At 59.5% G+C, this 54,262-nt stretch carries 62 protein-coding genes (2 of these 62 running past the window's edge); 27 read left to right on the top strand and 35 right to left on the bottom strand.

From position 1 onward, the window contains the following. Both AC2FNR_RS16585 and yddG read left to right on the top strand, forming a co-directional pair. Positions 1-921: the 3' portion of a transcriptional regulator GcvA gene (locus tag AC2FNR_RS16585; protein ID WP_496850157.1), read on the top strand. It extends 27 nt beyond the left edge of the window; the window shows 921 of its 948 coding nt (coding positions 28-948); its start codon lies beyond the left edge, outside the window; the stop codon is at positions 919-921. Beyond that, positions 918-1,784 (top strand): aromatic amino acid exporter YddG, encoded by an 867-nt coding sequence (yddG, locus tag AC2FNR_RS16590; protein WP_496850159.1) that lies wholly within the window; start codon positions 918-920, stop codon positions 1,782-1,784. Before AC2FNR_RS16585 ends, yddG begins: the two co-directional genes overlap by 4 nt. On the opposite strand, the gene AC2FNR_RS16595 is transcribed toward yddG, so the two are convergent. The 3 genes from AC2FNR_RS16595 to AC2FNR_RS16605 form a co-directional block, all read right to left on the bottom strand. Beyond that, entirely contained in the window at positions 1,781-1,945 is a 165-nt protein-coding gene (locus AC2FNR_RS16595) for a YdcH family protein (RefSeq protein WP_170772595.1), read from the bottom strand. The two genes, yddG and AC2FNR_RS16595, sit on opposite strands and share 4 nt — an antisense overlap. A 124-nt stretch (positions 1,946-2,069) precedes the next feature. Then, positions 2,070-2,840 (bottom strand): tRNA1(Val) (adenine(37)-N6)-methyltransferase, encoded by a 771-nt coding sequence (locus AC2FNR_RS16600; RefSeq protein WP_496850161.1) that lies wholly within the window; start codon positions 2,838-2,840, stop codon positions 2,070-2,072. Next, positions 2,837-3,052: a putative signal transducing protein gene (locus AC2FNR_RS16605; protein ID WP_170353555.1), complete on the bottom strand. Its 216-nt coding sequence runs from the start codon at positions 3,050-3,052 to the stop codon at positions 2,837-2,839. The genes AC2FNR_RS16600 and AC2FNR_RS16605 overlap by 4 nt, the downstream gene beginning before the upstream one ends. Positions 3,053-3,108: 56 nt before the next feature. Here AC2FNR_RS16605 and AC2FNR_RS16610 point away from each other — a divergent pair, with 56 nt between their 5' ends. Beyond that, the gene (locus AC2FNR_RS16610) at positions 3,109-4,107 is read left to right on the top strand and encodes a polyprenyl synthetase family protein (protein ID WP_496850163.1); all 999 of its coding nucleotides are present in this window, start codon (positions 3,109-3,111) and stop codon (positions 4,105-4,107) included. On the opposite strand, the gene AC2FNR_RS16615 is transcribed toward AC2FNR_RS16610, so the two are convergent. The 4 genes from AC2FNR_RS16615 to soxR form a co-directional block, all read right to left on the bottom strand. After that, the gene (locus AC2FNR_RS16615) at positions 4,100-4,921 is read right to left on the bottom strand and encodes a 4-(cytidine 5'-diphospho)-2-C-methyl-D-erythritol kinase (protein ID WP_496850165.1); all 822 of its coding nucleotides are present in this window, start codon (positions 4,919-4,921) and stop codon (positions 4,100-4,102) included. The genes AC2FNR_RS16610 and AC2FNR_RS16615 overlap by 8 nt on opposite strands. Then, complete coding sequence (locus AC2FNR_RS16620) at positions 4,911-6,626, bottom strand: tetratricopeptide repeat protein (protein ID WP_496850167.1); 1,716 nt, start codon at positions 6,624-6,626, stop codon at positions 4,911-4,913. The genes AC2FNR_RS16615 and AC2FNR_RS16620 overlap by 11 nt, the downstream gene beginning before the upstream one ends. A 100-nt stretch (positions 6,627-6,726) precedes the next feature. Further along, positions 6,727-8,373, bottom strand: a complete 1,647-nt coding sequence (locus AC2FNR_RS16625) for an electron transfer flavoprotein-ubiquinone oxidoreductase (RefSeq protein ID WP_496850169.1) — start codon at positions 8,371-8,373, stop codon at positions 6,727-6,729. Positions 8,374-8,509: 136 nt separating this feature from the next. Next, entirely contained in the window at positions 8,510-8,965 is a 456-nt protein-coding gene (gene soxR, locus AC2FNR_RS16630; RefSeq protein WP_496850171.1) for a redox-sensitive transcriptional activator SoxR, read from the bottom strand. Between the two features lie 89 nt (positions 8,966-9,054). Between soxR and AC2FNR_RS16635 the strand changes: the two genes are divergently transcribed. From AC2FNR_RS16635 to AC2FNR_RS16645, 3 genes are all read left to right on the top strand, one after another. Further along, positions 9,055-9,435 (top strand): VOC family protein, encoded by a 381-nt coding sequence (locus AC2FNR_RS16635; protein ID WP_170751858.1) that lies wholly within the window; start codon positions 9,055-9,057, stop codon positions 9,433-9,435. 139 nt (positions 9,436-9,574) lie between these two features. Then, on the top strand, positions 9,575-10,045 hold the full coding sequence (gene greA / locus AC2FNR_RS16640; RefSeq protein ID WP_170353560.1) for a transcription elongation factor GreA: 471 nt from the start codon (positions 9,575-9,577) through the stop codon (positions 10,043-10,045). Between the two features lie 14 nt (positions 10,046-10,059). Next, a complete protein-coding gene (locus tag AC2FNR_RS16645) occupies positions 10,060-11,052 on the top strand; it encodes a hypothetical protein (RefSeq protein WP_496850173.1) in 993 nt (330 codons plus the stop codon). Here the strand turns inward: AC2FNR_RS16645 and AC2FNR_RS16650 are convergent. The 5 genes from AC2FNR_RS16650 to AC2FNR_RS16670 are packed head-to-tail and all read right to left on the bottom strand — an operon-like array spanning position 11,049 to position 14,821. Further along, positions 11,049-12,314 (bottom strand): molybdenum cofactor synthesis domain-containing protein, encoded by a 1,266-nt coding sequence (locus AC2FNR_RS16650; RefSeq protein ID WP_496850175.1) that lies wholly within the window; start codon positions 12,312-12,314, stop codon positions 11,049-11,051. The two genes, AC2FNR_RS16645 and AC2FNR_RS16650, sit on opposite strands and share 4 nt — an antisense overlap. After that, the gene (gene mobB, locus AC2FNR_RS16655) at positions 12,311-12,802 is read right to left on the bottom strand and encodes a molybdopterin-guanine dinucleotide biosynthesis protein B (protein ID WP_496850177.1); all 492 of its coding nucleotides are present in this window, start codon (positions 12,800-12,802) and stop codon (positions 12,311-12,313) included. Before mobB ends, AC2FNR_RS16650 begins: the two co-directional genes overlap by 4 nt. After that, on the bottom strand, positions 12,799-13,443 hold the full coding sequence (gene mobA / locus AC2FNR_RS16660; protein ID WP_170751868.1) for a molybdenum cofactor guanylyltransferase MobA: 645 nt from the start codon (positions 13,441-13,443) through the stop codon (positions 12,799-12,801). The genes mobB and mobA overlap by 4 nt, the downstream gene beginning before the upstream one ends. Beyond that, positions 13,440-13,886 (bottom strand): hypothetical protein, encoded by a 447-nt coding sequence (locus tag AC2FNR_RS16665; protein WP_496850179.1) that lies wholly within the window; start codon positions 13,884-13,886, stop codon positions 13,440-13,442. Before AC2FNR_RS16665 ends, mobA begins: the two co-directional genes overlap by 4 nt. Next, on the bottom strand, positions 13,883-14,821 hold the full coding sequence (locus AC2FNR_RS16670; RefSeq protein WP_496850180.1) for a formate dehydrogenase accessory sulfurtransferase FdhD: 939 nt from the start codon (positions 14,819-14,821) through the stop codon (positions 13,883-13,885). Before AC2FNR_RS16670 ends, AC2FNR_RS16665 begins: the two co-directional genes overlap by 4 nt. On the opposite strand from AC2FNR_RS16670, the gene AC2FNR_RS16675 reads away from it, so the two are divergent. Beyond that, positions 14,820-15,536, top strand: a complete 717-nt coding sequence (locus AC2FNR_RS16675; protein ID WP_496850182.1) for an AzlC family ABC transporter permease — start codon at positions 14,820-14,822, stop codon at positions 15,534-15,536. The genes AC2FNR_RS16670 and AC2FNR_RS16675 overlap by 2 nt on opposite strands. Continuing rightward, positions 15,533-15,865, top strand: a complete 333-nt coding sequence (locus AC2FNR_RS16680) for an AzlD domain-containing protein (RefSeq protein WP_496850184.1) — start codon at positions 15,533-15,535, stop codon at positions 15,863-15,865. Before AC2FNR_RS16675 ends, AC2FNR_RS16680 begins: the two co-directional genes overlap by 4 nt. Here the strand turns inward: AC2FNR_RS16680 and AC2FNR_RS16685 are convergent. The 7 genes from AC2FNR_RS16685 to AC2FNR_RS16715 form a co-directional block, all read right to left on the bottom strand. Beyond that, positions 15,854-16,486 (bottom strand): hypothetical protein, encoded by a 633-nt coding sequence (locus AC2FNR_RS16685; RefSeq protein WP_170751874.1) that lies wholly within the window; start codon positions 16,484-16,486, stop codon positions 15,854-15,856. The two genes, AC2FNR_RS16680 and AC2FNR_RS16685, sit on opposite strands and share 12 nt — an antisense overlap. Before the next feature lie 21 nt (positions 16,487-16,507). Continuing rightward, a complete protein-coding gene (locus AC2FNR_RS16690) occupies positions 16,508-16,642 on the bottom strand; it encodes an aa3-type cytochrome c oxidase subunit IV (RefSeq protein ID WP_170353569.1) in 135 nt (44 codons plus the stop codon). Between the two features lie 65 nt (positions 16,643-16,707). Beyond that, a complete protein-coding gene (locus AC2FNR_RS16695) occupies positions 16,708-17,268 on the bottom strand; it encodes a hypothetical protein (RefSeq protein WP_496850186.1) in 561 nt (186 codons plus the stop codon). Then, on the bottom strand, positions 17,255-19,093 hold the full coding sequence (locus AC2FNR_RS16700; protein WP_496850188.1) for a glycerophosphodiester phosphodiesterase family protein: 1,839 nt from the start codon (positions 19,091-19,093) through the stop codon (positions 17,255-17,257). The genes AC2FNR_RS16695 and AC2FNR_RS16700 overlap by 14 nt, the downstream gene beginning before the upstream one ends. A gap of 64 nt (positions 19,094-19,157) precedes the next feature. Next, the gene (locus tag AC2FNR_RS16705) at positions 19,158-19,607 is read right to left on the bottom strand and encodes a DUF6173 family protein (protein WP_170353572.1); all 450 of its coding nucleotides are present in this window, start codon (positions 19,605-19,607) and stop codon (positions 19,158-19,160) included. 4 nt (positions 19,608-19,611) lie between these two features. Continuing rightward, on the bottom strand, positions 19,612-20,658 hold the full coding sequence (locus tag AC2FNR_RS16710; RefSeq protein ID WP_496850190.1) for an MBL fold metallo-hydrolase: 1,047 nt from the start codon (positions 20,656-20,658) through the stop codon (positions 19,612-19,614). After that, entirely contained in the window at positions 20,658-22,361 is a 1,704-nt protein-coding gene (locus AC2FNR_RS16715; protein WP_496850191.1) for an acyl-CoA dehydrogenase family protein, read from the bottom strand. The genes AC2FNR_RS16710 and AC2FNR_RS16715 overlap by 1 nt, the downstream gene beginning before the upstream one ends. Positions 22,362-22,497: 136 nt before the next feature. Between AC2FNR_RS16715 and AC2FNR_RS16720 the strand changes: the two genes are divergently transcribed. Then, entirely contained in the window at positions 22,498-23,448 is a 951-nt protein-coding gene (locus AC2FNR_RS16720; RefSeq protein WP_496850193.1) for an L-threonylcarbamoyladenylate synthase, read from the top strand. On the opposite strand, the gene AC2FNR_RS16725 is transcribed toward AC2FNR_RS16720, so the two are convergent. Beyond that, entirely contained in the window at positions 23,449-24,003 is a 555-nt protein-coding gene (locus AC2FNR_RS16725; RefSeq protein ID WP_170353576.1) for a YqgE/AlgH family protein, read from the bottom strand. Between the two features lie 157 nt (positions 24,004-24,160). On the opposite strand from AC2FNR_RS16725, the gene AC2FNR_RS16730 reads away from it, so the two are divergent. Together AC2FNR_RS16730 and AC2FNR_RS16735 are read left to right on the top strand one after the other, a co-directional pair. Further along, a complete protein-coding gene (locus AC2FNR_RS16730; RefSeq protein ID WP_480866799.1) occupies positions 24,161-24,961 on the top strand; it encodes a protein-disulfide reductase DsbD domain-containing protein in 801 nt (266 codons plus the stop codon). 5 nt (positions 24,962-24,966) lie between these two features. Continuing rightward, complete coding sequence (locus AC2FNR_RS16735) at positions 24,967-25,386, top strand: NUDIX hydrolase (protein WP_170751889.1); 420 nt, start codon at positions 24,967-24,969, stop codon at positions 25,384-25,386. Here AC2FNR_RS16735 and AC2FNR_RS16740 read toward each other — a convergent pair. The 6 genes from AC2FNR_RS16740 to AC2FNR_RS16765 all read right to left on the bottom strand — a co-directional run bounded on the left by AC2FNR_RS16740 (position 25,383) and on the right by AC2FNR_RS16765 (position 32,874). Then, positions 25,383-28,781 carry an efflux RND transporter permease subunit gene (locus AC2FNR_RS16740; RefSeq protein ID WP_496850196.1) on the bottom strand — a complete coding sequence of 1,133 codons (3,399 nt, stop codon included), beginning with the start codon at positions 28,779-28,781 and terminating at the stop codon, positions 25,383-25,385. The two genes, AC2FNR_RS16735 and AC2FNR_RS16740, sit on opposite strands and share 4 nt — an antisense overlap. A 5-nt stretch (positions 28,782-28,786) precedes the next feature. Beyond that, a complete protein-coding gene (locus AC2FNR_RS16745; protein ID WP_170353580.1) occupies positions 28,787-30,241 on the bottom strand; it encodes an efflux RND transporter periplasmic adaptor subunit in 1,455 nt (484 codons plus the stop codon). Positions 30,242-30,347: 106 nt separating this feature from the next. Then, a complete protein-coding gene (gene moaB, locus AC2FNR_RS16750; protein WP_170353581.1) occupies positions 30,348-30,890 on the bottom strand; it encodes a molybdenum cofactor biosynthesis protein B in 543 nt (180 codons plus the stop codon). 6 nt (positions 30,891-30,896) lie between these two features. Beyond that, positions 30,897-31,517, bottom strand: coding sequence for a LysE family translocator (locus tag AC2FNR_RS16755; RefSeq protein ID WP_480866792.1), 621 nt, complete (start codon positions 31,515-31,517; stop codon positions 30,897-30,899). Then, on the bottom strand, positions 31,514-32,113 hold the full coding sequence (locus tag AC2FNR_RS16760; protein WP_170751897.1) for a metallophosphoesterase family protein: 600 nt from the start codon (positions 32,111-32,113) through the stop codon (positions 31,514-31,516). The genes AC2FNR_RS16755 and AC2FNR_RS16760 overlap by 4 nt, the downstream gene beginning before the upstream one ends. Continuing rightward, positions 32,113-32,874, bottom strand: a complete 762-nt coding sequence (locus AC2FNR_RS16765; protein WP_496850199.1) for a uracil-DNA glycosylase — start codon at positions 32,872-32,874, stop codon at positions 32,113-32,115. The genes AC2FNR_RS16760 and AC2FNR_RS16765 overlap by 1 nt, the downstream gene beginning before the upstream one ends. Positions 32,875-32,947: 73 nt before the next feature. Here AC2FNR_RS16765 and AC2FNR_RS16770 point away from each other — a divergent pair, with 73 nt between their 5' ends. From AC2FNR_RS16770 to AC2FNR_RS16815, 10 genes are all read left to right on the top strand, one after another. Then, positions 32,948-33,628 (top strand): scavenger receptor class F, member 2, encoded by a 681-nt coding sequence (locus AC2FNR_RS16770; protein ID WP_170751901.1) that lies wholly within the window; start codon positions 32,948-32,950, stop codon positions 33,626-33,628. Positions 33,629-33,687: 59 nt separating this feature from the next. After that, positions 33,688-34,623: an aspartate carbamoyltransferase catalytic subunit gene (locus AC2FNR_RS16775; RefSeq protein WP_170751903.1), complete on the top strand. Its 936-nt coding sequence runs from the start codon at positions 33,688-33,690 to the stop codon at positions 34,621-34,623. Continuing rightward, positions 34,620-35,138 carry a hypothetical protein gene (locus AC2FNR_RS16780; protein ID WP_496850202.1) on the top strand — a complete coding sequence of 173 codons (519 nt, stop codon included), beginning with the start codon at positions 34,620-34,622 and terminating at the stop codon, positions 35,136-35,138. The genes AC2FNR_RS16775 and AC2FNR_RS16780 overlap by 4 nt, the downstream gene beginning before the upstream one ends. Then, positions 35,123-35,509, top strand: coding sequence for a hypothetical protein (locus AC2FNR_RS16785; protein ID WP_480866785.1), 387 nt, complete (start codon positions 35,123-35,125; stop codon positions 35,507-35,509). The genes AC2FNR_RS16780 and AC2FNR_RS16785 overlap by 16 nt, the downstream gene beginning before the upstream one ends. Next, positions 35,506-35,958 carry a hypothetical protein gene (locus AC2FNR_RS16790; RefSeq protein WP_480866783.1) on the top strand — a complete coding sequence of 151 codons (453 nt, stop codon included), beginning with the start codon at positions 35,506-35,508 and terminating at the stop codon, positions 35,956-35,958. Before AC2FNR_RS16785 ends, AC2FNR_RS16790 begins: the two co-directional genes overlap by 4 nt. Next, positions 35,955-37,235, top strand: a complete 1,281-nt coding sequence (gene pyrC / locus AC2FNR_RS16795; RefSeq protein ID WP_496850204.1) for a dihydroorotase — start codon at positions 35,955-35,957, stop codon at positions 37,233-37,235. Before AC2FNR_RS16790 ends, pyrC begins: the two co-directional genes overlap by 4 nt. Continuing rightward, entirely contained in the window at positions 37,235-37,840 is a 606-nt protein-coding gene (plsY, locus tag AC2FNR_RS16800; protein ID WP_496850205.1) for a glycerol-3-phosphate 1-O-acyltransferase PlsY, read from the top strand. The genes pyrC and plsY overlap by 1 nt, the downstream gene beginning before the upstream one ends. Next, entirely contained in the window at positions 37,837-38,106 is a 270-nt protein-coding gene (locus tag AC2FNR_RS16805) for a hypothetical protein (RefSeq protein ID WP_496850206.1), read from the top strand. The genes plsY and AC2FNR_RS16805 overlap by 4 nt, the downstream gene beginning before the upstream one ends. Before the next feature lie 195 nt (positions 38,107-38,301). After that, positions 38,302-38,778: a YHS domain-containing (seleno)protein gene (locus AC2FNR_RS16810; RefSeq protein WP_480866778.1), complete on the top strand. Its 477-nt coding sequence runs from the start codon at positions 38,302-38,304 to the stop codon at positions 38,776-38,778. Positions 38,779-39,034: 256 nt separating this feature from the next. Further along, entirely contained in the window at positions 39,035-39,568 is a 534-nt protein-coding gene (locus AC2FNR_RS16815) for an outer membrane protein (RefSeq protein WP_480866777.1), read from the top strand. Positions 39,569-39,616: 48 nt separating this feature from the next. Here the strand turns inward: AC2FNR_RS16815 and AC2FNR_RS16820 are convergent, their stop codons facing one another. Continuing rightward, positions 39,617-40,600, bottom strand: coding sequence for a quinone oxidoreductase family protein (locus AC2FNR_RS16820; protein WP_496850208.1), 984 nt, complete (start codon positions 40,598-40,600; stop codon positions 39,617-39,619). Positions 40,601-40,793: 193 nt separating this feature from the next. Between AC2FNR_RS16820 and AC2FNR_RS16825 the strand changes: the two genes are divergently transcribed. Next, positions 40,794-41,651, top strand: coding sequence for a DUF2189 domain-containing protein (locus tag AC2FNR_RS16825; protein WP_480866775.1), 858 nt, complete (start codon positions 40,794-40,796; stop codon positions 41,649-41,651). Positions 41,652-41,666: 15 nt separating this feature from the next. Here AC2FNR_RS16825 and AC2FNR_RS16830 read toward each other — a convergent pair whose 3' ends face one another. Both AC2FNR_RS16830 and AC2FNR_RS16835 read right to left on the bottom strand, forming a co-directional pair. Then, positions 41,667-42,653, bottom strand: a complete 987-nt coding sequence (locus AC2FNR_RS16830; protein WP_496850209.1) for an NAD(P)H-quinone oxidoreductase — start codon at positions 42,651-42,653, stop codon at positions 41,667-41,669. A gap of 55 nt (positions 42,654-42,708) precedes the next feature. Further along, the gene (locus AC2FNR_RS16835) at positions 42,709-43,401 is read right to left on the bottom strand and encodes a COQ9 family protein (RefSeq protein ID WP_170751920.1); all 693 of its coding nucleotides are present in this window, start codon (positions 43,399-43,401) and stop codon (positions 42,709-42,711) included. A gap of 111 nt (positions 43,402-43,512) precedes the next feature. Between AC2FNR_RS16835 and rpsU the strand changes: the two genes are divergently transcribed. Both rpsU and AC2FNR_RS16845 read left to right on the top strand, forming a co-directional pair. Further along, positions 43,513-43,719 (top strand): 30S ribosomal protein S21, encoded by a 207-nt coding sequence (gene rpsU, locus AC2FNR_RS16840; protein ID WP_005614280.1) that lies wholly within the window; start codon positions 43,513-43,515, stop codon positions 43,717-43,719. Between the two features lie 292 nt (positions 43,720-44,011). Continuing rightward, on the top strand, positions 44,012-44,938 hold the full coding sequence (locus tag AC2FNR_RS16845; RefSeq protein WP_496850211.1) for a CAP domain-containing protein: 927 nt from the start codon (positions 44,012-44,014) through the stop codon (positions 44,936-44,938). Positions 44,939-44,989: 51 nt separating this feature from the next. On the opposite strand, the gene ppk2 is transcribed toward AC2FNR_RS16845, so the two are convergent. Further along, complete coding sequence (gene ppk2 / locus AC2FNR_RS16850; protein WP_170353600.1) at positions 44,990-45,907, bottom strand: polyphosphate kinase 2; 918 nt, start codon at positions 45,905-45,907, stop codon at positions 44,990-44,992. A 219-nt stretch (positions 45,908-46,126) separates the two neighbouring features. On the opposite strand from ppk2, the gene AC2FNR_RS16855 reads away from it, so the two are divergent. Beyond that, positions 46,127-46,966: a CPBP family intramembrane glutamic endopeptidase gene (locus AC2FNR_RS16855; protein ID WP_496850213.1), complete on the top strand. Its 840-nt coding sequence runs from the start codon at positions 46,127-46,129 to the stop codon at positions 46,964-46,966. Here AC2FNR_RS16855 and AC2FNR_RS16860 read toward each other — a convergent pair whose 3' ends face one another. Continuing rightward, positions 46,967-47,425, bottom strand: a complete 459-nt coding sequence (locus AC2FNR_RS16860) for an Lrp/AsnC family transcriptional regulator (protein WP_170353602.1) — start codon at positions 47,423-47,425, stop codon at positions 46,967-46,969. It lies immediately after the preceding gene. A 136-nt stretch (positions 47,426-47,561) separates the two neighbouring features. Here AC2FNR_RS16860 and ald point away from each other — a divergent pair, with 136 nt between their 5' ends. Next, positions 47,562-48,680, top strand: a complete 1,119-nt coding sequence (gene ald / locus AC2FNR_RS16865) for an alanine dehydrogenase (protein ID WP_209195400.1) — start codon at positions 47,562-47,564, stop codon at positions 48,678-48,680. A gap of 190 nt (positions 48,681-48,870) precedes the next feature. On the opposite strand, the gene AC2FNR_RS16870 is transcribed toward ald, so the two are convergent. Beyond that, complete coding sequence (locus AC2FNR_RS16870; protein WP_174821823.1) at positions 48,871-49,632, bottom strand: mechanosensitive ion channel family protein; 762 nt, start codon at positions 49,630-49,632, stop codon at positions 48,871-48,873. 262 nt (positions 49,633-49,894) lie between these two features. On the opposite strand from AC2FNR_RS16870, the gene AC2FNR_RS16875 reads away from it, so the two are divergent. Continuing rightward, positions 49,895-50,593, top strand: coding sequence for a glutathione S-transferase family protein (locus tag AC2FNR_RS16875; RefSeq protein ID WP_496850215.1), 699 nt, complete (start codon positions 49,895-49,897; stop codon positions 50,591-50,593). A 40-nt stretch (positions 50,594-50,633) separates the two neighbouring features. Here the strand turns inward: AC2FNR_RS16875 and AC2FNR_RS16880 are convergent, their stop codons facing one another. The 3 genes from AC2FNR_RS16880 to AC2FNR_RS16890 all read right to left on the bottom strand — a co-directional run. Then, positions 50,634-51,080, bottom strand: coding sequence for a YtoQ family protein (locus AC2FNR_RS16880; protein WP_496850217.1), 447 nt, complete (start codon positions 51,078-51,080; stop codon positions 50,634-50,636). Positions 51,081-51,148: 68 nt separating this feature from the next. Next, a complete protein-coding gene (gene pheT / locus AC2FNR_RS16885; RefSeq protein WP_496850219.1) occupies positions 51,149-53,545 on the bottom strand; it encodes a phenylalanine--tRNA ligase subunit beta in 2,397 nt (798 codons plus the stop codon). Positions 53,546-53,623: 78 nt separating this feature from the next. Then, on the bottom strand, positions 53,624-54,262 hold the 3' portion of the coding sequence (locus tag AC2FNR_RS16890; RefSeq protein WP_496850221.1) for a CE1 family esterase. 165 nt of this gene lie beyond the right edge of the window; the window shows 639 of its 804 coding nt (coding positions 166-804); the start codon falls outside the window, past its right edge — the gene reads right to left on this strand; the stop codon is at positions 53,624-53,626.

Genomic DNA, 54,262 nt, shown 5'->3' on the forward strand with positions numbered 1-54,262 from the left:
GCCCTACGGGCCTTTGATGCCGCCGCGCGCCACATGTCTTTTTCCAAGGCTGCAGAAGAACTGCATGTCACGCCCGCAGCCCTGTCCTTTCAGATCAAATCGCTGGAGGAGCATCTGGGACGCCCCCTGTTTCGTCGCCTCAACCGGGCGGTGGAATTGACGGAAGCCGGGCGCGCCTTGGCCCCCGGTGCGGCAGACGGATTCGCCACGCTACAAGCCGCGTGGCAGGCGGCCCGGCGGCTGGGCAATGACACCAGCCTGACCGTTACGGCGGGCCCGGCGTTGGCGGCCAAGTGGTTGGCTCCGCGGCTCTATGACTTTGCTCGCGCGCATCCAGAGATCGACCTGAAGTTCTCGGCCACACTACGTAACATGGACCTCGAGAGGGATGATGTAGATGTGGCGATCCGCTTTGGCTATGGCGGGGACGAAGGGCTGTATTCCGTTCCCGTTCGCAAGGAATGGCTGACCCCGGTGATGACCCCGGATATGGCCGAACAATTTCCAACGCCTGAAAGCCTGCGGGAGGCCCCCTTGATCTTTGACGACTCGATTGCGTTTCTGCGGCCCCCATCTGACTGGCCCACTTGGTTTCGGGCCGTCGGGGTAGACTTCAACCCACAGCACGGCGCGCATTTTTCCAACGCGGATCATGCGATTGACGCAGCAGTTGCCGGAGTGGGCGTCGTGCTCGGTCGAAGGGCTATGATTATCAAGGATCTGGCAGAAGGCCGACTGGTCGCCCCCTTCAAGGTCGCAATCGAGACCATGGGCCGCTTCCGGTTCCTGTGTCTGAAAGGGGCCGAAAACAGACCTCAGATTGCGGCGTTCCGCGATTGGTTCATGTCCGAGATTGAAAAGACCGCACATTTGTCGGATGAGTTCGAAATCATTCCGGTGGAAGAGGTGCCCGCACCGTGACAAGAACGCGCGCAACAGGAATCGGCTTTGTCGCCGTCCTGCTTTGGGCCCTGCTGGCCCTCTTTACGGTTGGGTCCGCGCCCACGCCGCCTTTGCTGCTGAACGCGTTGTGCTTTTCCATCGGTGGAGCGCTGGGATTGGGTTGGACATGGGCCACAGGCGGGTTGAGTCAGCTTCGAGAAATCCCGTGGACGACCTATCTGTTCGGTACAATCGGTCTTTTTGGCTATCATGCGCTGTATTTCTCGGCTTTGCGAATGGCCCCCGCCGCAGAGGCAGGGCTTATCGCCTATCTGTGGCCTCTGCTGATCGTCCTGCTCTCGGGGCTATTGCCCGGAGAACAATTGCGCATCGGCCACCTGATCGGGGCCTGCCTGGGTTTCGCCGGGGCCGCCGTGATCATCGCGGGTGGCGGTAGCAGCGGTTTTCAGGCCGAACACCTGCCGGGGTATGCCTTGGCCTTGATGTGCGCGCTGACATGGTCGGGCTATTCCGTGCTGTCGCGTCGTCTGGGCGACACGCCAACCAGTTCGGTGGCTGTGTTCTGTTTGGCCACGGCCATCGCCTCGGGCCTTTTGCACATCGCCGTTGAGGAGACAGTCTGGCCAGAAACCATTCTGGGTTGGGGATCAGTCATAGCTCTTGGGCTGGGGCCCGTTGGCTTGGCGTTTTATGTCTGGGATATCGGGGTCAAGCAGGGAGACATTCAAATTTTGGGCACGTCATCTTACGCGGCCCCGCTTCTGTCTACGCTTGTTCTGGTGGTTGCCGGGATCGCCGCCCCAAGCTGGGGTCTGGCGATCGCGGCCGTTTTAATCACTGGCGGCGCTTTGATCGCCGCCCGGGCCAGTATGCGTCGTTAACTCGACAATCGCTCAATCTCTTCCTTGAGCTTTAGTTTCTGTTTTTTGAGCTGAGCAATGTGAAGGTCGTCGATACCAGGCGAGCGTTGTGCTTGTTCAACTTCAAGACCGAGGTTTTCGTGCTTTTTCTTAAGTTCGGTCAGGTGTGCGCTCACGCTCATGGCGGTACTCCTCTGTTGATGTCTGAGTTTCACGTAGGAAGTTGAGCACATCGTTTCCACCCTGTCACGCTGCGGGTGCATAGAAAATATAACAAATCCGACAAAATCGGCTGGTTAATGCCTGTCAGCTGGAAAATCCGGGCAAGCCAGCCCCTTCGCGCAATACGGCCGAAACTGGCGGAGCGTAACTGTCACCGTCTACCTCATGGCGCTCACCTGAATGGAGAACCAGCGGGGCATGCAGTTGAAACGCGGCTTTTCCGCCCTTCCTGCCCCTCAGAATAACCAGTTCAGCGCGTCGACCAACACGGGCGGACAACGGCAATACTTCGACAGACCCCAAGCACCCCTCGCAGGCGGCCAGCATATCTGGTAACCGGTCCGCTTTCTGAATCATGTGCAAATAACCCCGGGGGGCAAGGCGTTTGGCCGCAGTCTCGATCCAAAGGTTCAACGGCGTGTTCTCACCCAATGCAGCGCTACGGCCTTCATCCGCCGCCGGGCTGTGCGCTCCGGCCCGATAATAGGGCGGGTTCGCAATAACGTGATCAAACTGGCGCTGTTTGAGATCGGAAGGCAAAACGGCCAGATCAGTCTCAAAAACCTCAAGCGAGATGGAATTCTCAGCGGCATTCCGACGCGCCAGATCGGCATATGCAGGCTGCAACTCGACCCCCACAGCCTGCAGATCGGGTACGCGGGACATCAGGCAAAACACGGCTGCACCGGCGCCGCATCCCAGATCCAGAACTGTCTGACCGGGTATTGCGGGTACAGATGCGGCCAATAAAACAGGGTCCACGCCTGCGCGATAGCCCATTATGGGTTGCCACAGGCGCACACGCCCGCCCAGAAAGTCGTTTCGGGTCAGGTCGGGGTCAGCAAACAGTGTCATCGACCCAAAGGGATATCATTGTCGTGCATGACACGTTCGGCGCGGGTCAGGTCATCGGCGCGCACCATCAAGCGGCGGGGGAAGATTCCGATGCCACCTTCGAGGATGCTCATATTTACGTCCATCTGAAAGCAGTCTATATCCTCGCCCTCAAGAAGGGCGGATGCAAAGGCCAGAATCGTCGGATCAGTGCTGCGCAAAAGTTCTTTCATGGGGATGGATGTAAGGGCAAGGCGGCCGCGATGTCGAGCCTTGTATCAAGGGTGTGATGAATATCGACACGGTCACAAAACCGCATGAGCGTTTGGCGGAAATCCTGACGGGCGAAATGGGCGCGGTCAACGAGTTGATCCGCACGCGCATGGCGTCAGAACACGCGCCGCGCATTCCCGAAGTCACCGCGCATCTGGTCGAGGCAGGCGGCAAACGCCTGCGCCCGATGCTGACCTTGGCGGCGGCGCGGCTGTTTGGCTATGCCGGAGATCACCACGTACGTCTGGCCGCGACGGTCGAGTTTATTCACACCGCAACCCTGCTGCATGATGATGTGGTCGACGAGAGCGCCCAACGGCGCGGGCGGCCTACAGCGAACCTTCTGTGGGACAACAAATCCAGCGTTCTGGTCGGTGATTACCTGTTCTCCCGCAGCTTTCAGTTGATGGTTGAGACAGGATCGCTGCGGGTTCTGGATATCCTCGCCAATGCCTCGGCCACGATTGCCGAAGGCGAAGTGCTGCAAATGACTGCCGCAACCGATCTGGGCACGACCGAGGCGATTTACTTACAGGTTGTGCGCGGCAAGACGGCGGCGCTGTTCTCGGCCGCGACCGAGGTGGGCGGCGTGATCGCAGGCGCGACCGAGGAACAGGTCAAGGCGCTTTATGACTACGGCGACGCGCTGGGGATTGCGTTCCAGATTGCGGATGATCTGCTGGACTATCAAGGCGACAGCGCAGCCACCGGCAAGAATGTGGGCGACGATTTCCGCGAGCGTAAGCTAACCTTGCCAGTGATCAAAGCTGTGGCGCAGGCCACCCCCGACGAACACGCCTTCTGGGAACGCACCATCGAACGCGGTCGTCAGGAAGAGGGTGATCTGGACCACGCGCTTGGGCTGATGGCCAAGTACAGCACGCTTGAAGCAACGCGGGCGGATGCATTCGGCTGGGCGAACAAGGCTAAAGCATCGCTGGAGGCTCTGCCTGATCACGAGATCCGCACGCTGTTGTGTGATCTTGCCGACTACGTGGTCTCGCGTCTCAATTAAGCTGAGTCGCGCGGCACCACCAATCGGGATGGGCCGCACCAATCTCATAGGCGGCGAAATGCGCGTCTTTCATCGTGGGATAAAGCGCGAAACAGGTCGAACCCGACCCTGACATGCGGGCCATGAGGGCCGCTTTCGTGCCTACCAGTTCATCCAGAACGCGGGCGACCTCAGGGGCCAAGCCCGTTGTTGGCGGTTCAAGGTCGTTGCGTTGATCCTGCAACCAATCGGCGCAGGTTTCGACAGTCTCCAACTCGGGGATCTCTGCAGGCATTGGCAGATTGTCGCGGCTTTTCAATGCCGCGAACACACGCCCGGTGGGTACTTCGACGCCAGGGTTAACCAACAGGGCTGGCAGAGAGGGCAGCGAAGCGGGCGTCAGATCGTCTCCAATGCCCCGCATCCGCATGGCCCGAGCCGCGACGCAGACCGGGATATCAGCCCCCAGTGACAGGGCCACGTCGGGCGAGACTGTCCTGCCCTGCTCTGCCGCCATCCGTAGTGTCGCCGCCGCGTCTGAGGACCCGCCCCCAATGCCGCCGCCATGCGGTAGCACTTTGTTCAGGTCGATTTGTCCGGTCCAACCCGCCGCCTGTGCGGCTTTCCAAACCAGATTTCGGCTATCTGCTGGTACGCCATCGGCGTGTTCACCCGTCACTGCAATCGTCAGGGCATCGCCAGGAGTGAACTGCAGCGTGTCACCCACATCAGCAAAGACCACCAGAGAATCCAGCAGGTGATAACCATCCGCGCGGCGGCCAGTCACATGCAGGGTCAGATTGATCTTGGCGGGGGCAAACGCCTCAGCCTTCATTGGCCACTTTCAGGGGCTCGGCCCCTTCTTCAACAAGAACCGCGTCCAGCCCAATTTCCAGCTTGCGGCGAATACGGTCCGGATCGGCCTCGCCATCCGTGTCTTCGGGGTCGATGAAAGACAGAGCACGTTTCCACTGGAACTCGGCCTCGCGCGCGCGACCCACGGCCCAATAGACATCGCCCAGATGATCATTGACGACCGGATCGACAGGCATCAGCTCGACCGCATGCTCCATATGCTCGACCGCCTCGTTGTAGCGGCCTAAACGGAACAGAACCCAGCCAAGACTGTCAACAATATAGCCGCTGTCAGGGCGAGCAGCCACTGCGCGTTCGATCATATCCAGCGCCTCATCCAGCTTTTCCTGACGCTCGACCAGCGAATAACCCAGATAGTTTAACACCTGCGGCTGATCTGGATTCAGCTCCAGCGCGCGGCGGAAATCGGCTTCGGCCTGATCCCACTGCTTGAGGCGTTCGTGCGAGATGCCTCGGGCGTAGTGCAGGAACCAGTTGCCCCCCACACCCGAATCGATCAGTTCTATCGCAGTGTTGTAGGTTTCCACTGCAGCCGCGTAGTTTTCCTCGCGGCGCTGCAGATCGGCAAGCGCCACATGCACACTGGGCAGGTCAGGGCTTTTGGCGGCTAGGTTCTGCAGAACTTCGGCCGCAGCATCTGTCTTGCCCGCGCGGCCCAAAACCTCGGCGCGGCCCAGTTCAGCCGCATGGTAATCGCTGCTGGTCGCTGGCACTTTACGATAGGCTTCGACCGCAAGATCATATTGCTCAAGCCCATCCAGCAATTCAGCACTCAGCAGGATCGCGTCAACATGATCCGAGCGTAGAAAGGCCGCGAGCTGAGCATAGAGCAGGACATAGTTCTGTGCGGCTTCGCGACTGAGAGCTGCCCCGACAGAAAAGAACACTTCGGCCATGCCGTCTTGCGGAGAACCGATATGGGTAAAGGGCAAAGTCTCTCCAGCTTTCAGACGCGCCTCGTACCCTTCGATGGACGGGTCGCTTCCTGCGACAAAGACTTCATCCAAAAAAACCAACGCATCTTCGTTGCGGTCCAGCTGCGACAGCACTTCGGTACGGGCCAGTGCGGCACGTCGGGTAAAGCGCGCAATCGCGCCGTCATTGGCCGCAAAGATCGCCTCGGCCCCTTCGAAATCTCCGATCGAGGCCAGGGCCAGCGCCTTGTGGTAAAGCGCAAATTCGGTAAGCCCTTCTTGCGTGGCAACGGTATCAAACTGCTCCATCGCGTTGGTCATCGCACCCTGGCCGACATAGGCCCAACCCAACAGCAATCCGTCGACGAGCGGCCCTATGCCTTGCGTTTCCGGGTCACGGGACAGGAATTCATCCAGCTCACCCTGGGCCAGCAGGTTAACCGCAATGGCCATACGAGCCGCTTGGCTGGGTATACCGAGCTCTTCAATCGCTTGGGCGACCGGCAACGCGCGTTTTATCTGGCCCAGCGACAGCCGCGCGACCACAACGCTTTCCAGCAGCTTACCGTTCTCGGGGTCGGCACGCAGAGCTTGCGCATAGTATCGTTCGGCCGCGGAGTAATCGTTCTGGAAAATTGCCTGACGTCCGGCCAGATAGGCTCCGGATCCAGTATCCGCAAAACCCGGAAGCGAAAAGGCCGATGAAAGAAGCGCGGCAACTGCCGCGCGACGTAAGAAGGATACCACCAAAATCCTGCCCTGCCATTGTTGACTGCTATCTAAGCTAGGGCTTCGGCCGGAAAGAGGCAATGGCAGAGCCTTCACGACCCTGCCATTGCCCGTTTTTCGCTTACATGTTGGGATAATTCGGTCCGTCGCCACCCTGCGGCGTTGTCCAGGTGATGTTCTGGCTGGGATCCTTGATATCGCAGGTCTTGCAGTGAACACAGTTCTGGAAGTTGATGACGAATCGCGGACCGTTTTCATCCTCGACCATTTCGTAGACACCCGCCGGGCAATAGCGTTGCGCAGGTTCGTCGAACTTGGGCATGTTGACACTGACCGGAATTGCCGGGTCGGCCAGTTTCAAATGACACGGCTGGTTTTCCTCGTGATTGGTGGCCGCGAAGGATACGTTGGTCAGGCGGTCGAAAGACAGCACGCCATCGGGTTTTGGATAGTCGATGGGCTTGTGCTTGCTGGCTTCCTCGGTCGCCTCGGCATCGTTCTTGCCGTGGCCAACTGTCCCGAACAACGAAAAGCCCAGCGTGTTGGTCCACATGTCCATTCCGCCTAGCATCAGCGATGCGGTCAGGCCCCATTTCGACCAGATCGGCTTGACGTTTCGCACCTTTTTCAGGTCGGAGCCGATGGCACCTTCGCGCACGTCGGTCTCGTATGCGGTCAGTTCGTCGCCCGAACGGTCGGCTTTGATGGCGTCAAAGGCGGCCTCGGCTGCGGCTTTGCCCGACAGCATCGCGTTATGGTTGCCCTTGATGCGCGGCACGTTGACCATACCCGCCGAACAGCCCAGCAGCGCCACACCCGGCGCAACCAGTTTCGGCATCGACTGATAGCCACCCTCGGTGATCGCACGAGCGCCATAGGCCACGCGCTTGCCGCCTTTCAGCAGTTCAGCCACCATCGGATGGTGCTTGAAGCGCTGGAATTCCATGTAGGGATACAAGTGCGGGTTTTTATAGTTCAGGTGAACCACGAAACCGACATAGACCTGATTGTTTTCCAGGTGATAGATGAACGATCCGCCACCCGCGTTGCTGCCCAGAGGCCAGCCCATCGTGTGTGTGACTGAGCCTTCCTTGTGCTTGGCCGGGTCGATCTCCCAGATTTCTTTCATGCCAACGCCGTATTTCTGCGGCTCTTTGCCCGCTGACAGGTCGTATTTGGCGATAACCTCTTTGGACAGCGATCCACGCACACCTTCCGACAGGAAGACGTATTTGCCGTGCAGCTCCATCCCCGGCTCGGTGTTCGGACCATATGAGCCATCGGCTTCCAAACCAAAGACACCGGCCACCACGCCTTTGACTTCGCCATTTTCGCCGTAAACCAGATCGGAACAGGCCATACCGGGGAAGATTTCTACGCCCAGTTCTTCGGCCTGTTCGGCCATCCAGCGGCAAACATTGCCCATCGACACGATGTAGTTACCGTGGTTGTTCATCAGCGGCGGCATCGGCCAGTTGGGGATGCGGATCTGACCGGCCTCACCCAGCATATAGAAATTGTCTTCATGCACCTCTGTGTTCAGCGGCGCGCCCTTCTCTTTCCAGTCCGGGATCAAAGCATCCAGGCCGCAGGGATCAAGCACCGCACCAGACAGAATGTGCGCCCCGACTTCCGAGCCCTTTTCCAGAACGACAACGTTCAGATCGGCATCCAGCTGTTTCAAACGGATGGCTGCAGACAGACCGGCCGGGCCTGCGCCCACGATCACCACATCGTATTCCATCGCTTCGCGTTCAATATCGGCCATCGCGGGCTCCTTAGCTAACTTTCCGAATTGGCGCTTTGTGCACGTGCTCGGCGCAATTTTCTTTCCCTGCTGACTACATGTTCACCAAGTCCTTGGTCAATCAGAACACGGCGTAACAATGCCGCAATGCGGCAGATCACGCGTCCGGGCTGTCCCCCAGCAGGTACCTGGGGCCACTTCCCTTTGACTTGGCCCGGTCATCCGGGTTGTAAAGCGCACATTTGGGCAAGCTCAGACAGCCGCAGCCAATGCATCCATCCAGATTGTCACGCAACCGCGTCAGCGTCTCGATTCGCTGATCCAGATGCGCGCGCAGCCCGACGCTGATCTTTTGCCAGTCTTTTGGTGTTGGCGTCCGATTGCCCGGCAGGCCCGACATCACCTGCCGAATTTCCGGCAGAGACAAACCGAACTGCTGGGCGATGATGACAAAGCTCAGCCGCCGGATATCAGCGCGCTGATACCGCCGCTGCCCGCCCGCATTGCGCCACGGGGTGATCAACCCTTGCGCCTCATAGTAGCGAATGGCCGAAACAGCCAATCCCGTGCGCCGGGCCAAAGCGCCAATGGCCAGCCCCTCGGATAACGCCAACTTTTCCTCCAACAAATACCTTGACCTAAAGTTAGGTTTAGAAAATACAGTGAGTCGCGACACGCCTCAAGATGAAAAAAGGAGATCCCATGATGGCGACGCTTGAACACACCAACTTTACCGTCCGCGACCCTCAGGCCTCGGCCAAATGGATGCACGAAGTCTTTGGTTGGAAAACCCGCTGGGAAGGACCGGCCATCGCGGGCGGATATACGGTCCATGTGGGCAGCGCACACACATATTTGGCGCTTTACGCGCCCAGCGATCCCAAACCATCACAAGAAAGCAGCTATGACATCGTTGGTGGGCTTAATCATGTTGGTGTTCTGGTCGAAGATATCGACGAAACCGAAGCCCGCGTTATCAAAGCAGGATTCACGCCAACGTCGCATGCTGATTACGAACCGGGCAAAAGGTTCTATTTTGATGACGACAACGGGATCGAATTCGAGGTGATTAGCTACACGTAGGCTGTAATCCGCGTTGGCGTGATTTAGCCCCCTTGCATTTCACGCGCCATTTGGGTCAGGTACTTGACGACCCAATCATTCGCCCCGGCGCCAATCTCGTGCGGCGGGGCGACTCAATTTATGCGTGGACGACGAGAATATGGAAAAGATTCCCATGACGCCTGCGGGCAATGCCGCGCTCGAGGCGGAGCTGAAAAACCTCAAATCCGTCGAGCGCCCGGCGATCATCGAAGCCATCGCCTCGGCCCGAGAGCTGGGCGACCTGAAGGAAAACGCCGAGTATCACTCGGCGCGTGAAAAGCAGGGCTTTATCGAAGGCCGCATCAAAGAACTGGAAGGTATCTTGTCGCTGGCCGACGTGATCGACCCAGCAAAGCTGTCCGGTGCTGTGAAATTCGGCGCCAAGGTCACTTTGGTCGATGAGGACACTGACGAGGAAAAGACCTGGCAGATTGTGGGTGAATATGAGGCCAGTATCGAAAGTGGCCTGCTGAATATCAAATCTCCTATCGCCCGCGCCTTGATCGGCAAGGAAGAAGGTGACAGTGTCGAAGTCCGCACCCCTGGTGGTGTACGTTCCTATGAAATCCTGAGTATCGAGTACGCCTAAGCCAAGCGCCGACAATGTCCGAGTCCACGCCAGAGCACGAAACCGAACGGCCCACACCGATTGGTATGTATGACCGGCCAGCGGAACCCGCGTTGACCGAAATCGAAATCGCGGCCATCGTTCTCAGCCTTATCTGGCTGGTCGTGTCGGTCGTATTCCTAGTGTTGCCCGGCAAAATAGAAGGCGGCGGTTTCGTGGTAACGCTGCTGGCGGTTTTCATGCCAATTGCCATGATCTGGGTGGCAGCCACGGCACTGCGCGCCAGCCGTATCATGCGTGAAGAAAGCGCGCGGCTACAAAGTTCGATCGACGCGATTCGCAATGCATTGATCGCTCAGCAGCAGCGCGCCTCCAGCGTCTATGAGCCCAATGTGTCCAAGAAACTGGACGAAATTGTCGAGACAGCCAAAAAGACAGAAAGCACCCTGGCCACGTTTTCCACGCATCGGACTCAGCATGTTCGGGGCAAGACCCCGAATGCAAACGGCGACCAGACCACGCTGGAACTTGGAACACAGGCCGAAGACATCGCGCCTCCGCTTGGGACGGATGTGTTCATCCGCGCCCTGAACTTCCCTGAAACGCAGGAAGACACCGAAGGGTTCAATGCCCTGAGGCTGGCGCTGAAAGACCGCAAGACCGCGCAGCTGGTGCAGGCGTCGCAGGACGTGCTGACCCTGCTCAGTCAGGAAGGCATCTACATGGATGACCTGCGCCCCGACATGGCGCGTCCGGAAATCTGGCGGCAATTTGCGCAAGGATCACGCGGGCGAGCCGTGGCTGCTTTGGGCGGCATAAGGGACCGTTCGTCACTGGCGCTGACGTCAGCCCGGATGAAGCAGGATCCCATCTTCCGCGATGCCGCGCACCACTTTCTGCGCCGGTTCGACCACATGATCATCGAGTTCGAGCCCGAGGCCAGCGATGCCGACTTGACCGCGCTTGGCGACACGCGCACCGCGCGGGCGTTCATGTTGTTGGGTCGAGTGGCTGGAACCTTCGATTAAAGATCAAAGCTGCCATAGGGGATGAACCGGACCATGTCGCCCGGTTTGATATGGCACGCGCCATCCCCAATCTCGACCAGCCCTTCAGCCCAGCTTAGCCCACTGATCCGACCTGAGCCCTCGGAGGCGAACACCTCAGCCCGGCCATCACGGATGCGGGCGCGCAGATACTCGCGGCGGCCCGGTTTCTTACGCTTTTCAAACGCGGCGGGCAGGTCAAAGCCTTGAGGGGTCGACCAACCCTCGCCCGCCATCAGGCCCAAGGCCGGGCGCGCAAAGATCAGCGTGCAAACCAAAGCGGCCACCGGGTTTCCGGGTAGGCCGAACACAGGCGTTCCGTCCCACATCCCAAGCGCCAGAGGGCGACCGGGTTTCAACGCAATCCGCCATTCCTGCATCGCCCCTGCCTGCCGCAACAGGGCCGAGACATGGTCCTCATCCCCGGCAGACGCGCCGCCACTGGTCAGGATCACATCCGCGCGTTCAGAGGCTTGGTTCAGACAAGTCCGCAACGCCTCGCGGTCGTCGGGCACCCGGCCCATATCGACCGCCTCAAACCCCATGCGTTCCAACAAGGACAACAGCATCGGACGGTTGGCATCGTAAATCTGGCCCGGACCGGCGGATTCACCGGGTTCGACCAGTTCATCCCCAGTGGACAGAACCGCCACGCGCAGCACTTTGCGCACCGGAACCTCGGCCAGACCGGTGGCCGACAACAGCGCCAGATCGGCCGGGGTCAGGCGACGTCCGGCGGGCAGAACCGCGTCGCCCTCGGCCACATCCTCGCCTGCCTTGCGCGTATTTGCGCCGCGTTTCAGCGGCCCGTGAAAAGCGATGTGGCCGTCCTGAACGGTCACGTCCTCCTCCAGAATGACTGTATCCACGCCCGCAGGCAGTGCCGCCCCGGTCAACACACGCAACGCATGGCCCTCGGGCACCGTGCCATCAAACGGTATCCCAGCCGCCGCGCGCCCCGGATGCAGCGGCATGACCTGCGGGCCGTCAAGCGCGGCCCCGGCAAAGCCATAGCCATCCACCGCCGTATTGGGCTGCGGCGGGTTCGAGCGTTGGGCGATAACCTCCTGCGCCAGAATACGCCCGGTGGCCTGCGCCAAAGGCACGGTTGCCACGCCTGCAACCACGGTCAGCCGGTCGCGCAACAGGGCCAGCGCATCGTCGACCGGGGTCCAGTTCACCCCGGCGGGCAAGGCAAAACAATCGTTGCGCAGGGGTGGGGGCGCAATGTCGGGTTTGGTCATAGCCCCACCTCTCGCAAGATGAAATCGGCAATCGCCGCTGTGTCGTTCAGGTCAAAAACCGGCTGATCCACCTGCAGCGGCGTGTCGCTGGCCACGGCGCGGATCGTCGGGTTTTCGGGGGCCATCAGCGCGTTTCCGGCCTCGGCCCGGAACGCCTCGATCTTTGGATGGCCTTCTCGCTTGAACCCTTCGATCAGCACCAGATCGACCGGGGTCAGGCGAGCCAAAAGGTCGTCCATCAAAGGCTCGGGCGCGCCGCGCAGTTCTTGCATGATGGCGACACGCTGACCCGAGACCAACAGCACCTCGGACGCGCCTGCCGTGCGGTGGCGATAGCTGTCAGTACCGGGCTGATCCACATCAACGCTGTGATGCGCATGCTTAAGGGTCGAGACAGTAAACCCCCGCCCGGTGATTTCGGTCACCAGACGCTCCATCAGCCCGGTCTTGCCGGCGTTTTTCCAGCCGGTGACGCCGTAAACCCTCATGCCTGCTCCAGCAGCTGTTCGGCCCGCGCGAGATCGTCGGGCGTGTTGACGTTAAAGAACGGATCAAACGGCTCGGCGGGGAACAGCGCCTCGCGCCCGTCGTGCTGGTCGGTCCAGATCACCACCTTGCGCAAACCGTCCTGCAGCGCCGCCCGCAGATCATCGCGCAACGCCACCGGCCAGAGGCCAAAGGTCGGGTGCCGGTTGATGCGTTTGCCCCCGCCGGATTTCAGCATTTCGTCCCCCCTGCGCGGCGTGGTGGCCAGCACGAGCGGGTGGGTCTGGCCCTGCGCAGCCTCGGTCAATCGCGTCACCAGATCACGGGGGAAAAACGGCGTGTCGGCAGCGGCGGTGATGATAGAGTCCGCGCCTTGTGTCGCCGCCCAGTCCAAGCCCGCCAGCACCCCGGCCAGAGGGCCCGCGAAGCCGTCAATCGTATCCGGCAGGATCGGCAGGTTCAGATCGGCAAACCGCTCAGGATCACCATTTGCGTTCAAGGCCAGCCCGCCCACCTGAGGCGCAAGCCGGTCGATCACATGCGCCATCAGGCTCTGCCCGCCGATGCGCAGCAGCCCTTTGTCGCCGCCACCCATCCGGGTCGCCAGTCCTCCGGCGAGGATAACTCCGAGGGGTTTGGTCATGTCGTCAGTCCTTTCACAGCGGGCCAGTTCGGCGTCCGAATAAAGATGCCGACAGCGAACAGAACCAGAAGACCAACCAACCAGTAAGACCAAACACTAGCGATCAATAAGACCGAGAGGCATATGGCCGCGGTGTTTAGCCGGTATCGCCGCACCGCGGTTAGTGTCGGCCTGTCGAGCCCATTCAAACCAGGAAGTCCCCAAAACAACACACGCAAACGCGTCGACTTTCGCCGTTTCGGATTATCAGACGCACGAGAGGTTCCGACCAAGTCGGTCAGAGCGCCCCACTCAAGCTGATCCAGTGTATCGTTGGGATAGGCCGCAAGCGCCATGTTCATCGCCAGCTCATCCGCATATTGGAATTTTATGGAATAGAGCGTTGTGACAATAAGAATCGGGAGGATCAGAAATTCTTCAAGCCCTGCGAGCATTTCAATCATCCCGCACTCTTCCTGCGATGTTTCTTATCCTCAACCGCCACGCTGGCCGGGTCGATGTCGCGCAGCAGACGGTCCTCACCCGACAGGCACACGAACCGCTGCCCGCGCATGCGACCGATCAGGGTCAGGCCGACCTCGCGCGCGATCTCGACGCCCCACGCCGTAAAACCGGACCGAGACGCCAATACCGGGATGCCCATCATCGCCGTTTTGATCACCATCTCGGACGTTAGACGGCCCGTCGTATAGAGGATCTTGTTCTCGGCCACCGCGCCTTCGGACAGCATCCAGCCCGCGATTTTGTCGACTGCGTTGTGACGACCCACGTCTTCCATATAGACCAGCGGACGATTTTCGTGGCACAGCACCGTGCCGTGGATCGCCCCGGCTTCAAGGTACAATGACGGCGTGCGGTTGATCTTGGCGGCCAAATCATACAGCCACGAGGTCCGAACCTGAACCTGTGGCAGGCGCACACCCTCGAGCCCCTCCATCATATCGCCAAAGACCGTGCCCACGGCGCAACCACTGGTGCGGGTCTTCTTCTTGAGCTTGTCTTCATACGAGGTTTCACGCGCCGTGCGCACGACCACGGTTTCCAGATCATCGTCATAGTCGACGCGGGTGATTTCGTCATCCGCCAGCAGCATCCCCTGATTGCGCAGGAACCCCAGCGCCAGATATTCGGGATAGTCGCCAATGGTCATCGCCGTCACGATTTCCTGCGAGTTGAGGAAAATGGTCAGCGGCCGCTCCTCAACCACCGAGATATGGCTGACCTCACCATTCTGGTCCACGCCCTCAACCGCGCGGGTCAGGCGGACCGCGCCGGGATCGGGGGCGATGATGTAGTCCGAAAGATCGAGTTCCGTGGCCAATTGCAACCCCTTCGTAAGACAGATACTGCTGCGGGCATCACCATAGGATTTAGCCATGGCAGACACCACATCCAAGTCATACTTCTGGAAGGGTTTTCGCGACGGGACGCCGTTCATCTTTGTGGCGATCCCCTTCGGCACCCTGTTCGGCGTCTTCGCGACCGAAGCCGGGCTGAACCTGTTGCAAACCATGACGCTGACCGCGACCGTCTTTGCCGGGGCGGCGCAGTTTGCCGCGCTGCAACTGCTGCAGGACCAGACGCCGACGGCAATCATCCTGATCTCGGCTTTGGCGGTGAACCTGCGGATGGCGATGTATTCCGCCTCGCTGACGCCCTATCTGGGGGCCGCGCCGATGTGGCAGAGGGCATTCGCGGCCTATCTGACCGTGGATCAATCCTATGCCAGCTCGATCATCCAGTTCGAAAAACAGCCCGACATGAGCGTGCCGCAGCGAATGGCCTATTTCGTAGGCTCAGTTACGCCGATCACGCCGTTGTGGATCTTGGCGACCTATCTGGGGGCAGTGCTGGGCACGCGTATTCCTGAAAGCTGGGCGCTGGATTTTGCCTTGCCGATCACCTTTCTGGCCATGATCGGGCCGATGATGCGGACCTTACCGCACGTGGTCGCGGCCCTTGTTGCCATCGTCGTGTCGCTGTTCACCGTCGGCGTCCCCTATAACCTTGGCCTGCTGATCGCCGGATGCGCGGGCATGATCGCAGGCGCTCAGGCCGAACTCATCGCTGAGCGCAGAAAGGCCCGGATATGACCCCGCCAGATCCCGTTACCATCTGGACCATTATCATCGGACTGGCGATCGGCAGCTATGGGCTGCGCTTTGTCTTTATCGGATTGGTCGGAGACCGACCGATGCCCCCCTGGCTGCTGCGCCATCTACGCTATACAGCCGTGGCGATCATCCCTGCGCTGATTGCGCCGCTGGTGGTCTGGCCAACCGCGACCGAAGGCCAGCCGGACATACCGCGCATGTCGGCTGCGGCAGTCTCTGTGGCCGTGGGGCTTTGGACCAAGAACGTTATCGCAGCGATTTTCAGCGGGGCCGGAACCCTTTACGGATTGCTGTATCTACTGGGCTAGGGCCGTGTCCTGCTGGTTCAGCAGGGCATTGTTCGCTGCCAACCCAGCTTGCAAGTCAGCCGAGTCATTCTCGCGGTATTCCGTCGTCACCACTCCCGGTATCTGGCCGAACTGATCGGACAGTTTCACGGGGTAAAAGGTGGTGCTGATCTGCTCGAACCCCGGCACCTGCTGCAGCAGTTGCGCGGTTGAATTGGTACAAAACGCCCCCGCCACCGGGCCGGATTGTTTGGCCAGTTGCAGCGCGATTTCGGCCTGTTGCGGGGTCACTTCGATTGTCTGGACGCGGGCATAGTGCGTCTCGCGCGCGTGGCTGCTGCGATAGGCGCGCTCCACGTTGGGAGTGATGCCATACAGCACATCATCCTTGATCGGCACCACATCGGCGCGGAAAGATCCTGCGGGGTCAAAAATCACCCGCTCGCTGCCGCTGATCATCAACGAGGTATGCGCCCCCGAACCGGTGCGCGTGCTGATCATCGTATAGAGCGTCAGGGTCGACGGGCCGGGATCACTATAGGACCGGGCCGCAATCTCTGAGAAATCGGCCTGCGGACGTTGAGAGCCCACGCAGCCAGCCACCGTTGCTGCCAGAAGGCAGGCAATCACTATCCTGATCACGATGGACCCCGATTTTAAGGTTTAAGAAGCGAAAACCGCCAGGAACAGGCACAGGAAGGCAATGGCTACGACGCACCAGGTGGTCGCCTTGATAAAGCCGTCAAATGTTTTTTCCTGAACTTTGATGTCCATTTCGCCGTGCTTGTATTCAGCCATGTGAAAGATTCCCAATTCGCGTGTTTGAGACGTTGGTAATCGAAAACGCGAGGGCTGTCACCACGTCATTCGCGCGCAGGGGCCGCAGATTGGAACACCGAACAGCCCGGATACCCAAAGCCCCAGCGCCACGGCAGGCCAGAACAGGGTGCGCCGCCGAATCGAACAGCCGCAAACATCGCTTCGGCTGTCACGGAATGGGCGGTGCGAATCTGGTCGGGTGTCATGTCATAGCGGACGGAATACTCTTCGGCGTGCTCAGTGCCGTGCTGTTTCACGCAGGCGCGCAGCGTGTCATCCGCTGACAGGCGCGCGTCATAACTGTCTTCGGCGCGCAGGGCTGCACCCGCGTTGTGATAGGCCCGATCATGGGCCACGCAGCAGTATTCCCAGGGTGGGTGCGCTTCATACAAAGCGCGGAACTTCGGGAAGGTCTCGGCCACGAACCGCCAGCTGGTCGACAACCCGCCCGAGCATCCATCAGTTTCGAATACTGTTAAATCTGCTCCCTCGCTTTGCGCGATCAGCGCGCGATGGGCGGGCAGTTCGAGGCTGCGCATGAAATCTTGCGCCGCGACCGGGCTGGCCAGAACCGAAAGGATCAGCGCCAGTTTACGGGCTGGCATCGCGCATCGCCTCTTTGTCCACGGACATGCCAAAACTGGTTGCAAGCCACAGCAAAAGGCGCTCAGCCGGGCCCATCTCGGCCCGAATGCGCAGCACCTCGTTGGCCAGCGCCGGGTCATCGGTGATCAACCCGTCCACCCCCATCGAGGCCATGGCCGACATCTGCAGCGGGTCATTCACCGTCCAGACATAGATATCCTTGCCCGCCGCCTGCACGCTGCGGACCAGCCCCGGCGTCGCCATGCCCGCATTGACGGCCACAAACTCACCTTCAAGCCCTGAAAGGTCTCCGACCGCCGTGGCGGCCAGAACACCGGCGCGCCAGTCAGGGCGCAGTTTTTCCATTTTCTGCACGGCGGGGTATTTCAGCGACATGGTGGCGATGTCGTCCTGCATCTCGAACTCTTCCACCAGCGCGGCGACGCGATTTTCCAGATCGACGTCGTGACCGTAATATTTCAACTCAATGATGACCTTGGCCTTGCCCTTTGCTGCCTCCAGAACTTGTCGCAGAGTCGGGGTGCGTTCGTCGGCGTATTCAGGATCGAACCAACTGCCGATGTCGATCTCGGCCACGTCTTCCATCGTGGCATCCCAGACCTTGGTGGGCACGCCCGCCAGTTTCATGAAATCACTGTCATGAGCCACGATCACCACGTCATCTGCCGTTTCCTGCACGTCGATCTCGACCCAATCGGCACCGTCCTCAATGGCTTTCAGAACTGCGGCCATGGTGTTTTCCGGCCGCAACGCTGCAGCCCCCCGGTGGCCGATCACCTCGGCCCGGTCGGGGGCATCGACACGGTCCAGCACCTCCTGCCCGACCCATAGCCCCGCAACCAAGGCCACCGCCGCGCCGCCAAGAGCGGCGAGAAGCGGCACGCGCAGATTGCCCGGTTCGGGATGCGGGGGCTCCGAGGTCTTGATCTCGAAAAACCCATCCAGCAGCACCGCCAGCGCGCCCAGCGCCGTTGCGGCCAGAACCAGCCCGGCCAGAGACCACAGCCCGGCTACGATCAGACTGTAGATCAGCGCCATTTTCAGATGAGACGCCCCCTGCAGCGGCACCAGATCGAACAACAACCCCGCCACCGTCGCAATCAACGCGGCAATGACAATGCGCAGGCACAGCCAGATCGCCAGCTCAAGCTTGAGCCGCCCGCGCTTACCCTCCATCCGGGTGGCGCTGACGTTGAAGGCGCTGGCGGGGGCAACGGATTCGAACAACACCAGATGCAGGCCCAGCGCCCAGGCCGAGAACCTGCGGATCAACACCCAAGCCATGACCAGCACCACCGCGCCGATCAGGCCCACGGCCACAAGGAAGGATGGCGGGCGGAACGTCAGGTAATAGTTGATGTCATATTCGGTCAGGGTCCACCACGCGATCACCGCCGCGACAGCGGCAAATGGCACAACCAACAGCAACACCCGCAACACGAACCGCACCGCGAAACCGAATAGAGCGGGCAGGCGCGACAGGATCAGGCCAATGGCGGAACTGCCCGCGCGCCACGGGTCACGTTCACCCATTCGTAACGAGGCTGCCATGACCGAAAAGACCAGCACCTCAGCCAATAGAAACAGGCTAAGCACCACCACAGCCGCCACGAACCCGACCGGAGACAGGATGAATGCGGCGATGGCCTGATCCGTCAGCGCGGTCTGGTTTGACAGCGACACCGCCAGATTGACTGTAATCGCCACCCCCGGCGCGATCAGCGCAACCAGCAGCAGGCGCACGGCCAGATAGATCGGCACAAAGACACGTCGTCGCGCCCAGGCGCCGCGATAGGATGTTGTAACGGCTGAAAAAAGGCTCACCAGCGTTCCCCTCGAATGACCAACATATTCAAGGCCGCGCAGAGGTGAATTGCAAGATGTACGCTCAGCTTTCTTCCAGATCGGCAGCCAGACGGAATCCGATGCGGTTGGCTGGCTTGTCCTCGACCGATTTGGGCAGGGCGCGCAGCATCACGTTCAGCTGGCTGACATGCTGCACCAATTGCGTCCGCGCGCCGGGCCCGTCCGAGCCATAAAAGGTGATCATATCAGGGTCGAAATAGCCCATCCCTTCGATCCGCATCACGCCTGCATCGCCACCAGTGAAACCCATGGCGACCTCGTGATCGGCATCCAGCGTTTTCTCGAAATTCTGGATATAAAGGATCAGCCGCTCATAGGCCCATTGCGCCGGGCTTTTGCTTTCAACCGGTTTTTGCAGTGTGTCGGGCAGATTTTGTGTGCCGGATTGGGCGTCAGGGTTGGCATGGACTTCGTAACAGCGGGGCAAGGCCGCCGCTTCTGCTGCCTCGGCCGAGGTTTCGATTTTGTCCATGGCATTACCCTTTGCGTTGAAACTCCCACGCCCCGTCTGCGCGCCGCGTCCGGGTCACCGCTCCAATGTGGTAAAGATGGTTCAGATGTGCAACCGACTCGACCAGAGCCAGCCCATATTCGCCATCGCCGATCTGGCGTTTGAACAGGGGCGGAAAGCACTCGGCGGCGGTTTTGGGCGTGTCCAGATAGTTTTGCAGACGCTCCAACGCACCATGGTGATTGTCGATCAGTTGCTTCATCCGCAGCGGAAGGCCAGTGAAGGGCAGCTTGTGCCCGCCCAACGCCAGGTGATCGGGGCGCGCCAACCCTTGCAGCCGCTCACAGGCCTCAAGCCATTCGGCCACCGGATCGGCCAGCGGCTCGGTCACATAAACCCCCAGATTGGGGCTGATCGAGCTTAGGATCTGATCGCCGGTGATCACCAGATTGTCGTCACGGCTCCAGAAGGTCGCGTGTTCGGGGGCGTGGCCATTGCCCATATGCACGTCCCAATCGCGCCCGCCCATTCGGATCACGCTGCCCTGCTTGATACGGGTAAAGCCCAGCGGCATCGGATAGACCGTATCGCAGAAATTGAACGGCCGTTCGGTCATGCGTTTGGCCAAGAAATCCGCATCCATCCCGGCGCTGCGGTAGTAATCCAGCGTCTCGGTCGGCCAGGTTTCCTGCACGTCCAACTGCAGCATCCGCGAAAACAGCCATGCGGTGCGGGTTGTCACCAGCTCGGCTCCGTGTTCGGACTGGAACCAACCGGCATTGCCGACATGGTCAGGATGGTGGTGTGTCACCACCACCCGTTTGACCGGCTTGCCGCCCAGCGGGCCCGCCATCAAATCAGCCCATATGCGGCGCGTCTTGTTCGAGGACAGACCGGTGTCGATCACCGTCCAACCGTCGCCATCATCCAGCGCATAGATGTTGACGTGATCCAGCGCCATGGGCAGCGGCAAGCGCATCCACAGCACGCCTTCAGCGACCTCGGTCGCCTCGCCCGGGGCCGGAGCCTCGGGCCAGGGATAACGGATCGTCAAAGGGCTCTCGCCGTCCATCAGGCGGCCAGTTCTTCTGCGCTGAGACCGTAGACATCCTCGGCCCCGTTTTGCGCCTGCGCCAGCAGACCTGAGTATTCAGGCAGCAATGCGTTGATGTAGAAGCGCGCCAGCTTGAAGCGCGGACCTTCGGGCTCGGCCAGCGCCGCCTTCAGGTGGTAATGCGCGCCCAAAATGCGGGCGAAGGCATGCAAATAGGGCACGGCACCGGCAAAACGGTTGTTCATGTCGGCCTGCGACACCAACCACTCGGTGGCCTCGCGCAGGCTTTCGGTGGCTTCCCAGACCGGACCAGCTAGTTCCGGCATGGTTGCACGGGCCGTTTCAGCGTGATCCTCGATCTCGTCCAGAAGACGGCTGGCCGCTTCGCCGCCATCCATCATCTTGCGGGCCACAAGGTCCATCGCCTGAATGCCGTTGGTTCCCTCATAGATCGCTGTCACGCGGACATCGCGATAGAACTGCGCCGCGCCGGTTTCCTCAATGAAGCCCATTCCACCGTGGACCTGCACGCCCTCTTCCGAGACGCGCATGCCTGTTTCGGTTCCAAACGCCTTGCTGATCGGGGTCAGCAGCGCAGCGCGCGACACCCATTCAGGATCATTGGTGGCCGTCGCCATGTCGATCGCCGCCGCATTGGCCAGCATGATCGCCCGCGCCGCAAATGTTTCGGCACGCATGCTCATCAGCATCCGGCGCACATCGGCGTGGTCGATGATGGTGCCAGAAGGCGTCTTGCCCTGCTTGCGTTCCAACGCATAGGCCAATGCGTGCTGATAGGCACCTTCAGCAACGCCAACGCCCTGACCACCCACGCCCAGACGCGCGTTGTTCATCATGGTAAACATCGCGGCCATACCGCCGTGTTCCTTGCCCACAAGCCAGCCTTTGGCACCGTCATACTGCATCACGCAGGTCGGCGAGCCGTGAAGGCCCATCTTGTGTTCCAGCGAAACCACTTTCAGGTCATTCGCCACTCCGGGATTGCCGTTTTCGTCCGGTAGGTATTTGGGTACCAGGAACAGCGAAATCCCCTTGGTTCCAGGGACGCCGTCGGGCAGACGCGCCAGAACAAGGTGGCAGACGTTTTCCGCAAAGTCGTTGTCGCCCCAAGAGATGTAGATTTTTTGGCCCGACACCGCATAGGTACCATCGCCATTGGGTTCCGCTTTTGATGTCAGCGCACCCACATCCGAACCGGCCTGCGGTTCGGTCAGGTTCATGGTGCCTGACCACTCGCCTGCGATCATCTTGGGCAGGTACAGCTCTTTCAGCGCATCACTGGCGTGGTGTTCCAACGCTTCGATCTGGCCCTGCGTCATCAGCGGGGCCAATTGCAGTGACAGACAGGCCGCTGACATCATCTCGTTTACGGCGGTTGTCAGAGTCATTGGCAGGCCCATGCCACCATATTCGGGATCCGCGCTCATGCCGATCCAGCCGCCTTCGGCAATCGCTTTCCAGCCGTCGCCATAACCCGGTGAGGTCCGCAGAACACCGTTCTCCAGCCGTGCCGGCTCCAGATCGCCGGGGCGTTGCAGCGGGGCCATGACCTCTTCGCACATCTTTCCAGCTTCGGTCAGAATCGCGCTGACCACGTCTTCGCTGGCTTCCGAAAACTTGTCAGTGGCGGCGATCTGTCCGAAATCGACCGCGTGGCGGAACAGGAATTCGTAGTCAGAGACTGGTGCGCGATATGGCATGGCTTCACCTCGGGGCTGTATAAAGGTCTGCAACGGCGGGGTTGGAAAACCCAGCGCCCACCGTTATTCATCTGGATTTGGACGATTACGTACCTGTCCCCATGATACAAGCAATCAAAACGCGGCGTCACCACCCATGATCCCCAACGGAACACACGAACTGTTCGCCGACCCGGCCGGAATTGCGCAGGCAGCGGACCTGCTGCGGCAAGGACAGCTTGTCGCTTTCCCGACCGAAACAGTCTACGGGCTAGGCGGCGATGCTCGCAACGGAGAGGCCGTGGCCCGCATTTATGCAGCCAAAGGCCGCCCCAGTTTCAATCCATTGATCGCGCATGTCGCATCGGTCGACGCCGCAAAGCGATTTGTGACATGGTCCGATCAGGCACAGGTTCTGGCAGATGCTTTTTGGCCCGGCCCGCTGACTTTGGTTTTGCCATTGCGCGCTGACCATCAAGTGTCGTCTTTGGTGACGGCTGGCCTCGATACGCTGGCCGTTCGCGTTCCGGCCCATCCTACGGCACACGCTATTCTTGAAGCCTTTGACGGGCCCGTTGCGGCGCCGTCAGCGAACCCGTCAGGGCAAATCAGCCCGACAACCGCTGATCACGTGCGGACCGGGTTGGACGGACGCATTGCCGCTATCATGAACGACGGTCCTTGCGGGGTCGGTCTGGAATCGACGATCGTTGGACTGGCCGGTGAGCCAACCTTGCTACGCCCAGGCGGCGTCGCGCTGGAAGAGATCGAGAGCACCCTGAACACCCGCCTCCATCTACATCAAACCGGAGATCTGCTGACAGCACCCGGCCAGTTACTATCCCACTACGCGCCCGATGCCCCGGTTCGCTTGAATGCTGACGCCACTCAGGGGGACGAGGTGCTGTTGGGTTTTGGGTCTGTTCCTTGCGACCTCAACCTGTCGGCTAAAGGCAATTTGGTCGAAGCCGCCGCTAACCTGTTTGCAGCGCTGCACCAGTTGAATACCACCGGTCGACCGATTGCGGTTTCACCAATCCCGGATCACGGCCTTGGGGCAGCAATCAATGACCGTCTGCGCCGCGCCGCTGCACCGCGCGATCGCTGATCAGGCACGCCCGGCGCTGGCCGACAAAGTCAACGGATCAACACCCAAAGTGGCAAGCGCGGCCTCCCATTTCTCGTCATCGGGGACGTCGAACACCAGTTTCGAGGACGCATCCGTGGTCAGCCAGCCATTCATGGCGATCTCATCCTCAAGTTGGCCCGGACCCCAGCCGGAATAGCCCAGCGCCAATGTCGAATTGAGTGGACCACGACCCGAGGCCAGATCTTCAAGGACGTCCAATGTCGCGGTCATGCTGAAATCATCCGAAATTTTCATCGAATGAAGATTCGCATCATAGTCTGAACTGTGCAGAACAAAGCCGCGCGACATCTCGACCGGCCCACCAAAATGTACGAGGCGTTCGCCCACGACAGGGATTCGGCAGGCGATGTTGAGCTGCCCAAGCAAAGTCTTGATCCGCAGGTCTGACGGCTTGTTGATGATCAGACCCATCGCCCCATCATCTCCGTGGCTGCACATATATACCACCGAATGATCGAAGCGCGGATCGCCCATACCCGGCATCGCAATCAACAGTTTTCCGGTCAGGTCCATAAGATGGCATCTCTTGCTTGGTGCCCTTCAACAATGGCCCCGAGCGGCGGCGATTGGCAAGAGATCAGCGCAGATTTCCGCAGATTTCATTCGAGTGACCTGAACGTGACTTGGAATCTGCGTCGGGACCGCGCATTTATAGGTTATGAACGTACATATGACAGTCTCAGCGGTCGCATTGACCTTCGCCCTTGGATTTGTTGCCCCGGCATTCGCTCAGGTGACTGGTACCGTGGCAGAATTGGATATTCTCGACGGTGGTCGCACCACGCAGGGAACCTATATGACAGCCGTGCGGGTGACGTTGGATGATGGGTGGAAAACCTATTGGCGCGCGCCCGGTGATGCAGGCATTCCACCGCATTTCGACTGGAACAGTTCAGACAATGTTGGGAACGTGTCGATCACCTGGCCGACCCCTGAAGTCTTTGTCCAGAATGGACTGCAATCCATCGGGTACGAAGACCAGCTTGTTCTGCCGGTTGAGATTACACCGAAGAATCCCAGCCAACCTGTGCACCTGAAAGGTACGATGGATCTTGGCGTGTGCAAGGAAGTCTGCATCCCGGCACAACTGGACTTCGATCACAAGCTGAACGCCGATGCCGGGCGCAACCCGGCCATTGCCGCAGCACTCGCGCAGCGCCCCTATTCCGCAAAAGAGGCAAGGGTCGCTCAGGCCAGCTGCCGCCTGACACCGACATCGGACGGGATGCAGATCGAAGCTCGGGTGACGATGCCCTCGGCTGGCGGTCAGGAACTGGCAGTGATTGAGCCCGGCAATCCCACTCTTTGGGCATCACAACCCGACACTGAGCGCCAGGGTGACACGCTTGTTGCTACGTCCGAAGTGATCAGCGCATCCGGGGCGCCCTTTGCGTTGGAGCGGTCCGAGATCAGGATCACCGTTCTGGGCGCAAATCACGCGGTTGACATCAAAGGGTGCAGCGCAGGCTGATCCCGATGGTTCAAACGCCAAAAATCGGGGCACTGGCCGTCGTCATACACGACGCGCAGGTTCTGCTTGTGCAACGCAGCAAACAGCCAGACGCCGGATTGTGGGGCTTTCCCGGCGGTCATGTGGAATGGGGCGAAACGGTTCTGCAAGCCGCACAACGCGAATTGCATGAGGAAACCTCGGTCACGGCGAAGCCTCTGCATTATCTGGACAATCTGGATCTGTTGCGACGGGACTCGCACGGTGCTGTAGTGTCGCATTATCTTTTGGTTGGTGTGGTGTGCGCATACCAGTCCGGGCAGCCTGTTGCAGGCGACGATGCGTTGGATGCGCGTTGGTTTCCCTTGGAACAGATACGGCGCGGTGACCTGCCCATGAGCAATCGGGTCAATGATCTATTGGAGACGGCGCTGCGCCGAAACTAGGCCGAGCGGGCCTTGAGACGTGCGAAAAACAGGCCAGACGCGGCGATGCTGAGCACAAGAATGACAACCGCTCCCGCAACAAATGCGCCCAGCCCCATTTGCAGAGCTACGAGGCCGTCCGCAGACCCATAAAGCCCAGATAATATACCCAAAGGCGCACCCGTAATGACCGGGAGCACCATGGTTATGCCGAACCAGACCAGCAACGCTGTACCGGTGGCGGCAAGAGCGCCCTGCACCACCCGGTCAGGCGCGCGCACCGCGCGCCGCATAGCCGTGATCGGACGCGACAGGTCGTTCAGAATGCCCAACAGCGCCGGCACCAGAACCAGTACCAAAATCATCCCGAAGGCCAGGCCATAGACCAGAGTAATCACCGTTGGTTTGAGGAATTGCGCCTGTTGCGACCCCTCATACAGCAACGGGGTCAGGCCAAGAACAGTCGTCAGCGTTGTCAGCATAACCGGACGCAATCGGTCTGCGGTTCCTTCGATGATAGACGGCACCAGCCCGCGATCCTGCTGATAAGCATCAACGGTCGTCACCAAAACGATCGAGTCGTTGATGATAATCCCGGTCATCCCCAGCAGCCCTACAACGGTGAACATGCTCAGTGGCACCTCCCAGATGTAGTGGCCCCAGATCGTTCCAACCAACCCAAACGGAATAATCGCCATAACGACCAGAGGTCGCGTCCAACTGGCAAAGACCCAAGCCAGAACAATATAGATGCCGGTCAGACACAGGATCAGACCGGTGCGGGCCTCGGACAAAAACTCATCCTCCTGCTCGCTCAAACCCGCCATGGTCCATTCGACCTGACGTTTGGCGGCGATGTCGGGTAGAATTTCCTCGCTCATCGCGCGGTTTATCTCTTCGGCGCGGGTGGGGTCGTCTTCCGCGATGTCGCCATTGACCGAGATGACCCGCAGGCCGTTTTCACGGCGGACAGTAGAAAACCCTGACTTGCGCTGAACTGATACGATATCGGCCAGCGGCACATACACGCCATCCGGAGTCCGCATCAGTGTGCGTTCCAGGAAATCGGCAGTCAGCTCGTCTTCGGGCAATTCGACCCGGATTTCAGCGCTTCGGGGACCGTCGGGGAAGGTCGCGGCCTCAATCCCGTTCAAACGATCGCGCAACACACGGCCAAGTGTTTCAATCCGGAAGCCCAGTGCTTGTCCCTGCGCCGTCAGATCCAGAATGAACTCTTCCTTGTCATAGGCAAGATTATCCTCCAGCGCCGAGACTTCGGGGTATTTCGAAAGCTCGGCCTGCAGGTCTTCGGATGCGGCCTTAAGCGTGTCTACGTCTGCCCCATAAAACTGCACGTCAATCGCATCACCGCCCGGCCCCGAACGCCAGCCACGGAAACTGAGCAATTCGACCTTGGGATGACGCGGGACGAAATCCTGCAATTCGCCAACGAATTCAAAACTGGAATAAGGGCGCAGATCGGCATCGATCAACTCGATCGAGATGCCGCCGAGAAGATCTTCGTCCTTGCCATCCGCCGCAGACAGTCCGCGGCCTGCCGATCCGCCAATCTCGGACAAGACATAGTCAATAGGATTGCGCCCATGGCGTTCTTCGTAAATTTGCCCCAATTCGTCCACGGCAGTCTGCAGCTGGCGCATCATGGCCAGCGTGTCCTGACGCGTCGCGCCTTCTGCCATGATGAAATTGCCGGTGACCGAACCACGCTCGGGCGCATTGAAGAATCGCCAGTTCACATCACCTTTGATGAACAGCGCCGCCTGACTTGCCAGGATCAGGATCATCAGTGCCACAACGACATAACGCGCCCAGATGACCCATGCGATGAATGGGCGGAACAACTGATCGCGCACCCAGCGGAACCCGCGATTGACGACCCGGTTAGGCCAATCATACCAGTGTTCTTTCGCGGAATGTGCAATGGCGTGGGCCATATGATTCGGCAGGATCAAAAAACACTCGATCAACGAGGCGATCAGAACCGCAATCACAGTGAAAGGTATGTCCCGGATCAACTCACCGAACCGACCGCCAATCGCGGTCAAACCGAAAAAGGCAATGACCGTTGTCAGGGTCGCGGCAAAAACCGGCATCGCCATGCGCCGCGCCGCGCTTTCAGCTGCCACCATCGGGGCCTCGCCCAAGCGACGAGCACGGAAATCGGCATGTTCACCGACAACAATTGCGTCGTCCACAACGATACCCAGCGTGATGATCAGACCAAACAGCGACACCATGTTGATCGACAACCCGCCAATATACATGAAAGCAATCGCCGCAGACATCGCCACCGGGATCCCCGCCGCCACCCAGAACGCGATACGCGCATTCAGGAACAGAAACAGCAGACACACAACCAGCCCCAGGCCCATGAGGCCATTGTCAATCAGGATGTCCAGCCTGTCGGTGATCGCCTGCGCGCGGGTTCGGATCAGCTCGACCGACACGCCTGCAGGCAGGCTGGCCTGCATCTCGGCTACGACCTCCTCGACAGTGCCCTGAATCTCGATCGCGTCCCCTAGGTTCGAGCGATCCACCCGCACTGACATCGCTGGATCTTCACCTACGAAATAGCTGCGAATTCGGTCAACGCCCTCAAGGCGGATCTGCGCCACGTCGCCGATCAGCAACTTGGACCCGTCAGGGAAATTGCGCAGCGGGATGCCTTCGATTTCCTCAGGTGTTCGCTTCTCGGTGCCGGTGCGAATGCGGGCATTGGCGCCCGTAACATCCCCGGCGGGGTTAGCCGTGGCTTCGGCCGCAACGGCGGTCGCGATCTCGGACAGTGTGATATCGTTGGCAATCAACTGCGCGGTCGGAACCTCGACCACCACGCGCGGTGCAGCCAGCCCCCGGATGGTCGTCCGTGTAACACCCACGGCAAACAGGCGGTTGATCAGTTCATCGGTGAATTTGGCAAGCTGATCCGGGGCAACAGGCCCGGTTACCACCACATCCGTTACACGGTCCCGCCACGCACCGCGTCGGATCGTAGGCTCTTCGGCATCTTCTGGCAGGTTGGTCACGCCATCAACAGCTGTTCTGACTTCTTCTACTGCGCGGGACATGTCCCAATTCGGCTCGAATTCCAGCCGAATGCTGGTCCGCCCCTCGCGCGAGGTCGCCTCGGTACTGGAAACGCCCTCAACCGCCAGCAGCGCAGGCTCAAGCGCCTGAACGATGCCATTGTCCACATCCTCGGGGCCCGCTCCTTCCCACACGACGTCGACGTCAACACGTTCAAGGATGACGTCTGGAAAGAACTGCGCCCGCATGTTGGGCAAAGCCGCCACACCCAGCACCAGCAAAACCAGCAGCAACAGGTTCGCCACTGTGCGATGCCGGGTGAAATAGCTGAGTATACCGCTTGCCGCGCCGGGGATCTCGCGCATCATAGCGGTTAACCTCCGGCCCGGTTTTCAATGCGACGCACCAGAGATGCCGGAACTTTCGCCTCGCTGAGCTGCCCCAGGACGCGGTCTTTCATATCCTTCGGCATCTTGTCGCTGGCCTCAACCTGCGCGACAAGCTGCGCGCGCTGCTCGTCCGACAGCTCGACCAAATCGGGTTCAGCCCCGGCATTGGCTTCGATCCGCAAGGGGCGGACACGAACACCAGCACCCAGCAACGGCGTGCGCCCGATGACAACCTCGCGGCCGTCCAGACCTTTACCCCGCAACAAAACCTCGTCTCCCTGACGACGGATCAGTTCGACCGGCAAAGCTTCGAGCCGGTCATCCGTGCCGAGCACCAGAACCGTGCCAACCGCATCCAGAACCGAAGATGGCAGCCGCACTACATTGTCCAATGGCTGTTCCTGCACGGTCACTGTCACGAAGTCACCGGGTTTGAAACCCGACGTGTTGTCCATCCGCGCATAAAGCAAGCGCCCCGTTTGCCCCTCGCCGGCTGATCCACTATCGCGGCTTATTCGACCAGTAGCGGACAGATCAGTGCCCGTGACCTCAAGCGAGACCGTGACAGGTGCGTTGATCAGATCGCCCTCGGCATCCAGCAAACGCACGAATTGCGCGGTCGAAACGCGGAACGCGACTTCAAGCGCATTCGGATCGACCAGTTCTGCCAGTTTTTCATTGGCGGATACCAAACGGCCTTCGACCAGCGTTACATCCGTCAATGTCCCGCCAAAACGGGCGCGGACGGTCATGTCCTCCAAATCACGTTCGGCGGCCTCAAGCGCGATACGGGCGCGTGACAATAAAGTTGTGGCTTGATCCACCCGCGACTCGGCCTGCGCCAAGGCGATCCGGCGGGCCAGAACGGCCTGCTGCGCTGCAGCTTCGGCCAATTCGGCTTCTTCTACCGATGCCGCGGCACCAACACCCCGGCTTTGCAGGTCTTTTTGCCGTTGCATGGCACGCCCACGCAGCTCTGCCTGTGCCTCGGCCGAGTTCAACTCATCTTGAGCGAGCAACAAAGACCGCTCGGCGTCCCGTTCTTCGAATTGGGCATCCAGTAGATCCGACTTGGCCCGATCCAGCGCCGATTGCGCATCGGCAGGGTCCAGTTCGACCAAAACCTCGCCGGCACTAACGGAACCGCCATCCTCGAAGTCATCCGACAGAGACACTACGCGCCCGCCCAGTGCCGCGCGCAGTTCCAAGCGTCTGCGGCTTTGTACTTCACCAAATGCCTCGAGATAGGGTGTCACGGTTTCCAATTCGGCTGGACGAACCGTAACAGCAAAAATACGTTCACGCGCCTGCGGGGCCGCGTCTTCGCGCGTCAACAAATCCTGAACCGCGCCCGCAATAATCTGGGCGGCCGCAAACAAGAGAGCTAGCGTCAAAGACGCTAGAAACACTCCGACAAGGCTTTGCCTCAGAAAACGCATATTGCACTTACCCCGGTTGCATCAGGCTACCTGCCGCAAAAGGTAGCTGTGCGGTCAAAAATGCCAAGCCACAAAGCGGTTATGAACAGTTGAACGTGCGACCAGTCTACTTCCGTCGCAGATGTTCGTCCAATCTTGGCATTATTTCCACGAAATTGCAGGGACGGTGGCGGTAGTCGAACTGCTTTTCCAGGATCGCGTCCCAAGCATCCTTGCAGGCGCCGGGGCTGCCGGGCAACGCGAACAGATAGGTGCCGCCGGCCACGCCCCCCGTGGCGCGGGATTGAACGGCCGAAGTGCCGATCTTCTCCATCGACACGATCGTGAACACTGTTCCGAAGGCTTCGATCTCTTTCTCATAGACGTCCCGATGCGCCTCGACCGATACATCGCGCCCGGTTAGACCAGTGCCACCGGTCGAGATCACAACGTCGATATCGGGATTGGCGACCCAGTCGCGCAACTGATCAGCAATCTGAGCACGCTCATCGCGGATGATCTTGCGGTCCGCCACCAAATGACCTGCCTTTTCGATTCGCTCCACCAGTGTCTGCCCCGAGCGGTCCTCGTCCAGCGAGCGGGTGTCCGAGACGGTCAGAACCGCGATCCGTACCGGAATGAAGTCTTTGGTTTCGTCGATGCGTGACATCTTGCGTCAAGCCCTTTCCATAATGGCAAGCCGGATGGCGAGGGCGGTGAAAATCCCTCCTGTCACCCAGCCCATGATACGCGAGGCGCGCGGGTTCGAGATCAGAACCTTGCCCGCGCCACCGGCAAACACCCCGACCAGCCCATTCACCACGAACCCACCCAGCGCGATCACCACGCCAAAGATCAGGAATTGCGGTAGGATCGGGCCAAGGGCCGGATTTACGAATTGCGGGATAAAGGCCAGCACGAACAGAATGACCTTGGGATTGGTCAGGTTCACCACCATGCCATCCCTGAAAGCGTGATGTGCGGGTCTGGCGGGTGTGTCTGCAGATATTGCCCCGTTTCGGATCGCGCCCCAGGCCAGATACAGCAGATAGGCCACGCCCATCCAGCGGATCACGTCAAACAGCCACGGCAGCGCCGCCACCGCAGCCCCCAGCCCCAGCCCGGCCAGAAGAACATGCACCATCAGCCCGACCGAGACGCCAGCGCTGGCCACCAAGGCCGGTTTAGACCCCGATTTCAGACCCTGCCCGAAACAGAACATCATATCCGCGCCCGGCGTGAAGTTCAGCGCCAAAGCCGCCGGTATGAAAGCCAGTAAGGTGACAGTTTCAATCATGCCGCACCCTCAAACCAATTCACGCGCGGCCCTAGATTGGCGATCTGAGTGCGTCCCAGCGTACCGCGATATCCCCAACTGTCGTGGATATGCCCGTGCAACGACAACTGTGGCTGTAGCCGCTCAATAGCGTCACGCACGGCGGTAGATCCTACCGCATCACCGGTCGACGTCACATCTCCATAGCCTTTGGGCGGAGAATGCGCGATCAGGATGTCAGTCCCATCGCAGCGGTCCAGCAGCTCGGTCGCCTCGGCCTCGGTCAGGTCGCAGGACCAGTCTCCAAACGGTGTGAGCGGCACGCCGTAACCCAGACCGAACAGGCGCAGGCCGTCTATCGTCATGCCCGAGCCGTGCAGGACATGGACACCCTGCGGCGCGGCTTGTGTTAACTCCTCGGCGCTTTCGGCATTGCCGGGTACCAAAACCAAAGGCGAGGCGATGCTGGACAGCATCTCCATCGCTTCGTCCAAACCTTGCCGCATCTTGCAGAAATCCCCGGCGCCAATCACCAAATCAGCTTCTGCGCTAGCTGTAACCAGTTGGTTGGCGTGGTTGCGGGACATATGCAGGTCAGAAAAGGCCAGAATGCGCATTACTTGCCCTCCAACCGGGCTTTCAGCTCCAGCAAATCGGCCCAGGCTTGCCGTTTGGCCTGTGGCTGGCGCAGCAGATAGGCGGGGTGGAACATAGGGATCACCGGTAGGTTCATCGCCTGATCCCAGTGACCGCGCAGTCGGGTTATACCGCGTTTGCCCAGCACCGCCTGACAGCTGATATTGCCCATGACCACCAGAACCTCGGGCTTGGCCAAGGCCACGTGCCGTTCCAAAAACGGCTTCATCATCCCGATCTCTTCGGGCTTGGGATCCCGGTTTTGCGGAGGCCGCCATGGCAGCACATTGGTAATGTAGACGTTCTTGTGACGATCCAGATCAATCGCGGCTAACATCCGGTCCAATAACTGACCCGCGCGGCCGACAAAGGGTTTACCTTCGCGATCTTCCTCGCGACCCGGAGCCTCGCCGATGATCATCACTCGCGCCCCCGGCGTGCCATCGGCAAACACCAACTGCCGCGCACCGCGTTTCAGCTCGCAATGGTCAAACGCCTCCATGGTCGCGCGCAATTGATCCAGCGATCCCGCGCCTTGAGCCGCAGCCTTGGCCACCGCAGCCGGATCGACCTGTTTGGGTTTGTCCGGCGCCGCCTGTGCCACGGGTTTCTTGGCCTTGGGTCCAGTGTCGGGCAACGCGTAGCGGTCTATCGGCGCATCCCCGATAGACTCGGTCGCGCCCAGTTCGATCTGCCAGTCCAAAAGGGCCCGCGCCGTGTGATAATCCAAAGCCGATTCCATGCCTCACAATCTAACCAGCTTTTGACCGAGGGAAAGCGAATAGCACTTGATCGACCCGGCAACCGGGCAGACCATGGCACTATTCATGCCGAGCCTTATTCGATTCTTTCTGGTCATCTTGCTGCTGATCCCCGTCAGTACCTCTGGCTTTGCGCAGGTGAACGACCGTTTCGGCGTTCAGAACCGAGGCATCCAAGATCGCAACGGCTTCCAACAGCGCAACCGTATCCAGAACCAATGCCGCGCGGGGCAACTCAGATGTGGACGGAATTGCTGCCCCGTTGGACAGCGCTGCAGTTTTGACGGAAACTGCATACCGCCCGGTGGCACCTATTGCGGCGGCGGCTTTTCCTGCGGTCCATTTGAACGCTGCGTCGGCAATCGCAGATGTGCCCCAAAGGGCGAAAACAAGTGCCGGTCCAGTCTGGACTGCCCCAGCGGCACCGCCTGCAACGGGCGTGGCGAATGCGAAGCGATCCAGCTGGAATTCACTCTGCCCCGGCCAAAATGCGACGATGGCCGCACCTGCGCCAGCGGCACAAGCTGCCTGCCCGGCGGTGGATGCACCCGCCCCGGCTGGTTCCTGTGCGAAGAGACCGGATCACAATGTCGGCAGGGTTTCAAATGCTCGACCAATCAGGGCTGCGTCCCGGTCAAAGCGGTCGATTGCGGCAATGCCAAATGGTGCAGACCCGGCGAGCGATGCCTGCCCGAAGGCGGATGTGAGAAACTGCCCGAAGGCTCTGAACCATAGGTTGCTTTAGCCCCCACAGGTTTCTATAAGCGGCTCGATTGTCAGACAGGAGCCCGCCCATGCGTTTCGCCCATCGTCACCTTCTTGGCATCGAGCATCTGTCGCAGTCCGATATCACCGCCATTCTGGATCTGGCCGAAAAGTATGTCGACCTGAACCGCCAATCGACCAAGCATTCCGACGTGCTGTCGGGGCTGACGCAGATCAACATGTTCTTTGAGAACTCGACCCGCACACAGGCCAGCTTTGAGCTGGCAGGCAAACGGCTTGGCGCGGATGTGATGAACATGGCGATGCAGGCCAGCTCGATCAAAAAGGGAGAAACCCTGATCGACACCGCGATGACGCTGAATGCGATGCACCCCGATCTGCTGGTGGTGCGGCACCCGCATTCCGGCGCGGTGGACCTGCTGGCGCAAAAGGTGAATTGCGCCGTGCTGAATGCGGGCGACGGCAAGCACGAACACCCCACGCAGGCGCTGCTGGACGCGTTGACCATCCGCCGCGCCAAGGGTCGTTTGCACCGTCTGAACATCGCGATTTGCGGGGACGTAGCGCATTCGCGTGTGGCACGGTCGAACCTGATCCTGCTGGGTAAGATGGAAAACCGTATCCGCCTGATCGGCCCGCCGACGTTGGTGCCCTCGACCTTTGCCGAGTTCGGGGCCGAGATCTACGACGACATGAACGAGGGCCTTCAAGACGTCGACGTCGTCATGATGCTGCGCCTCCAGAAAGAGCGGATGGATGGCGGGTTCATCCCCTCGGAGCGCGAATATTACCACCGCTACGGGTTGGATGCGGCAAAACTGGCGCTGGCCAAGCCCGACGCGATCGTCATGCATCCCGGCCCGATGAACCGCGGCGTGGAAATCGACGGCACGCTGGCCGATGACATCAACCGATCCGTCATTCAGGAACAGGTGGAGATGGGCGTCGCCGTCCGCATGGCCGCGATGGAACTACTAGCCCGCAACCTGCGCGAGGCCGCATGAGCGACCTGACCGTTGCCCCCCATGAACGCGGTGTGATCCGCCTGTTCACGCTGGACATGCGCCCCGAAGAGGCCAAGTTCCTGCGCGAACCCGGTGCCGCCGATCAGGTTCTTGGGGTCGATGGTCTGGATATCGGGCAGATCGATATCTTTCCGGTCTCGGACCTCGAAGACCTCGGGCTCTATGGATATTTGCATGAAGGCGGCGGTGTGTCCGAGGATCAGCTAAACCGCACAATGCTGGATGCTATCGAAGGCTGGGTCATGGCCGTCCGCAGCGCAGCTTTTCGCGGCCAAGCCGCGACACTGAACCCCGACCCACGGGTGCGCCTGTTGGGCCTTTTCACCGAGGAAGCAACAAACTGGACCGGCGGCGTGATCGAGACCGAAAGCGCCAAGCCCTTCTCGGCGCCCCAGAACCCCGTAGAAAACAACGCACCGCGCCGCATCGGGTCCGCGATCCTGGCGGTGATCGCACTGCTTATTGTCGGAGGCACCCTTTGGCTGATCCTATAGTCTTCACGCCGCATCGAAATGCCTATATCCAGACCAACCTGACCCTTGCTGCCATCGCGATGGCCGGGGCGATGATCGTGTTGTGGCTGGTCGGAAACCCTTATGTCTGGACCGGCGCGCCTGCGGGTCTGGCCGCCATCGGGTTTCGCGCGTGGTATCTGGCCTCGGAAGAGCTGACAAACACGTGGGAGATGTCGGACACCACCCTCACCGGCCCCGGCCCACGCACTATTGCCCTGGACCAGATCGAGGCCGTCAACACGATGGGCAGCTTCGTGCAGGTCGTCACCAAAAGCGGCGACAAGCACCTGATCAAGTACCAAGCCGACCCCGCCGCCACCAAAGCAGCCATCGAAAGGGCCATGGGATGAGCGACGACTGGTGGCGCAAGAAAATACCCGACACTGAACAGGTGCTTTGGCATGGGCGGCCTTACCAGGGGTACTTTCCTCCGCGCCTGAGATGGGCATATGGCATTCTAATTGCCTGCCTTGCGCTCGGTTGGATTGCCAGCCCTTGGCTCGCGGAGACTTTGCGCGACTATTGGAAGCTTATCGGATGCACGCTGCTGCTGGCGTTTTTCATGTGGTGGGAACGGTTAATCCGCATGCGGCGCGTCTATGTTGTGACCAATCGCAACGCCTGGTGGATCAGCGAGATATTTAGAGCAAAATCCTTGTCCATTAATCCCGACCTGAAATTCTATCGCAACGGACACAACATCGTGTTTTCGCAACTGCGTTTCCTGGTATTCGAATACCTCCCCGCCCCTGACACCGCCATGGAAGCCCTGACCAAAGCCCGAGAGGCCCAGACATGACCGCCCAGATTTTCACCAATGCCCGACTGATCGACCCCGAGGCGGGAACGGACGCCCTCGGTTGGCTTCTGATTGCAGACGGTAAGATAAAAGACCACGGCAAAGGCGCAGCCCCTACAACGGACGCGCAGATGATCGATTGCGGCAGACAGTGCCTCGCCCCCGGCATCGTGGATATCGGCGTCAAGGTCTGCGAGCCAGGCGAACGGCATAAAGAAAGCTATAAATCTGCAGGTCTGGCCGCCGCTGCCGGAGGTGTGACCACCATCGTCACCCGACCTGACACCAGCCCAGCGATCGACACGCCGGAAACACTTGAATTCGTTACCCGCCGCGCACAAGCAGATGCGCCGGTGAATGTTCTGCCAATGGCAGCGCTGACCAAAGGGCGCGAGGGTCGCGAGATGACCGAGATCGGCTTTCTGCAAGACGCAGGCGCCGTGGCCTTCACCGATTGCGACCACATGATCGCCAACACCAAGGTATTTTCCCGTGCTCTGACCTATGCGAAATCCTGCGGGGCACTGGTGATTGCGCATCCGCAGGAGCCCGGCCTCAGCGCCGGAGCAGCCGCTACCAGCGGCAAGTTCGCCTCGCTGCGTGGTTTACCTGCCGTTTCGCCCATGGCTGAGCGCATGGGTTTGGACCGTGATATCGCCCTGCTGGAAATGACCCGGGCCAAATACCATGCCGATCAGATCACTACCGCCCGCGCCCTGCCCGCGCTGGAACGCGCCAAACGCAACGGGTTGGACATCACCGCAGGCACATCGATCCACCACCTGACGCTGAACGAGTTGGACGTGGCCGACTATCGCACCTTCTTCAAGGTGAAACCGCCTCTGCGGTCCGAGGATGACCGGCAGGCGGTAATCGAGGCGGTGCGGACCGGACTGATTGATACAATCAGTTCCATGCACACGCCGCAGGACGAAGAAAGTAAACGTCTGCCTTTTGAAGAAGCGGCCTCGGGGGCGGTTGCACTGGAAACGCTGTTGCCTGCCGCACTGCGCCTTTACCATGCCGAACAGCTTGATCTTCCGACCCTGTTCCGGGCGATGGCTTTGAACCCGGCAAAACGGCTGGGGTTGGACAGTGGGCGTCTGGCCCCGGGCGCACCCGCCGATTTGGTCCTGTTCGACCCGGATGTGCCTTTTGTGCTGGATCGTTTCAGCCTGAAATCGAAATCGCAGAACACACCGTTTGACGGCCAGCGCATGCAGGGTAAGGTCACCGCAACCTACGTCGCAGGTCAAGAAATCTACCGGAGACCCTGATGCCCCCGTTCGACAGTTCCATGGCCCAACTTATCCTCTGGGCTGCAGTGGGTTACCTGATGGGGTCTATCCCTTTTGGTATGATTGTCGCCAAAGTCATGGGGCTCGGCAACCTGCGCAATATCGGATCGGGCAATATTGGCGCTACAAACGTGCTGCGCACCGGGAACAAGCGCGCCGCCGCGCTGACGCTGATATTTGACGCCGCAAAAGGCGCAATGGCCGTCCTGCTGGCGCGGATCGTGGCTGGCGAAGACGCTGCACAAATCGCTGCGCTGGCCGCCTTTTTGGGTCACTGCTTTCCAGTGTGGCTTGGCTTCAAGGGCGGCAAAGGTGTTGCAACCTTCCTTGGGCTATGGCTGATGCTGGACTGGCGGGTCGGCGTTGCCTGTTGTCTGACATGGCTGTTTGCCGCAGCAGTCTGGCGAATCTCGTCTTTGGCAGCGCTGAGCGCTGCCGCGATGTCGACGATATGGGTGATGTTTCTGACCAATGGCACTGCGTTTGGATTGGGTGTGGCCCTAACCTTGCTGGTCTACTGGCGCCACGGGGCAAATATCACCCGCATCCGGGCCGGAACGGAACCCAAAATCGGAAAGTCTTGACCGCGCTGGCGCCGTTCCTGGCGGCGATTTTTCGCATCCCGCTTGGAACGTCAACTGGGCGCAGCCACGGGCGTCGCTATGTCGTGAGCCGAACCGCGCTGGCAGGCGGCAAGTCCATAAAGCTGGTAGCACACGAGCTTGGCGGGACCGATTACATCAGCCTGAACCTGTACATGACGGCAAATAGTGGTGCATTGCTGCGCTCGTGTGAGATGCCGGCTGATAAAGTGATTGAATTCGTTGTTGGTTTTGCGCCCGATTCCTAAGCTCTACTCTGCATAATTGCACAAAACCTATTCTATTACGCACAATCACAATTGATTGTTTTGAACGTGATCACAGCATTACCCACTTCGGTGTCGTGACGGCCAATTACCGACCGCACGGAACAAAATCGAAAGGGCCACTCAGGCACAATTCAGGGTGTCGTCCGGTGGCTCAATTCACGAAAGGTGAAAACCATGAACAAGATCAAATCCCTCATCGGCGGCGTTGCGCTGTCTGTTGCAGTTGCAAGCACGGCGATGGCCGCAGGCGTTGACCTGAACGCAAGCTCGACCGGTCTGGCGCTGCAGGGTTATGACCCAGTTGCCTATTTCACCGTTGGCGAAGCCACCAAGGGCGACTACCGCATCACCACGCTGCACAATGACGCTCTGTACCGCTTTGCAAACGAAGAAAACAAAGTCGCGTTTGAAGAAAACCCCGAAGCGTACCTGCCCGCATATGGCGGCTACTGCGCATTCGGCACCGCGATGGGTTTCAAGTTTGACGGCGACCCGAACTACTGGAAAATCGTTGACAACAAGCTGTACCTGAACCTGTCGGCCGACATTCAGGAACGCTGGGAAGGCGACATCCCGGGCTTTAACGAGCGTGCGGACGCCAACTGGAAAGACATTGCCGACAAAACTCCGGCAGAACTGCAGGCGCAATAATCCGCCTACGCACTCCAACACAACGGCGGCAGAGCATTCTGCCGCCGTTTTTCTTTTGTTTTCAATTCACTCACACACTTTCCCTAAGCCCCTCTGCTTCGGATTGTCCGGAATGCCCGTGCTGCAGATGTCCGCGTCGACCTCGCGCTTTAACCCGTGAATGATCCAGCCTCTCGCCCAAACGTATTCAAGTATGTGAGCGCACGATCATCCGTGGGTCGGCACAAAAAACCAATTTGAGGGAAAGGAACACAATATGAATAAACGTCTTTTAGCAGCAACAGGCATTGCATTTCTGGCCGCAGGATCCGCTGTTGCGCAGTCTTCTGGCAACTGGACGGGCTTCTACGGCGGTCTGCAGGTTGGTTATGCCGATATCGACACCAACGTCTCTGGCATCGACGGAGACGGCGCGATCGGCGGCATCATTCTGGGTTATGATTACGATCTGGGGGATTGGGTCGTAGGTGGCGGCTTCGACTATGACTGGACCGATGTTGATCTGGGTGGCGCGGCCACGGTCGAGGATGTCTGGCGCATCAAGGCCCGTGCGGGCTACAAGGTCACGTCAGTGGGTTTGCTTTATGGCATCGGCGGATATGCCGAGGCTGGTACCGACAATCTGAGCAGCGATAATGGTTGGTTTATCGGTGCTGGTTACGAACAAATCGTGGCACCCAACGTCAGCATTGGCGGTGAAATCCTGTATCACGAGTTCAACGATTTCAATTCATCCGGCGTTGATGTTGACGCCACGACCTTTCAGGCCCGTGCGGCCTATCGGTTTTGATTTAACGACTCCAAAAACGGTCCCGGCACAGGTCGGGACCTTGCCAGACTACAGCTCCAAGACCGTACTTCCTGTCGTCTGACGGGCTTCAAGCGCGCGGTGGGCGTCGGCGACCTGTTCAAGCGGAAAGCGCTGGTCGATGTGGATTTTCACCTCATTCCCCTGCACCTTGTTGAACAGGCGCCGCGCCATGGCCTGACAGACGGCGTGATCAGCGGTGTGAGTAAACAAAGTCGGTCGCGTGATCTTGAGCGAGCCTTTCTTGGCCAGAATGGCTATATCCATCAACGGTACCGGCCCCGAAGCATTGCCAAAGGAAATCATCATACCCAGTGGTTTCAGGCATTCCAAAGACCCGGCAAATGTCTGCGCACCAATCGAATCCATCACCGCATCGACGCCCTTGCCACCTGTGATCTCGGCGACCCGCTCGGCAAAATTCTCGGTCCGGTAATTGATGCAATGTGTCGCCCCGTTGAACTGAGCCAGACTGCATTTTTCATCCGTTCCAGCCGTACCGATCAGCTTGATCCCCTCGGATTTGGCCCATTGGCACGCAATCAGCCCGACACCACCGGCGGCGGCGTGGAACAGAACGGTGTCACCTCGTTTCAGCGGGGTCGTGCGGTGAAACAAATACTCGACAGTCATCCCCTTAAGCATCATGGCCGCAGCCGCATCAAACGAGATATCATCAGGCAAAGGGCAAACCTGTGCGGCCGGCATCACGCGCGCCTCGCAATAAGCACCAGAGGGGTTAGCCGCGTAGGCTGCGCGTTGGCCCGGTTGCAGATGGGTGACGCCTTCGCCCACCGCTTCGATCACCCCAGACGCCTCCATTCCCAATGCGTGCGGCAAGTCCATCGGATAGAGGCCCGTCCGCTGATAGACATCAATGAAGTTCAACCCACAGGCTTGATGACGAATGCGAACTTCGCCCGGTCCAGGATCGCCTATCGGGCGGTCTTCGATCTTCAGAACCTCGGGGCCGCCGTGTTCGTGAATGACGACGGTACCTGCCGTTTGCTGCATACTCACCTCCTGTAACCTGGGGCCAAGCTAACACGCCTGCGATCCAGAGCAATCGGCACAAGCAGGTCCAAGGCGACCCAAACGCAAAAAATTATGCTATACTGGTGTTTGAGCGTTGCCGGCTGGTCCGGCCAAAGGCAACTCGTACCGGATCATCTCTGCGGCGCTGATAGGCAAACGCGAGGGGATGACGATGGTCAGGACGATAGGAAATCCGATCAGCTGGGCGGCCCAAACGCTGGGAGCCACCAGTGATCATGTTGCAGAGAGCGTCACCGGAATTGGTGGCGCTGGGACACCCAAAATGCCCAAGGTTCAGACGCTGAGTTTTAGTGACCTCTGGGCGTGTCTGCGAGCCGGCTCGGAAGACTTTATGGAAACCCGCGCAGATGCGGTCTTCGTGGTATTGATCTACCCTCTGGCGGGCTTGCTGATGTTCGGGTTCGGCCTGAACCGAAATATGATACCTTTACTGGCCCCCCTGATCGCAGGTTTCGCATTGATCGGGCCTGTGGCGGCCGTGGGTCTTTATGAAATCAGCCGAAAACGCGAGCAAGGGGCCGAAGCCCATTGGCTGGATGCACTTGGTGTATTCCGGTCACCCTCGTTCGGGGCCATTTTGACACTGGGCTTCTATCTGGTGGCGCTTTTGCTGATCTGGTTGATGGTCGCGCAGAGCATTTATGTTCAGACATTGGGTCCTGATCTGCCGACCTCGTTCAGCACCTTCTTAACCCAGGTTTTCACAACAAAGGCAGGCTGGGTCATGATCCTGTCTGGCATCTTGGTCGGGTTCTTCTTCGCCCTTGTCGCATTGGCCACAAGCGTGATCAGCTTCCCCCTGCTTCTTGACCGCAAAGTCGGGGTGCCGCTCGCCGTAGTGACATCGGTTCGCGTTCTGCGGCACAACCCATCGGTCATCCTGACCTGGGGTCTGGTTGTGTCCAGTGCGTTGATACTGGGCGCGATCCCGATGTTACTGGGGTTGATTGTTGTCATTCCGGTTCTGGGCCACGCCACATGGCACCTGTATCGCTGCGCCGTGACCTGAACCGGAAGACGGTGCCTAGCCGCCGATCTTAAGAACGATCTTGCCGATATGACCCGAGCTTTCCATCCGCGCGTGGGCCGCTGAGGCCTCGGCCATGTCAAACTCGCTGTCCATCACCGGGGCAATCTTGCCCGAATCCAGTAGCGGCCAAACCGCCTCGCGCAGGTCTTGGGCGATTTTGGCCTTGGCCAGATCGGATTGCGGACGCAAGGTGCTACCGGTCAGGGTCAAGCGTTTCACCATCATCATGGCAAAGTTCAGCTCGACCTTGGGGCCCTGCAGGAAGGCGATTTGAACCAGCCGCCCATCCTCGGCCAGAGCTTTGACGTTGCGCGGGATATAGTCACCGCCCACCATATCGAGGATCAGGTTCGCCCCGCCCTCGGCCCGCATGGTGGATACGAAATCCTCATCCCGGTAATTAATCGCCTTCTCGGCCCCCAGTTTCTCGCAAGCGGCGCATTTCTCGGCCGATCCGGCAGTGGCAAAGACCCGTGCGCCGAACGCATTTGCAAGCTGGATCGCCGTTGTTCCGATCCCGCTGGAGCCGCCGTGAACCAAAAATCGCTCGCCCGCTTTCAGACCGCCGCGTGTGAAGACATTGGACCAGACGGTAAAGAAGGTCTCGGGCAGACACGCGGCCTCTTTCAGGCCCATCCCCTCTGGCACCGGCAAGCAATGGGCAGCGGGCGTGGCAACGTATTCGGCATAGCCGCCGCCGGGCAACAAGGCGCAAACCTGGTCACCAACTGAAAGCCCTTGAACGCCGGAACCTAGGGCCACGACCTCACCCGATGCCTCAAGCCCCGGCAGATCGCTGGCACCCGGAGGAGGATCATACGCACCCGCCCGCTGCAGCGCATCCGGACGGTTTACCCCGGCATAGGCCACCTTTAGCACCACCTGACCCGCAGCAGGTTCAGGCACGGATCGGTCCGTTATCTGCAGAACCTCGGGCCCGCCGGGTTTGGTGATTTCTACAGCGCGCATTGTCTGGGTCATGGGCAATTCTCCTTTGCCCAATGCCTAACAGGCGAAAACGGAAAGGCCCAGACGCTTACTTGCGCGGGTTCAGCATTCCCGGCAGATCAGCCCGCATCTTCATCGGAGCTTTAACCTGACCTGCCAACCAATTCGGCACCGCAAGAAAGGGCTTGAACAGTGGGTTGCCATTGACCTGCGCCTTGAGCTTTTCGAACTGCATGACGTTGTCGATGCGGCGGTCCAGAAACTCCCACGTTCTCTGTTGGTCAGGCGAATCATCCCCCAGCCAGAACAGCACGGTCGAGGAATAGACCCCCGACAACGTCGCCCGCTTGGTGTACCAGTTCACATCGTCCGATGTATCGCCAAGCGTGTCCCAGATCAGATCGCAGGTCTGCCACATCGCCTTGGCCCCATCAGCCGCGTGCATCGGCAAAGAAAACAACGTCATCCCACGACGCACAAGTTCCTTGTCCTCTACCGCCTGAAGACGGAACCGGACAGCAGCAGCGATCCGGTCACGGAATTTCAGATCGCTCAGATCTTCGGTTTTCAGACGCTCTGCCATCGCCGCGTCCCCGCGGGCATGAAAAGCCAGGGCCATATCAACCGCACCACGAGGACAGATCGACCGTGCCAACGTTTCATCAATACCGCAGTCACTGATGGCCATGCGAAAGCTGGTTTCCGACCAGCCATCAAACGGCACATGGGCCAGCATAGCGTCCAAAAGCTGGGTTTTGGCGTCTTCGTAGGATATGGTCATGGCGGTTCTCCGGGTTCTGGCACCAGTACTAGACAAGTTAGAGCGGCTTTGCTATACGGCCACCTCCTGCAATTTCCTTGCAACTCTATCTAGAAAGGTGGTGACAACCACATGCAGGTTAGTGTTCGCGACAATAACGTCGATCAGGCGCTTCGTGCCCTGAAGAAAAAGCTGCAGCGCGAAGGCGTGTTCCGTGAAATGAAGCTCAAGCAACATTTCGAGAAACCGTCCGAGAAAAAAGCGCGCGAGAAAGCTGAAGCGATCCGCCGTGCCCGTAAACTGGCACGTAAGAAAGCACAGCGCGAAGGTTTGCTCTAAGCACCTGATGCTCGTCCAGCTTTGGATGACACTATTTGACGACCCCCGAGGCCCCGCCCGGGGGTTTGTCGTTTTTTAAGAGGGATTTCGCCAGTCCCGCCTCTTAGCGATCGCAACAACTCGCCGAGACATTGATCTGCCATTTTCTCGGCGTTATCCAGCGCGGCGAATCTCTGTTTCGGTGCGCCCTCCCGCCGAAATGCGCCGATCTTTCCGACCTCACTGTTCATGTCTTTTGCCGGCTCTCTAAGTGGGTCCGTCCATTCGGACAAAACAACTTAAGGAGGCAAAAATGTCTGCAGCAAGTCAAGTAGAACGGGAAATGCTGGCGTTGATCAACCAAGAGCGTACGTCCCGTGGCTTGGACCCATTACAGCTTGAAACGCAGCTCAACGATTCGTCGGAAGATCACAGCAGCTGGATGCTCGATACGGACACGTTCAGCCACACCGGGTCAGGCGGATCAAGCGCCACCCAGCGGATGCAGGCGGCCGGGTTCGATCTTGAAGGCAGTTGGCGAACTGGCGAGAATATAGCCTGGCAATCGGAACGCGGCGCGCCAGGGATCAGCGACGACGTGGCGCAACTGCACCAGGGCCTGATGAACAGCCCCGGTCATCGCGCGAATATTCTGAACCCCGATTTCAAATACATCGGCATCGGTATCGAGACCGGCGATATGCAGGGATCTGACGCCGTGATCGTCACGCAGAACTTTGCCACAACTGATGCGGCAGTCATGCTGGACAGCGGCGGCACAGCCATGGCGCCTACCCCACCTGCAGAGCCAGTCCCCGCACAACCCGATACTGATGTGACCGAGACCGAAGACCCGGTCTCCGAACAGCCGGACACTGACGTCACAGAAACTGACAATCCTCCTCCGGAGCAGCCGGGTACTGACGTCACCGACAAAGACGATCCGGCCCCTGAACAGCCGGACACCGAAGACGCTGATGCAGATTGCTTCGATTTTGCGGCTTTTCTTGCTGAACTAGACGCATTCATTCAGCAGCTAAAAGAAGATTTCGATCAATTGGCGTGGAATGATGACGACATGACCCCGCCTGAGACCCAGGGCGACATGGATTTCGTCATAGCAGATGATTCAGTCCCGGTTGCGGACGAACCAATCTGTCCCGAGATGACGTCTGGCGGAGCAGAAGACTTCTTTTCGCTCACCTTCTTCAACGTCGATTGCATGATGGACGCGGCCTGACGCGCCAACCTGATGCGAAGCAGATCGCTGCTTCGCATCCTTTCGAACCGATCAGTATATTTTTGGCACGTGCAATTCGTCTGGCAGAACACGGCGTTCGTATTCCGGGTTGTACTTGCGATCCGGCAGGTTGACCTTTTCCTGCGGTACATCCGTGTAGGGGATCTTGGTCAACAGGTGTTCGATACAGTTCAGACGCTCGCGCTTTTTGTCATTGCCTTCGACGATATACCATGGCGCTTCCGGAATGTTGGTGCGGAACAACATGTCTTCTTTGGCTTTAGTGTAGGCCTCCCACCGGATACGAGATTCCAGATCCATCGGCGACAGCTTCCACTGCTTCATCGGATCGTGGATGCGCATGAGGAACCGCAACTGCTGCTCTTCATCGGTGATCGAGAACCAGTATTTCAGCAAAATGATGCCCGAACGTACCAGCATCCGTTCAAATTCGGGAACGTCCTGAAAGAACTGTTCAACCTGATCTTCGGTCGCAAAGCCCATGACCCGTTCGACACCCGCGCGATTGTACCATGACCGGTCGAACAGCACGATTTCGCCCGCTGCAGGCAGGTGCGGAACGTATCGCTGGAAATACCACTGGCTTTGTTCCCGACGGCTTGGCGCGGGCAGAGCAACGACGCGCGCAACCCGCGGGTTCAGGCGCTGCGTGATCCGCTTGATCACGCCCCCCTTACCCGCGCTGTCGCGGCCCTCGAACAGGATACAAACCTTGGCACCCGTGTGCTGCACCCAATCCTGCACTTTGATCAACTCGGCCTGAAGACGCAGCAGGTTCCGGAAATAGACCTTGCGGTCCAGCATCTCGGGGTGCTGATCCTTGTAGATCTTGCGGATTTCCATCGACAACATGGGCTCGCTGAACTCGATCTCGAAATCTTCGTCCAGCGTGTCTTCCAGCTCGGCCTCAAGCCAGTCTTTCGAGGCGTCGTTATATTCGTCAGCCAAGGTCTGCTCCTTACAAATTCCCGGGTTCGGACCGTATCGGGCGCATGTAACCGCCTGATGTCATCGGATGAATTGATGAAGGTCTTTTCCTAAGCGTAACAGCTTACGGCGACAAGATCACTGTGACGCAAATCCGCAGCCCGTTCACTGTTGAACTGTCTTGCCAGAACGCGCCCAACCACGGCATCAAGGCGCAAACCGAACTGCAAAGGCGCGACTTTGACCCATTTTTTCGCATTGCTGCCCACGATCTGGCCGTGGCTTTTGCTGATCACCGCCATGGTCAGCACCGTATCAGGCAAACAGGTTTTGGGTATGGGATTATTGGCGGTTTTCGGAGCGGTCTCGCTGACATTGGTGCTGGTTACGCCGATCGCCGCAGGGGTGGTCATTGTCGGTTTTGCAGGCGCGTTGATACTGCGCAACCTGTCCGGGATGTGGGCCGCGCTTGGCCATGTTACACTCGTCATATGGTGCATCGCGCTCGGGGCGCATCTGGTCCCGGGATTTCACAACCCTCTGGTCCTTGATCAGGTTCAATCTGGCCCTTTAAGTCGCGATTTCACGATGTACTTGAACCTGGACAAGCCCATGGTGCTGTTCACCGTGGCTTTGGCGTGGCCCAGCATGATTGGTGGGGCTGTGGCACTGCGCAAATTCCCGTTGGCAGTTGGTTTCGCCTTGCTGCCTGCGCTGTTGGCAGTGGGTTCTGCCGTCAATGCCATCCGCCCCGAGATCAGCCTGCCCCATTGGTGGGTGATCTTCGTGCTGTCCAATCTCTTCCTGACCTGCCTGACGGAAGAGGTGTTTTTTCGCGGTTATTTGCAATCGTTGATATCTTCCCGTTTTGGCGCGGGTCTGGGGATAGCTGCTGCAAGCCTTCTGTTTGGTTTGGTTCACGTCGGCGGAGGACCGGCATTGGCAGGTTTCGCAACCATTCTGGGCGCGGCTTGCGGGCTGGGTTATTATGCAACCGGGCGTCTGTGGGTTCCTGTCCTCATGCATTTCGGCTTCAACGCCGCGCATCTGGTGCTGTTCACCTATCCCGGACCGGCCTGATCAAACCGGTAAGGCCGTGGTTTTGAACACGGTTCGGAGCGCAAACGAACTTTGCATCTGCGCCACTCCGGGTAGTCGCGACAAGTATTGCCGATGGATGCGGGCAAAGTCCTCGGTGTTTTCGGCGACGACTTTTAGGATGTAGTCCGCCGTTCCCGCCATAAGGTGACACTCCAAAACATCCGGAATTCGGGCAACGGCCTTTTCGAAGGCATCCAGAACCTCTTCGGCCTGTCCTTGCAATGTGATCTCGACAAAGACGGTCGTCGGCACGTTCATCTTGCGTGCATCCAACAGAGCAACGTAGTTGCGAATAAAGCCCTCGGATTCCAGCCGTTGCACCCGTCTGTGGCAGGCCGAAGGCGACAAATTGGCCTGTTCGGACAGTTCTGCATTCGACATCCGACCGTTACGCTGCAATGCCGCCAGAATCTTTCGATCCGTCGTATCAATGGCCATCTGCGCAATCCTTTTGCAAGTTATGGCCAAAATACCGAAAATTTTTCGGAATTAAAGCGTTCACACGGGCAGAGTTTCACAGAAATTGCGCGCAAAGTTGCCCATTATTTAAGCAGTTTACAAACGGAGAGACCAAATGAAGATCGGTTGCCCCAAAGAAATCAAACCGCAGGAGTTCCGCGTCGGAATGACCCCGAACGCTGCGCAAGAAGCGGTCGCGCGCGGCCACGAGGTGATCATTGAAACCGGAGCCGGTCAGGGCTCGGGTTTTGACAATGCCGACTACGTCGCAGCCGGAGCGCGCATTGTCGACACCGCAGCCGAAGTTTTCGCCACTGCCGACATGATCGTCAAAGTCAAAGAACCGCAGGCAGGCGAACGCAAGATGCTGCGCGAGGGACAGCTGCTGTTTACCTATCTGCACCTTGCCCCGGACCCAGACCAGACCCATGACCTGCTTGCTTCGGGTTGTACGGCTATCGCGTACGAGACTGTAACGGACGCCAATGGGGGGCTGCCTTTGCTTGCACCCATGTCCGAGGTTGCAGGTCGCCTCGCCCCGCAGGTCGGGTCGTGGACCCTGCAGAAGGCCAATGGCGGGCGCGGTGTTCTGATGGGCGGCGTTCCCGGAGTTGGTCCGGCGAAAGTTGTTGTCATTGGCGGTGGTGTCGTGGGAACACATGCAGCCAAGATCGCCGCGGGGATGGGGGCAGACGTGACGGTTCTTGACCGGTCGCTGCCGCGCCTGCGCTATCTGGATGACGTGTTTGGCGGGACGTTCAAGAACCAATACTCGACAGCCGGCGCAACGGCCGAGCTGATCCAATCCGCCGACATGGTGATCGGCGCGGTGCTGATCCCCGGTGCGGCTGCGCCAAAGCTGGTGACCCGCGCGCAACTTTCTACCATGAAACCCGGAGCAGTCCTTGTCGACGTTGCGATCGATCAGGGTGGGTGTTTTGAGACGTCGAAAGCGACGACCCATGCCGAACCGATCTATGATGTTGATGGCATCATGCACTATTGCGTCGCCAACATGCCCGGAGCTGTCGCCCGCACATCGACCATCGCGCTTGGCAACGCCACCATGCCCTTCATGCTGGCGTTGGCCGACAAAGGCTGGAAACAGGCCTGTCAGGACGACCCTCATCTGATGGCCGGACTGAACGTACATGCGGGTAAGCTGACCTACTACGCCGTCGGCAAAGCTCTTGGGATCGACGTGGTGTCCCCCAACGTCGTCATCAAGGCCTAAGATACTCCCGCCCCTGAAAGCGCACTCTGACGAGTGCGTTTACAGCGTTGGGCGCAGCGCCGCGCTGATCGCGCGGCGCGGTCGAACCTCTGACCAACGTTGCAACAAACGAAAAGGCGCCGCGCGATCAGCGCGGCGCTGGGCCCAACCGGAAAAAGGCATTTCAATGCCCGTATGACGGGCGGGAGCGTTACGCCTGTTTTTGGATCTCGACCGAATGCGGATAGGGAATCGAGACACCCTTGGCATCGAACGCTTCTTTAACGGCTTTCGTGATTTCAAACCTCACGTCCCAATAATCTGCAGTGGCGCACCACAGCCGCGCCGTCAGATCAACCGAGCTGTCGCCCAGATTGGTCACGCGCACCCAAGGCTCGGGATCGTTGTGAATACGCTCATCGGCCTTGGCCACATCCAGAATGATCTGCATCGCCTGATCTGCGCTGTCGCCGTAATCAATCCCGAAAACCAGGTCCACGCGTCGCGTGTCATGTGCCGAGTAGTTGGTGATAACCGTTCCCCATGCCTGACCGTTTGGCACGATGATCTGCACATTATCCGGCGTTACCAATTCGGTCGTGAACAGGTTCAGGTCTTGCACTGTCCCTGCAGTACCGCCGATATCCACATACTGACCCAGCTTGTAAGGCCGGAACACCACCAGCATCACGCCCGCCGCCAGATCGCTGAGCGTCCCTTGCAGCGCCAGACCGATGGCCAGTGATGCCGCACCCAAAATGGCAACAATACTTGTGGCCTCAATCCCGAAAATCCCTAGAACGGCAACCAGAACCATCGCCAGGATAGCCCATTTCACTAGGCTGGCCATAAAGTTGCCTAGGGTCGGGTCAATCTGCGGGGTGGCGTTGATGCGCCGGCGCACCATACCGCCTATCGCACCGGCCACGATCCAGCCCAAAATCAGAACAATCAGTGCCTTGACTGCATTCATGATAAGCGGAGCAAACGCCCCTACCTGAGTTACGACCTCGTCCACGCGCTTCTCCTTCTGCTAGCTATGCAAAACCCGCGACACGCGCGCGGGATGCACAAGATTGTGAGCGAGAATACCGCTCTGGTCTAGGTGCGGAATGAACCGGTTTTCCCCTCTGTTGTGAAATGCACAAGAACTGACCGGGAATGCACAGGTGCTCTACTGGTAACACATTTGGCCAGTGCTTACTTCAATTCGGAACCGCATTCAGGAGCGCACCATGCTTGACACCTCAACTCATCCAATTACCTGCCGCTGGCCTGCCCAGACACCCGACAGGTTGCAGCTTTATTCCTATCCAACGCCAAACGGTGTCAAAGTTTCGATCATGCTGGAAGAGATCGGCCTTCCCTATGAAGCGCATCTGGTCACGCTGGCGGATTCAGATGTCAAAATCCCCGAGTTCCTGTCGCTGAATCCAAACAACAAAATTCCTGCGATTATTGACCCCAACGGCCCGGATGGCGAGGCTGTATCCCTGTTCGAGAGCGGCGCAATCCTGCTATATCTGGCAGAGAAAAGCGATCAGTTGATGGGCGCGACCGCAGCGGACAAAGCCCGCGTGACGCAATGGCTGATGTTCCAGATGGGTGGTCTTGGCCCGATGTTCGGTCAGCTTGGCTATTTCCACAAATTCGCCGGTAGCGAGATCGAAGACCCTCGCCCCCGCGAACGCTACATCAACGAAGCCAAGCGCTTGCTTAATGTGCTAAACACACAGCTTGAAGGGCAGGAATGGATTGCGGGCAGCTATTCAATTGCCGATATCGCCATTGTACCGTGGCTGCGAGGCTTGGACTATTACGGTGTGAAAGAGCTGCTTGGATGGTCTGATTTCGCCAACCTTCAGCCATATGTGGACCGCTTTCTGGACCGCCCAGCGGTCCAGCGCGGATTGGTTATCCCTGCGACTAGCTAAGGCAGATCGGGGGCGAGGCATTGCCCCGCCCCATCGACCGCTATCCGGGCAGTTGCCCGGTCAGAACATAGCGCAGAACCTCGACTACCTGCGCCGGGTGCTCGGCCACGGCCAGAGCTGCGGCGTCGACCTCTTTCAGCGCGTGCTGATGGTCGGGGCCGTGCAGCACGATCAGGGATTTGCCCAGAGCGGCAGCGTACCCTGCGTCGAAGGCCGCATTCCACTGCTTGTATTTCTCGCCAAAGCGGACCACGACCAAATCCGCATCCGTGATCCCCTTACGGGTGCGGATCGCGTTGACCATCGCGCCCTTGTGATCGTGCCAGTATTTGTTCGGCTCAGCCCCCAGAATGGCCACGCCGCAATCGTCACTGGCCGCGTGGTCGGTCACCGGGCTGTTAAAGGTGATTTCCAGCCCCTGCGCGCCTTCGATGATCTGGTCGCGCCAATCGGTGTGAATCTCGCCCGAGAGGTAAACGTTCAGCATGTCTTGTTCCTCCTGAAATGAAAAAGGGGCGCGTCCGGCCCCTTTGTCTTGTTAGCTTGTCGCGCCAATCAGCCGCGCAGAACGCCGCCCGTGGCCTTGGACACTTTGGCGATGATCTTCTGACCAACCGCCTCGATATCCTCTTCCTTGAGGGTCTTGTCCGTCGGTTGCAGACGCACGGTGATGGCCAGCGATTTCTTGCCCTCACCCAGGCTGCCACCGATGAATTCATCGAACACGCGTACATCGTCGATCAGCGCCTTATCCGCGCCTGCTGCTGCGTTCACCAAGGTCAGAGCTTCGACATCCGCATCAACCACAAAGGCAAAGTCACGTTCCACCGCCTGCAGATCGCGCAGTTCAAGCGCCGCGCGGGTGGCCCCGGATTTGCGCCGCAGAGGCACTTCGTCCGGCCAGATGGTAAAGGCCATCGCCGGACCCTTGATATCCAGCGCTTGCAGGATGCGCGGGTGCAGTTCACCAAACACGCCCAGCACCTTTTTCGGACCCAGACAGATTTTGCCATGACGGCCCGGATGCCACCACGCATCACCATCGCGCAGGACCTGCACCTTCGCGGGCGCTCCGATCGCGGCCAGTACGGCCTCGGCATCGGCTTTGACGTCAAACACATCCACCGCGCGCGCGGCCCCATGCACATCCTTGGGACCATCGCGGCCCACCAGTAGACCAGTGATCTGGGTTTTCTGGTTGCCGGGCTCACCGCCGTGGAAAACAGGGCCAACCTCGAACAGGGCAACATCGGCAAAGCCGCGCGCCTGATTGCGGGCGGCCGCCTGCAGCAGGCCGGGCAGCAGATCGGGGCGCATATGGCTCATTTCCGAGGAAATTGGGTTTTCCAACTGCGTCGCGGCATCGCCGCCCCCGAACAGGGCCGCCGAGGCCTTATCAATGAAGGTATAGGACACACATTCATTGTAGCCCAGCGCCGCACAAGTTCGGCGGGCCATCGACTGACGGCGCTGCGTCGGTGTCATCACCGCCTTGGGGATGCCATCGGTCACTCGCGGCAGCGGTTTGCCCTGCAGCTTGGTCAGCGAGGCAATCCGCGCGACCTCTTCCACCAGATCGGCCTCGCCCATGACATCGGGGCGCCAGCTGGGCACATGGGCCATCTCGCCTTCGAGGCGGAAACCCAGACGGGTCAGGGTCTGGCGCTGTTCGCTTTCGGGTATGTCCATCCCGACCAGCGACTGCACCCGCGCCGCATCCAGCTTGTAGGCGCGCGCGTGGTTCGGGGCCTTACCGGCCTCGACAACCGAGGATACCTCGCCGCCGCAGATATCCAGAATCATCTGCGTCGCCTGCTCAAGCCCTTCGCGGGTGAATTGCGGGTCAACGCCGCGTTCAAAGCGGTAACGCGCGTCCGAGTTAATCTTCAGAGCGCGGCCCGTCAGGGCGATCTGCACGTGATCCCAGAAGGCGCTTTCAAGGAAGACATTGACCGTCTCATCAGTGCAGCCGGTTTCCTCGCCGCCCATGATACCCGCGATAGATTCCGCGCCCTTGTCGTCTGAGATCACCATCATACCGCGCTGCAGGGTGTATTCCTTCTCATCCAGCGCCACCAGCGTTTCACCACCCTTGGCGCGGTGAACCCGCAGGTTGCCCTGCACCTTATCCGCATCAAACACGTGCAGCGGGCGGTTCTGGTCAAAGGTCATGTAGTTGGTGATATCCACCAACGCCGAAATGGGACGCAGACCGATGGCCTTCAACTGATCCTGCAGCCATTGCGGGCTGGGGCCGTTCTTGACGCCCCGGATTACACGACCGGTGAAATGCGGCGCGCCGTCCAGGGTGTCGTCGTCAATCGTCACCTTGATCGGGCATTCGAAATCCCCCGGCACTGGCGCGTGGATATGCTCTTTCAGCGTACCCACACCGCGCGCTGCCAGATCACGTGCGATGCCAGCCACACCCAACGCATCGGGGCGGTTCGGCGTGATCGCAATCTCGATCACCGGATCGACCTTGGACGGGTCATTCTCGGCCAACCAGTCGACGAAGCGATCACCGACCTCGCCCGAGGGCAGTTCGATAATGCCATCATGCTCGTCCGACAGCTCCAGCTCACGCTCGGAGGCCATCATGCCAAAGCTTTCGACGCCCCGGATCTTGCCGACGCTGATGGTGATATCCAGTCCGGGGATATACATGCCCGGCTTGCAGACCACGACAGTGATGCCTTCACGCGCGTTCGGCGCGCCGCAAATGATCTGCAGATCGCCCTCGTCGGTTTCCACTGTGCAGACCCGCAGTTTGTCGGCGTCGGGATGCTTTTCCGCGTGTTTCACATGGCCCAGCGTAAAGCCTGCCAGCCGGTCCGCCGGGTTCACGATCTCTTCGACCTCTAGCCCGAGGTCGGTCAGCGCCTCGGCGATCTCATCAACCGACGCGTCCGTGTCGAGGTGGTCTTTCAGCCAGGACAAAGTGAATTTCATTGCTCGGGGCCTTTTTTGGCAAACATCCAGTCGGCACAGGCAATGACAAAGAATGCGCCAAGGTGCAAGCGCTGCGCGTCACGGATAAGTGGGGGTGCGGCCCAAAAGCTCGTCCAATTGCCGCCCGATCCAGCCATGGGGGATAAAATGCCCGCCCGGATGGGTGTCCAGCGTCACTTGCCCATGCGCGCAATCGGTCCATTCCACGCGGCTGAGGGTCAGGATCGGCACCACACTCCAATCGCCGCGCGGGGTGGCATCGTGGCAATCGTAAGCCGCTCGCCACAGCGCCACCGGGTAGGTGGTGTCACCGTTGGTGCCATAGGGGAAGTCCATCACCGTATCGCTGAGGCCATGCACATGGCGCGCCTCACGCGGGGCTTCGGGGCACTCTTCAGTCTGGCGGATGCTACCCGCAACGGCCAGCAAGGCGGCAATGTCATTGCCCGACTGGCACACATAGCGCCACGCCATCGCGCCACCAAAGGAATACCCCGAGACGTAGATACGTTTAGGATCAACCGGATAGCGCTTGGCCACATCCTCAAGCACCGCATCGGCAAAGGGAACGTCACGCGTGTCTGATGTCCAGAAGTCCCAGCTTTTGCCTAACCCGTTCGGAGCCACCAGCAACACGCCGCGCAGTTTTGTGGCCCCAGCGATGCGCTGATGGTTCACCACCACTGTGCCCTGCCGCGCCCAGCCGTGGAAGTGCAA

This window comes from Ruegeria sp. SATB045, from assembly GCF_059613525.1.

Excerpts from the sequence above, each read along its gene's own strand:
- AC2FNR_RS16595 (WP_170772595.1), bottom strand. The coding sequence starts at position 1,945 with ATGAGCGTGAGCGCACACCTGACCGAACTTAAGAAAAAGCACGAAAAC.
- AC2FNR_RS16600 (WP_496850161.1), bottom strand. The coding sequence starts at position 2,840 with ATGACACTGTTTGCTGACCCCGACCTGACCCGAAACGACTTTCTGGGC.
- AC2FNR_RS16605 (WP_170353555.1), bottom strand. The coding sequence starts at position 3,052 with ATGAAAGAACTTTTGCGCAGCACTGATCCGACGATTCTGGCCTTTGCA.
- AC2FNR_RS16610 (WP_496850163.1), top strand. The coding sequence starts at position 3,109 with ATGAATATCGACACGGTCACAAAACCGCATGAGCGTTTGGCGGAAATC.
- AC2FNR_RS16615 (WP_496850165.1), bottom strand. The coding sequence starts at position 4,921 with ATGAAGGCTGAGGCGTTTGCCCCCGCCAAGATCAATCTGACCCTGCAT.
- AC2FNR_RS16625 (WP_496850169.1), bottom strand. The coding sequence starts at position 8,373 with ATGGCCGATATTGAACGCGAAGCGATGGAATACGATGTGGTGATCGTG.
- AC2FNR_RS16635 (WP_170751858.1), top strand. The coding sequence starts at position 9,055 with ATGATGGCGACGCTTGAACACACCAACTTTACCGTCCGCGACCCTCAG.
- greA (WP_170353560.1), top strand. The coding sequence starts at position 9,575 with ATGGAAAAGATTCCCATGACGCCTGCGGGCAATGCCGCGCTCGAGGCG.
- AC2FNR_RS16645 (WP_496850173.1), top strand. The coding sequence starts at position 10,060 with ATGTCCGAGTCCACGCCAGAGCACGAAACCGAACGGCCCACACCGATT.
- AC2FNR_RS16650 (WP_496850175.1), bottom strand. The coding sequence starts at position 12,314 with ATGACCAAACCCGACATTGCGCCCCCACCCCTGCGCAACGATTGTTTT.
- mobB (WP_496850177.1), bottom strand. The coding sequence starts at position 12,802 with ATGAGGGTTTACGGCGTCACCGGCTGGAAAAACGCCGGCAAGACCGGG.
- mobA (WP_170751868.1), bottom strand. The coding sequence starts at position 13,443 with ATGACCAAACCCCTCGGAGTTATCCTCGCCGGAGGACTGGCGACCCGG.
- AC2FNR_RS16665 (WP_496850179.1), bottom strand. The coding sequence starts at position 13,886 with ATGATTGAAATGCTCGCAGGGCTTGAAGAATTTCTGATCCTCCCGATT.
- AC2FNR_RS16675 (WP_496850182.1), top strand. The coding sequence starts at position 14,820 with ATGGCAGACACCACATCCAAGTCATACTTCTGGAAGGGTTTTCGCGAC.
- AC2FNR_RS16670 (WP_496850180.1), bottom strand. The coding sequence starts at position 14,821 with ATGGCTAAATCCTATGGTGATGCCCGCAGCAGTATCTGTCTTACGAAG.
- AC2FNR_RS16680 (WP_496850184.1), top strand. The coding sequence starts at position 15,533 with ATGACCCCGCCAGATCCCGTTACCATCTGGACCATTATCATCGGACTG.
- AC2FNR_RS16690 (WP_170353569.1), bottom strand. The coding sequence starts at position 16,642 with ATGGCTGAATACAAGCACGGCGAAATGGACATCAAAGTTCAGGAAAAA.
- AC2FNR_RS16695 (WP_496850186.1), bottom strand. The coding sequence starts at position 17,268 with ATGCCAGCCCGTAAACTGGCGCTGATCCTTTCGGTTCTGGCCAGCCCG.
- AC2FNR_RS16705 (WP_170353572.1), bottom strand. The coding sequence starts at position 19,607 with ATGGACAAAATCGAAACCTCGGCCGAGGCAGCAGAAGCGGCGGCCTTG.
- AC2FNR_RS16710 (WP_496850190.1), bottom strand. The coding sequence starts at position 20,658 with ATGGACGGCGAGAGCCCTTTGACGATCCGTTATCCCTGGCCCGAGGCT.
- AC2FNR_RS16715 (WP_496850191.1), bottom strand. The coding sequence starts at position 22,361 with ATGCCATATCGCGCACCAGTCTCTGACTACGAATTCCTGTTCCGCCAC.
- AC2FNR_RS16720 (WP_496850193.1), top strand. The coding sequence starts at position 22,498 with ATGATCCCCAACGGAACACACGAACTGTTCGCCGACCCGGCCGGAATT.
- AC2FNR_RS16725 (WP_170353576.1), bottom strand. The coding sequence starts at position 24,003 with ATGGACCTGACCGGAAAACTGTTGATTGCGATGCCGGGTATGGGCGAT.
- AC2FNR_RS16730 (WP_480866799.1), top strand. The coding sequence starts at position 24,161 with ATGACAGTCTCAGCGGTCGCATTGACCTTCGCCCTTGGATTTGTTGCC.
- AC2FNR_RS16735 (WP_170751889.1), top strand. The coding sequence starts at position 24,967 with ATGGTTCAAACGCCAAAAATCGGGGCACTGGCCGTCGTCATACACGAC.
- AC2FNR_RS16740 (WP_496850196.1), bottom strand. The coding sequence starts at position 28,781 with ATGATGCGCGAGATCCCCGGCGCGGCAAGCGGTATACTCAGCTATTTC.
- AC2FNR_RS16745 (WP_170353580.1), bottom strand. The coding sequence starts at position 30,241 with ATGCGTTTTCTGAGGCAAAGCCTTGTCGGAGTGTTTCTAGCGTCTTTG.
- moaB (WP_170353581.1), bottom strand. The coding sequence starts at position 30,890 with ATGTCACGCATCGACGAAACCAAAGACTTCATTCCGGTACGGATCGCG.
- AC2FNR_RS16755 (WP_480866792.1), bottom strand. The coding sequence starts at position 31,517 with ATGATTGAAACTGTCACCTTACTGGCTTTCATACCGGCGGCTTTGGCG.
- AC2FNR_RS16760 (WP_170751897.1), bottom strand. The coding sequence starts at position 32,113 with ATGCGCATTCTGGCCTTTTCTGACCTGCATATGTCCCGCAACCACGCC.
- AC2FNR_RS16765 (WP_496850199.1), bottom strand. The coding sequence starts at position 32,874 with ATGGAATCGGCTTTGGATTATCACACGGCGCGGGCCCTTTTGGACTGG.
- AC2FNR_RS16770 (WP_170751901.1), top strand. The coding sequence starts at position 32,948 with ATGGCACTATTCATGCCGAGCCTTATTCGATTCTTTCTGGTCATCTTG.
- AC2FNR_RS16775 (WP_170751903.1), top strand. The coding sequence starts at position 33,688 with ATGCGTTTCGCCCATCGTCACCTTCTTGGCATCGAGCATCTGTCGCAG.
- AC2FNR_RS16780 (WP_496850202.1), top strand. The coding sequence starts at position 34,620 with ATGAGCGACCTGACCGTTGCCCCCCATGAACGCGGTGTGATCCGCCTG.
- AC2FNR_RS16790 (WP_480866783.1), top strand. The coding sequence starts at position 35,506 with ATGAGCGACGACTGGTGGCGCAAGAAAATACCCGACACTGAACAGGTG.
- pyrC (WP_496850204.1), top strand. The coding sequence starts at position 35,955 with ATGACCGCCCAGATTTTCACCAATGCCCGACTGATCGACCCCGAGGCG.
- plsY (WP_496850205.1), top strand. The coding sequence starts at position 37,235 with ATGCCCCCGTTCGACAGTTCCATGGCCCAACTTATCCTCTGGGCTGCA.
- AC2FNR_RS16810 (WP_480866778.1), top strand. The coding sequence starts at position 38,302 with ATGAACAAGATCAAATCCCTCATCGGCGGCGTTGCGCTGTCTGTTGCA.
- AC2FNR_RS16815 (WP_480866777.1), top strand. The coding sequence starts at position 39,035 with ATGAATAAACGTCTTTTAGCAGCAACAGGCATTGCATTTCTGGCCGCA.
- AC2FNR_RS16820 (WP_496850208.1), bottom strand. The coding sequence starts at position 40,600 with ATGCAGCAAACGGCAGGTACCGTCGTCATTCACGAACACGGCGGCCCC.
- AC2FNR_RS16825 (WP_480866775.1), top strand. The coding sequence starts at position 40,794 with ATGGTCAGGACGATAGGAAATCCGATCAGCTGGGCGGCCCAAACGCTG.
- AC2FNR_RS16830 (WP_496850209.1), bottom strand. The coding sequence starts at position 42,653 with ATGACCCAGACAATGCGCGCTGTAGAAATCACCAAACCCGGCGGGCCC.
- AC2FNR_RS16835 (WP_170751920.1), bottom strand. The coding sequence starts at position 43,401 with ATGACCATATCCTACGAAGACGCCAAAACCCAGCTTTTGGACGCTATG.
- rpsU (WP_005614280.1), top strand. The coding sequence starts at position 43,513 with ATGCAGGTTAGTGTTCGCGACAATAACGTCGATCAGGCGCTTCGTGCC.
- AC2FNR_RS16845 (WP_496850211.1), top strand. The coding sequence starts at position 44,012 with ATGTCTGCAGCAAGTCAAGTAGAACGGGAAATGCTGGCGTTGATCAAC.
- AC2FNR_RS16860 (WP_170353602.1), bottom strand. The coding sequence starts at position 47,425 with ATGGCCATTGATACGACGGATCGAAAGATTCTGGCGGCATTGCAGCGT.
- ald (WP_209195400.1), top strand. The coding sequence starts at position 47,562 with ATGAAGATCGGTTGCCCCAAAGAAATCAAACCGCAGGAGTTCCGCGTC.
- AC2FNR_RS16870 (WP_174821823.1), bottom strand. The coding sequence starts at position 49,632 with ATGAATGCAGTCAAGGCACTGATTGTTCTGATTTTGGGCTGGATCGTG.
- AC2FNR_RS16875 (WP_496850215.1), top strand. The coding sequence starts at position 49,895 with ATGCTTGACACCTCAACTCATCCAATTACCTGCCGCTGGCCTGCCCAG.
- AC2FNR_RS16880 (WP_496850217.1), bottom strand. The coding sequence starts at position 51,080 with ATGCTGAACGTTTACCTCTCGGGCGAGATTCACACCGATTGGCGCGAC.
- pheT (WP_496850219.1), bottom strand. The coding sequence starts at position 53,545 with ATGAAATTCACTTTGTCCTGGCTGAAAGACCACCTCGACACGGACGCG.